The organism is Streptomyces sp. HNM0575 (genome assembly GCF_012726265.1).
Lineage (GTDB): Bacteria > Actinomycetota > Actinomycetes > Streptomycetales > Streptomycetaceae > Streptomyces.
This window is the reverse complement of sequence record NZ_JAASAG010000018.1, coordinates 1-57,671: the sequence shown is the minus strand read 5'-3', so window position 1 is coordinate 57,671 and position 57,671 is coordinate 1. Positions and strand designations below refer to the sequence as shown.

The window sequence follows — 57,671 nt, the reverse complement described above, 5'->3', positions numbered from 1 at the left end:
GAGGGGTTCTGGCTGGAGGCGGCCGGCGCGCTGGACTGGGACAAGGCGCCGACGAAGGCGCTGGACGACTCGCGGCCGCCGTTCTACCGCTGGTTTCCCGACGGCGAGCTGAACGTCTGCCACAACGCGCTCGACCGGCACTGCGAGGCGGGTCGCGGCGGCCACGCCGCGCTCGTCTACGACTCCCCCGTCACCGGCGTGAAGACCACCTACACCTTCGACGGCCTCCGCGACGAGGTCGCCGTCTTCGCAGGCGTACTGCGGGACGCGGGCGTCTCGGCCGGCGACCGGGTCGTGATCTACATGCCGATGGTGCCGGAGGCGGCCGTCGCGATGCTGGCGTGCGCGCGTCTCGGAGCGGTGCACTCCGTGGTCTTCGGCGGATTCGCCGCGAAGGAGCTCGCCGTACGGATCGACGACGCCGCTCCCGAGGTGGTCGTCTCCGCGTCGTGCGGCATCGAGGGCTCACGTGTCGTCGAGTACAAGCCGCTCCTCGACCAGGCCGTCGAACTCGCCGAGCACAAGCCGCGTCGCCAGGTGATCCTCCAGCGTCCGCAGGCCGAGGCGGCGATGGGCGAACGCGACGTGGACTGGGAGTCGGCGTGCGCGGCGGCCTCCCCCGCGGAGTGCGTGACGGTCGCCTCCACCGACCCGCTCTACGTCCTCTACACGTCCGGGACCACCGGCAAGCCCAAGGGCGTCGTGCGCGACAGCGGCGGCTACGCGACCGCCCTGGCCTGGAGCATGGCCAACGTCTACGACGTCGGACCGGGGCAGACGCTCTTCACCGCCTCCGACGTCGGCTGGGTCGTCGGCCATTCGTACATCGTCTACGCGCCGCTGCTCGCCGGGGCGACCACGGTGCTCTACGAGGGCAAGCCGGTCGGCACGCCGGACGCGGGCCAGTTCTGGCGCGTCGCGTCCGAGTACGGGGTGCGTTCGATGTTCACCGCGCCGACGGCCTTCCGCGCGCTGAAGAAGGAGGACCCGGACGGTGAGTTCGCCCGCCGGTACGACCTGTCGTCGCTGAAGTACCTCTTCCTCGCGGGGGAACGGCTCGACCCCGAAACCTACCGCTGGGCCTCGGAGTTGCTCGACATCCCCGTCATCGACCACTGGTGGCAGACGGAGACCGGCTGGCCCATCGTCGCCAACCCCGCCGGGATCGAGCTGCTGCCGGTCAAGCCTGGTTCGCCCACGAAACCGCTGCCCGGCTGGGACGTGCAGGTCCTCGACGGCGACGGCAAGCAGGTGCCGCCGGGCACCAACGGCGCCATCGTCGCGAAGCTGCCCATGCCTCCGGGCGCGCTGCCGACGCTGTGGAACGACGACGAACGGTTCGTCCGGTCGTACATGTCCGCCTTCGACGGCTACTACCTGACGGGTGACGGCGGCTACCTCGACGAGGACGGCTATCTGTATGTCATGGGACGCACGGACGACGTCATCAACGTCGCGGGACACCGCCTGTCCACGGGCGGCATGGAGGAGGTGCTGGCCGGTCATCCGGACGTCGCGGAGTGCGCCGTCATCGGGGTGGCCGACCAGCTCAAGGGGCAGGTGCCGCGCGGTTTCGTGGTGCTGAAGTCCGGCGTGGACGCCACCGTGGAGGGCTATGAGGAACGCCTGCGCGAGGAGTTGGTGCAGCTCGTAAGGGACCAGGTCGGCGCCGTCGCCTCGCTCAAGGACGTGGCCGTCGTGGCGGCCCTGCCCAAGACCAGGTCGGGGAAGATCCTGCGCAAGTCCATGCGGAGCATCGCCGACGGCACGGACGAGCCGGTGCCCAGCACGATCGACGACCCGGGCGTGCTGGAGGCGCTGCGGCCCGCGCTGCGGCAGGGGTGAGGGCGCGGGGCGGCGGCGTTGCAGCCGCACCGCACGGGCCGGCCGTTCCGGTCCGGTCCGTGCGCCCGGCTCCGGCCGGGGCCGGGCGCCGGTGCGGTCCCGGAGGTCCCGGAGGGCCCCGAGGTCCGGTGCGGTCGCGCGTGAGGTCCGGTGCGGTCCCGTGAGGTCCGCTCCGTGGGCGCGCCCCGCGCCCGTCGCCTCAGCCGACGAGAGCCGAGTCGTCGCGGGCCCGGGCGCCGGGCAGGTGGTACCGGGCGGCGATCACGGCCGCGTCGATGTCGTTCGTGCCGGTCGATATGCACAGCGAGTACGCGACGTCGTCGAGACGCTGCTTGACGGCGGCGCCGCCGTGCTCCGCGTGCAGTTCCCGCAGGGTCTCGTACTCGACGAGGGTCTTGGCCAGTACGGCCGGGTGCGCCATGAGCATGGAGTGCTCCTTCTGTCTGCGTAAGGGCGGCTGACGGGAAGGAGCGTCCGTACGGGACCGGCGGCACGACGGTCGACCGGCGCCTATCGGGGCGCTCTCCCGCGACGTGCCTGCTGTCCGAAGCACTTTCCCCTGCTGTCTGTCCGGTATCGGCTGCCCGAAACACCAGCGGCGCGCGTGGATTTGCCCGCCCGGCGGCTGTGCCGGTCAACGCGTCCGGGCCGGGCGGCGACCGGGCCGCGCCCGCGGAGGCACGGCCCGGCGACCGGTGCGTGCGTACGGGTGCGCCGCTCTGCGCAGCGCCCACGGCGACGGTAGAGAGTAGGTATGTCGCAGCGGTTCGCCGATCTCCACCGGTCCATGCGCGAGAGCAACTGGATGCCGGTCGTGCCCCTCGCCTGGCTGGTGATCATCGTCGTTGCCGACGCGACCTCGCCGCCGGACATCCACCTGGGTCCCCTGCTGGTGGCGGCACCTGCCATCACCGCCTCGTTCGGCGGGCCCAGACTGACCGCGCTGATCGCCTTCCTCAGCGTGGTCGCCCAGGCGCTCATCGCGGTGCTCCGCGAGCGGGAGCAGCTCTTCTCCGCCAACCATCAGGCGCAGGTCTACTCCCTGATCCTCGTGGGGGTCTGCCTGGTGATCTTCTGCTCCGTGCAGGAACACCGCGCTCAGGAGCTCTCCCAGGTCAGATACGTCGCCGAGACGGCACAGCAACTCGCCCTGCGGCCGCTGCCGGAGCGCATCGGTCCGCTGCGGGTCGCCTCCCTCTATCTGGCCGCCGAGGCGGAGGCCCGCATCGGCGGCGATCTGTACGCCGCCGCGCGCACCCCCACCAGCACCCGCCTGATCATCGGCGACGTACGGGGCAAGGGGATGTCGGCCGTGGGCGACGCGACGCTGCTGGTGGGCGCGTTCCGGGCGGCCGTCAGGGCGCGTACGGGCATGGCGGAGACCGCGGCGTTCCTCGACGAGAGCGTCGTGTGGAACCTGGGCGAGCCGTCCGACACGGAGCAGACCCGGGAGACGTTCATCACCGCGTCGCTGCTCGACATCCCCGACGAGGACAACAGCTGCGGCCTGATCGTCTGCGGGCATCCACCGCCGCTGCTGCTGCGCAAGGGCCACGTCGCGCCGGTGGAACCGCATTTGCCCGCCCCTCCGCTGGGTCTCGGTGAGATGGCGCCGGCCGAGTACCGGGTGGATGCCTTCGAGTTGGAGGCCGGAGATCTGCTGGTGCTCTACACGGACGGCATCACCGAGGCACGCGACCCCGCCGGACGCTTCTATCCGCTTGCGGAGCGGATGACCGCGTGGACGGACTGCTCCGGTCCCGACGCGCTGCTGAAGCAGCTCAGACGCGACCTGACCCACCATGTCGGCGGGCCGCTCGGCGACGACGCCGCGGTGATCGCGGTGGAGCGCGTGACCTGAGCGCACACCCCGTGGACCCGTGGACCCCCGAGGCCCGCGCCGTGAGCCGTGAGCCGTGAGCCGTCAGCCGTTGTCGAACTCCAGGGTCGCCTGTACGGGGAAGTGGTCGCTGGGGTAACTGCCGTCGTGCGTGAAGGTGTTGATGCGGGCGGACGCCGTACGGACCCCGGGCGAGGTGAGGATCCAGTCGATCCGGGGCCCGGGCGGGGCCGACGTCCCGGCGAAGTCGTGCCACGTGCGGTGGTCCTCGCCGCGGCGGGCGGGCGGAGCGGCGGTGAAGGAGTCGGTCAACTCGCCTTCCTCCAGCAGCGTTTCATAGACACCGCCGCCGCTCTCCTTCTCCGCCGGGACGTTGAAGTCGCCCGTGACGACGCACGGCAGGCCCGTGTCGAACTCCGGGAGGGGGCTTCGCGGACGCCCCGGTTCCGGAGCGCGCATCTGCTGCACCAGCAGCCGTGCGCCCGCGAGCCGGGCCTCGGCGCTCACGTTGTCCAGGTGGGTGTTGAGCGCGTAGAACTCGCCTCCCGTCGTCCTCTCGCGGAAGCGCACCCACGTCACCATCCGGGGCGAGCCCGCACCGGGCCACTTCGCGCCGACGGAGTGCGGGTCCGGGGCGATCCAGAAGTGCTCGTACTCGACGGGCTCCAGGCGTCCCGTGTCGTAGAAGACGGCCATGAACTCGCCGCGGCTGCCGCCCTCCCGGCCCATGCCGATCCAGTCGTAGCTCCGCCCGTGCCGGCCCATGTCCTCGTGGATCTCCCGCAGTTGGCGGTGGAGGCCCTCCTGAGTGCCGATCAGGTCGGGCGACTCACGCCGCAGCAGCGCCGCCACCGCCGGGCGGCGCCGGGGCCACGAGTGCGGGACCGCGGGGTCGCAGTCGGCGAAGCGGAGGTTGAACGTCATCACGCGAAGCTCCATGGCACATCCGTACCACTGCTCCGGGGAGGGGCGGGCCGCCGATCCGGTCCGGCTTTGACGACAATGCCGTGTCCGACCGCGGCCCGCCGGGCAGGGGTCGCCGTGAACGGGGAACCGTTCGGGCCGGGCAAGCGGGAAACGGAACGCGAGGCGGCCGGGAACCGGAACGGCCGGGACGGTCAGGACGCTGTACGGAGGCGGGAAGCACATGCCGGACGATCAGGATTCGCCGACCGTCTTCGAGGTGCCGGGGCTCTCCGCACCGGTGGAGATCCGCATCGACACCTGGGGCGTGCCCCACCTGTACGCCTCCTCGCGCGACGACCTCTATCTCGCACAGGGCTTCAACGCCGCCCGCGACCGTCTCTTCCAGATAGACCTGTGGCGCCGCCGCGGGCTGGGACTGCTCTCCGGGGTGCTCGGCGAGCGCTACCTCGAACACGACCGTGCGGCAAGGCTGTTCCTCTACCGCGGCGGGATGGAGGAGGAATGGCGGGCCTACGGACCGGACGTGGAGCCCGCGGCGAAGGCGTTCACCGCGGGGATCAACGCCTTCGTCGAGCTGTGCCGTCGCCGCCGGTCGCTGCTGCCGCCGGAGTTCGCCCTCCTCGGGTACGAGCCCGCCCTGTGGGAGCCGTCCGACGTGGCCCGCATCCGCAGCCACGGGCTGTACTACAACCTCAACGACGAGGTCGCGCGGGCCCTGACGATGCGGGACTTCGGCCCCGAGGCGGAGGACCTGCGGAAGGTGCGCGAGCCGTCGCCGCACCGGCTGCGGGTGCCCGACGGACTGGATCTGTCCGTCATCCCCGACGACGTGCTGCGCGTCTACCGGCTGGCGACCGTGGCGCCGTGGGCGGGCCCGGCCGCCGTACCGACGGCGGAGGGGCGCACCGGACCGGGGACCGCGGCGCCGCGCACGGGTCTGGACGGCAGCAACAACTGGGTGCTGGGCCCCTCCCGTACCGCGACGGGCCGCCCGATGCTGGCCAACGATCCGCACCGTGCGGTGACGCTGCCCTCGCTTCGCTATCTGGTGCACCTGTCCGCACCGGGACTCGACGTCGTCGGCGGCGGTGAGCCCGCGCTGCCCGGTGTCTCCATCGGACACAACGGCCGGGTCGCCTTCGGCCTGACGATCTTCCCCATCGACCAGGAGGACCTGTACGTCTACCGCACCGACCCGGACGACCCCACCCGCTACCGCTACGGCGGCGGTTGGGAGTCCATGGTCCGGGTGACCGAGTCCGTCCCCGTGGCCGGCGGCGAAGACGCGGAGGCCGAGCTGTGGTTCACGCGGCACGGGCCGGTGATCCGCAGACTCCCGGAACGGAACGTCGCGTTCGCGGTACGGGCGGCATGGCTGGAGCCCGGCATGGCCCCGTACCTCGGCAGCCTCAACTACATGGGCGCGGGCGACGCCGGCGAGTTCACGGAGGCGATGCGGCGGTGGGGCTCCCCCGGCGAGAACCAGGTGTACGCCGACACCGCCGGAACCATCGGCTGGTGCCCCGCGGGCCGGGTCCCCGTACGCCACGGCTGGGACGGGACGCTGCCCGTGCCGGGCGACGGCCGCTACGAGTGGGCGGGGCACCACGAGCCGGGCACCCTGCCCTCGGTGCGCGACCCGCACAGCGGCTGGATCGCCACGGCGAACCAGATGAACCTTCCGCCCTCGTACCCCGCAGCGGAACGCACCGTCACCTACGACTGGTACGCGCCGTACCGATACCTGCGCATCGCCGAGTGCCTGGAGGCGCGTGACGACTGGACCGTCGAGGACTGCGTACGGCTTCAGACCGACCACCTCAGCCTGCCCGCCCGCGGAATCCTGCCGCTGCTGGACGGACTGAGCGGGAGCGGCGAGGACCCGCGCACAGCGGCCGCGCTCGGCCTGCTCCGCGGATGGGACGCGAGGCTCGCGGCGGACTCGCCCGCGGCGGCGCTCTTCGAGATCTGGTTCCGGCGCCATCTGCGTCCGGCGCTGCTGAGGTCGGCGCTGCGCCATGTGCTGCCGGGCGGCCTTGCGAACGGCTCGGCGGACGGCCCGGCGGACGGGCATGCGAACCCGCTTGCGGACGGACTCGTCGAGCGTGCCCTGGCCCGCATCCTCCCCGCCGAGGACGCCGCGGCCGACGCCCGCGGCGACCTGAGTCTGCTGCTCGCGCCGGAGGGACGGCTGGGCCCCGACGGAGCGCGCGAGATGCGCCGCGTACTCCTCGGCTCCCTCGCCGGCGCCTTCGCGGAAGCGGAGCGCCTGCTGGGGTCCGACACCGCCGGGTGGCGCTGGGGCGACCTGCACCGCAGCCTGCTGTGCCACCCGCTGGCGGGACCGGTACGGGAGCGGACGGGCAGCGAGCCGGAGTGGACGACGATCGGCCCCGCGCCGCGCGGTGGCAGCGGCGACACCGTGGGGGCCGCCGCGTACACCTCCGACTTCCGCCAGAGCGGGGGCGCCACGTTCCGCCTCGTCGTGGACGTCGGCTCGTGGGACGACTCGGTCGCCATGAACTCCCCCGGCCAGTCCGGCCGTCCGGACAGCCCGCACTACAGCGATCTGTTCGGCCCGTGGGCGGAGGACTCGTCCTTCCCGCTTCTCTACAGCCGGGCCGCAGTCGAGGAGCACACGGAGCGGATCCTCACCCTGCGGCCCGTGGACGGCGGCACCGCACCGTGACGGGCCCGGACGCGGGCGAGAGCGCGTGGCGGGACCGCTCCCCGCGCCCCGCGAGACCGGTTACCGCCCGGAGCCCGGGAGGTGGGTCTTGGCGTCGTCGTAGCCCGCGTCGCCCGGCGAACCGGCCGGTGCGTAGCGGAGGTTGAGCGCACCGGTACGGAACGCCTCGGACGAGACCAGCCTCAGCGGGATCGCCGGCCCGTCCTCGTCGAAGAGCCGCATGCCCTTGCGTACGGCGATCGGATGGACCAGCAGGTTCAGTTCGTCCAGCAGGCCTGCGGCGAGCAGTTGCCGTACGACCGACACGGAGCCGCTGAGGGCGATGTCACCGCCGGGCTCGTTCTTCAGAGCGGCGACGGCGGTGGCGAGGTCGCCGTCGAGCTGCTCGGAGTTCCGCCAGGTGAAGCCGAGCCGCTGCTTCGAGACGACGATCTTGCGTGCGTCGCCGAGCTTCTTCGCGAACGGGGCGTCCTCGCCGCCGGCCGCTTCGCGCTCGGGCCAGGCACCGGCGAAGCTGTCGTAGGTCCTGCGGCCCAGCAGCACCGTGCCGGCCGCGCCGAGGGTCGCGTCGACGGCGGCGCCCATCTCGTCGTTGAAGTACGGGAAGTGCCACTCGTCGGGTGCCTCCACGACGCCGTCGAGCGAGATGAACAGACCGGCGGTGATCTTCCGCATGATGTCCTCCGGATGGGGTGGCGCGTCGGGCGGCCGTCGGGCCTTCCTCCGTCGGACCACCGGAGCGCGCCGGACTCATCGGCGAACCGGGCGCCGGGGTTCCGGGGGTTCCGGGTTCCGGGACCGGGCTCTGGATGCCGTGCGGCGGTCCCGCCGCCGCGATCCCGCCGCCACGGCCCACCCCGTCCCTAACGTCCGTATGTGAACTGCCTCGCCGGGACGAAGAGCGTGTGCCCGCTCCCGAACTCGATCCGCAGCCCGGCGGCCGTCCAGTGGCTCGACTCGATACCGGCCTCGCCGAGGGCCGCGTCGATCTCCACGGCGTGCCCGTAGGAGAGCCCGGGATCACGGCCGACCGTCAGCCGGTACGACTCGTCCCCGGCGAGGCTGCGCACCCGCACCAGGCCCGCGTGGTGCCGGAACTTGTCCCCGTACGTCACCTGCGACGGCTGGTGGCTGCGGTAGACGGTCTCGGACCGCGGCCACCACAGCACGGCTGCCAGCACGACGGTCAGTGCGACGCCGGCGGCCGCACCGAGGAGCACGGAACGCAGACTCGTGGCCCCGCCGGTGCGGTCCCGCCCGCCGGGCGGCCGTCCGTCGCGTGCGGCCGCTTCGGTCCGGAAGATGACGACTCGCCTCCTGGGTTCGGTGGTCCGTCGCGGGCTGCCCCGCCGAGGAGTGGGACGCGCGGCGGGCCCGCCGGGGTTGAGCGGACGCACGCCGTGTCCCGCACCGTTGCAGTTCCTGCCGAGCCGGTTCACTCGACGAAAAAGCGACAAGCTGCACCAATGGGAATTCATTGCGCGACCCCGTCGTGAACGCACACTGAGAGCATTCTCGGCGAATTCCGCCGCCCCGGTCACAACTTCCGCGAGATGTGAACCGACGGACCGCTCTGGCCGTCTGGCGTGAGTGGGCTCTCTTCGCACAGACCCGGGACATCCGCGGAGCGGACGCCTTGCAACCGCCCCAGGATGCCTGAACAGGCAAAATCGATTCAACTTTAGAAAAATCCCCTACATTGTCTAGGCCATTGTAGGCTTACGCTCGAACTGCTGGAGAACGGCGGAACGGGGCATCTCTGGACTGAAGGGTGTGTAGCAGTGCAATTTGAGGTTCTCGGCGCCTTGAAAGTGGTCGACGATGGCCGCCCGGTGGCACTCGGTGGTGTCAAACAGCGTGCGACGCTGGCATTGCTGCTCCTGCACAGCAACTCCCTGGTCCCCGTAAGCAAGTTGATGAAGGCCCTGTGGCCCTCGAACCCGCCCGCCACGGGGCGGAAGATGCTTCACAACGCGGTATCCGGGCTCCGCAGCGTGCTCGCCGCGAGCACCGACGACGGAGCCCACTCCCCCGCCCTTCTCACCCACTCCCCTGGCTATTTACTGCGAGTGGACCCCCAGCACATCGATCTCACGCGCTTCCAGGCGCTCGCGGAGCAGGGCCGGGCCGAGCTGGCCGAGGGCTCCGGGGAGCGGGCGGCCGTGACGCTCAGGGAGGCGCTGGGACTGTGGCGTGGCCAGGCACTGGCCGACCTGGTCGAGAACGGTATGGAGTGGCCGGAACTCGCCGCGCTGGAGAACGCGCGCATGGCCGCGCTGGAGGACCGCGTCGAGGCCGACCTCATATGCGGTCGCCACAACGAGATAATCCGCGACCTGGAGATGCTGGCCGAGACCGGGCCGCCCCGGGAGAGGCTGTGCGGCCAACTCATGCGTGCGCTCTACCTGGTGGGGCGTCAGGTCGACGCGCTCAGCCTGTACCGGCGTACGCGTACGGCACTGATCGAGCAACTCGGCCTCGATCCGAGCCCCGAGCTTCAGAGCCTGGAGCACGCGATACTCAACCACGATCTGGCTGCGGAGCGGGGCCCGTCGGCCGTCTCGCAGCGGGGCGGGAGTACGGACCCGAAGTCCCGCGCTGCTGCCCCGTCGACGGTGCCGCATCCCGTCGCCGAGGTGGTATCCGTACCGTCCCAGGACGTCATACGGGAGATGCCCGCCCAGTCCGGGGACGAACGCCGCACGCCACATGCGACGGCCGGCTCCGTCGAGCCGGCCGTTGAGTCCGCCGTACCCTCGGCAGTCACCGAGGTTCGCGAATCCGAGGACGGCGACACCGAGTCCGCCGCGGACATGAGCGAGTCGGGCGACGAACTCAGGGAGATCAGCGCCGTTCTGATCATGACCCGGAGCGTGCCGAAGGATCCCGGAACCGATCCGGAGAGCGCCGAATTGATCCGCGGACGTGCCGCCGAGATCGTGCGCACCGAAGTGGAGCGCCGGGGCGGCAGGGTCGTCGGCACGCTGGGACCGGTGTGGCTGGCGGTCTTCGGCGCGACGTGCACCCGCGAGACCGACGCCTCGGAGGCGGTCCGTGCCGCGGTGACGTCGTCCGAGACGCTGCGGAGGGAACTCGGCGGCTCCGCGGGCGCGGGCAGCGGACTGGTGTCGGCGGCCGTGGTCACCGGCGAAGCGCTCGTGCACAAGGGAAGCGGTGACTCCAACCTCCAGATCAAGGGGCCCCTTCTCGACCGGTGCGTGGGACTGCTGATCTCCGTCCCGCACGGCGAGGTCCGGGCCTGCCGGGTCACGCGACAGGTCACCCGGCGCTCCATCCTCTACGGCCCGCCTGGCCTGAACGGCGACTCACCGGTGCTCGGCCTGGAACCGGACTCGTCCACCCCGCAGTTCGTCACGCCGCTCCTCGGGCGCGAGATCGAGACCGGCATCCTGAAGGACGGACTGAAGCGGGCCAGCCGGCTCCAGCGCCTGGAGTTCGTGACGGTGCTCGGCGACGTGGGCACGGGCAAGACCCGGCTCGTGGACGAGTTCCGGAGTAAGACGGCCGGCCTGCGGTCCTTCGTGGTGAGGGTCGGCGAGGGCCGGCGAACGGCCGGTGGCATGGAGGCCATCGCGGACCTGGTGCGGGTGTTCGCCGGGATACGGGAGACGGACCTGCCGGCGGCGGCGAAGGAGAAGCTCGCCAAGTCCCTTGAATGGCTGGTCGGTTCGGGCAACCGCACCGCCTGGCTGCTGCGGCATCTCTGCATCCTGCTCGGTCTCGCCGCGGATCCCGGCGACCCGGAGACGGCTGCCAGCTCCTTCGCGGCCTGGCGCCAGTTCTGCGAGGAGGTCGTCGCCGACCGGCCCACCGCGCTGGTCATCGAGGACCTGGACCGGGCCGGGGAGCGGATGCTCGACTTCGTCGACTACCTGGCGAGCAACGCCGCTCCCGTACCGCTTCTGCTGGTCGTCACCGCGCGCCCCGAGCTGCTGGAGCGGCGTCCCGGCTGGGCGGGCGGCAACCTGCACGCCACCACCACGACGCTGGACCGCCTTTCGGACGAGGAGACCGCCGAACTCCTGGACGCGCTGTGCATGGGCTCCTGGAGCTGGCGGGAGGGCACGGACACCACCGCGGTGCTGGACCGGGTCGGAGGAAACCCGCTGTTCGCCGAGGAGTACGTCCGTCACATGCAGGACAAGATTCTCGACGACCTCCTGGCGGAAGCGGCGCCGATCGGAGAGGGGCCCGCACCGGGCGGGGAGCACAGCCGGACGACCATCCGCGTACCGCAGCCCCGCCAGTCCGATACGCCCGCGGCGCTGCCGTACTCGGTGCGCAGCGTGCTGGCTTCACGGGTTGATGCGCTGCCTCCGGAGGTCAAGTCCGTCCTACTGGACGCCGCCGCGCTCGGTCGCGGGCTGTCCGCGAGCAGCATCGCGGCGATGGGCGGGCGGGAGATGGCGGAGGCGGTCCGCTGCCTGGAGTTCCTGGAACGTCGCGGGTTCCTGCGCAGGACGCGTCGCGGCCCGGGATCCGGCGACCCTGAATACGTCTTCGCCTACGCACCGGTCCGGGACGTCGCCTACTCGCGGCTGCCGAAGGCGGTACGGGCTCTCAAGCACCGCTCCGCGGCGCAGTGGCTGGAGGACCAGGCCGGCGACCAGGACCTTCTGACCCACCATCGGGACAGGGCGTCCGCCCTCACCGACGCCCGCTTCGTCGAGTCCTGCGGCGCGCTGTGAGAGACGGCGGCGGCATGCGCTGAAAGGGCGCCGGGCCCTGCGCCTGGTGCCCTCTCAGCCCGAGGGTTCCCGTTTTCGCCGGGTCGCGTACGTGAGACACAGCGTCGCCAGGAGGGCGATGAACGTCAGCGCGATCGAGCACGTGAACGTCTGCGCATAGGCGGTACCTGACTTCGGGCCGCCCGTGTGGGCCAGCCGGTTCTGGAGGATGACCGCCAGCAGGGCCGTGCCCAGCGCGCCGCCCAGCTGCTGGAGCACGGTCACGATGCTGGTGGCCCGGGGGATCTCGGCGGGTTGCACGATCTTGTAGACGACCGAGGTGATCGGCATCAGCGAGGCTCCGAAGCCGATGCCGCGGGCGAACAGGACGGCGATCAGCCACCAGTAAGGGGTGTCCTGGTCCACGAACGCCAGCGGAACGCTGGCCACGGTGCACGCCAGCAGCCCGACGCTGGCCACCGGTCCGCCTCCCACCCGGTCCGTGAACTTGCCCGCGAAGCGCATCGCCATCGCGGAGCCGACTCCCTGCGGGGCGATGAGCAGGCCGGCGGACAACGGGCTCTCGCCCCGGCCCTGTTGGTAGTAGAGGGGAATGATCAGGGAGGCCCCGAGCAGCGCGCCCCCTACCAGGAAGATCGAAGCCGCCGCCGCGCTGAACGCGCCGCGCCGGAACAGCTTGACGTCCACCAGCGCCTGCCGGATCTGACGCGAGTGCCGCGGCTGGCGCAGGCGGCTCGAGTGCAGCACGAAGAGCGCCATGAGCACGGCTCCTCCCGCCAGCGGCGGCCACACCTCGGAGCTGCCGAGCCCCCCTTCCGACTGGGTCTCCGACAGCCCGTAGAGCACGGCCGCCAGTCCCGGCGCCAGGAGCACCAGTCCCCGCAGGTCGAGCCGGACCCTGGAAGGGCCGGTGCGGGGCGGGGCGTTGAGCACCCGGGCCGCCATCCAGAACGCAACCACCCCGATGGGCACGTTGATGTAGAAGATCCACCGCCACGAGACCTGGTCGACGATCGCCCCTCCGACCAGCGGACCGAGGACCGGCATGAGGAGCACGGGGATGCCCGCCACCGCCATGACGCGCCCCAGCCGCTGCGGGCCCGCCTGCTGGGCGATGATGCTCATCGCCACGGGACTGATGAGTCCGCCGCCGATGCCCTGTAGGACGCGGAAGGCGATGAGCGGCCCGAGCTCCCAGGACGCACCGCACAGCACCGACCCGGCGATGAAGATGACCAGCGCGATCAGCCACAGGCGGCGCGTCCCCAGCCGCTCGCTGGCCCAGCCGGAGAGCGGGATGACGACGGCCAGGGTCAGCAGGTACGAGGTCGCCACCCACTGGATCGACGACGTGGAGGCCCCCAGGGCATTGGATATGCCGTCGAGCGCGACGTTCACGATGGTGGTGTCCAGAAGCACCATGCTCTGGCCGATGACCACCGCCGTGACCGCGAGCCATATGCTCCGGCCGATCGGAGAAGGGCCTTCGGGAGCCTCGGCCGTCGCTTCCCCGGGGGGCGGGCCCGTGGGCTCTTGTGGTCTCGTTTCAGTCTTCACGCGGCTTGTCTTCCTCGTCCTTTTTCCGGGCCAAGTCGCACAGCGTCCTCAAGTCCCGCCCGTCGGAGCCGGAGCGACAACACTAAAGTGCGGTACCCGGTTTTCGGTGCGCTTCTTCGGCGTCACGGCCCATCGCCGGGTAATAGAGCCCTCAGCGTTGCTCATGAAGGAATTACCGTGCCGTGAGCCCTTGGTGGCCGATAACGGTGGCGGGACCCGCGTGCAGGGCCTTGGCTGTCAGAACCGGCGGACGGCCGATTCCGCCGCGGCTGAACCGGCGGAGCACGACACCGCACGACACCGGCTCCCGGCCGGTCGCACTTTCCCCGCCCGTATCCGACGGACGGGGAAAAGCAAGGGGGTCCGCGCGGGGAAAGGCCCCAAAAGGCGCACGGGAGACCAATTGCCTTTCGTGTCCGATCACCATTGCCGACATCCTTGGATATCCAGTCCGTGAAGTCAGCACGAGCGGCCCAAGAGGATCAAGAGTGAGCGGTACCGAACACACGACATTCCTCAGCTTTCCGGAGCCACGCAACGCCGAATGTCCGCTGCACCCGCCGCGGTCGTACGCGCGGGCGCGGGAGCAGATGCCGGTCTCCCGGGTGGCCTTCCCGTCGGACCAGCGGGTGTGGCTGGTGACAGGGCACGAGGAGTGCCAGAGGATCCTGCTCGACGAACGTGTGAGCGCGGACTGGAGCAGACCCACCTTCCCCTTCCCGACGGAGAACCCGCGCCAGACCCTCGACCACCTCTACGGCTACACCCGGGCCCTCACGACGATCGATTCGCCGGAGCACACCGAGCGGCGACGCGCGCTCATGTCGGAGTTCACGGTGCGTCAGGCGGAGTCGCTCCGGCCGAGGATCGAGGAGATCGTCGACCGCCAGATCGACGAGCTGCTGGCCTCCGGCCCCCCGGCCGACCTAGCCCACCACGTGTCGCACACGGTGTCCTCGTTGGTGATCTGCGAGTTCCTCGGCACTCCCCCCGAGGACTCCGGCTTCGTCAGGCAGCGGACGTCCACGATCCTCAACCGCAGCACGTCGGCTGCCGAACACGGCGCGGCCACGGACGAGTTGCTGCTGTACTTCGAGCAGCTCGTGGAGGCGAAGCAGCGGAACCCGGGCGACGACGCGTTCTCGCGGATCATCGAGAAGAACCAGGACACCGGAGTCTTCGACCGGGACCTCCTCGTCGCGCTCATGGTCCTGCTGCTGATGGGCGGCCACGAGACCACCGGCGAGATGATCTCGCTCGGCACCGTCGGACTCCTCACCTTCCCCGACCAGCTCGCCAAGGTGCGGACCGATCCCGCGCTGATCCCCGACGCGGTCGAGGAGTTGCTGCGGTTCTTCAGCGTGTCCGGCGGGACGCTGCGGGTCGCGAAGGAGGACATCACCGTCGGCGGCGTCGAAATCCTCGCGGGCGACGGCATCATGCTGCACCTGGCGACGGCGGCCCGCGACCCGCACGTCTTCGCCCACCCCGACGAGCTCGACGTCACGCGGGGCGCACGCAATCACCTGGCCTTCGGGCACGGGGCGCACCAGTGCATCGGGCAGAACCTCGCACGCGTCGTGATCGAGGTCGCTCTGGCGAGGCTGTTCGAGCGGATACCCACGCTGCGCCTGTGCGAGCCGCTGACCAAGATGTCGTTCAAGACCGACTCCCTGCTGTTCGGCATGTACCGCCTCGCCGTCTCCTGGTGACCGGCCCCGAGGAAGCATCCATGAGCACAGAGACCACTCCCGCCGACGCCCCCGGGCTTTCGTCCCGGATGCGGCAACTCGCCTTCCTGCTGGGCTCGTTCGAGTGCACCGACCCGGAAGATCCGGGCAGCGAGCCGAGTTTCCTGCACACACGCGTGCTGATGGACGGTCATTCCCTCTGGTCGGAGGGGCGTTGGCAGGGCTTCACCGCGGGGCGCGTCTTCGCGTGGGACGCCGCGCGGAGCGTCTTCATCGAGCACTTCTTCCTGGAGACGGGTGCGTCCGGCGTCGCCACGTCGCCCGGCTGGGAGGACGGAAAGCTGGTGCTGACCGGGTCGTTCACGCTCCCCGACGGACGGTCGAGCAAGGTCCGCGACACCTTCCTTCCGGCCGGCGCGAACGCTTTCACCATCGAGTCCGAGGCGCTCGTCGAGACGAGCTGGGTGCGGGCTGGACGGTTCCTCTGCCGGAGACAGTGAGGCGCTGAGGAAGACCGCGACAGAAGAAGCGAACGATCAATCGGAACCGCCTGCCGCACGCCGGGAGCGAGCGAGGCGGAACCACCGACGAAGCCGATCGGACAGGTCCTCATGGCACGAATTCCCTTTCCCGACCCCGAAGAACTGCCCGAGCAGACCCGGGCCGCCATCGGGAAGATGGCCGCGCCGCTGAACCTCATTCGCATGACGGCGCACGCCCCCATGCTGGTCAAGCCCGTCCTCATGCTCAGCACCACGCTGCTGACGAGAACCGAGCTCGGCCCGCGCGAGCGCGAGCTGTTGATCCTGCGGACGGCCAGCAACAGCCGTTGTGAATACGTACTGGCCCAGCACCGCGTGCTCGCCGCCGGGCTCGGGCTGGCCGAGCGGGAAATCGAGGCGGCCTGCGCGGAACCCGTTGTGGAAGGGGTCTTCGGCGCGGTCGACACGGCGCTGCTGCGCGCCGCGGACCAGCTCGACCAGGGCGCCGACGTCGACGCCGGGCTCGTCGCGTTCCTCGACGGCGAGCTGGGCCACGCCCGCTTGGTCGAGGCCTTCGTCATCGTCGGCCAGTACCGGATGCTCGCGGGGCTGCTCAACGGGCTCGACGTGGACATCGACCCCAGCGGCGAGAAGTTCGTGGCGCTGGCGCAGCAGACCGCCCCCACGGGAAAAGCCGGAGATGAGTGACGCCCGATGGCCGAAGAACCAGTTGCCATAACCGGGATGGGCGTGGTGCTTCCCGGCGCCGACGACGCCGCGTCCTTCTGGGACCACCTGCGCGCGGGCCGCTCCCAGGTCTCCGCGCTCGACAGGTTCGACTCCGACGCCGAGCAGCTCCGGGTCTTCGCGGGCGGCCAGCTCCGGGACTTCGACCACCGCGGGTTCCTGCCCGGCCTGCCGGACCGGCACGCCGCGAAGTACAGCACCGAGATCCTCGCGGGCCTGGCCGCCGTCAGCGCCGCGCACCAGGACTCCGGCATCCCGCAGGCCGGCGGACTGGACCCCCGGCGGCTGAGCGTCGTCCAGTCGACATCGCGCGGCGGGCTGAGCTGGTGGGTCGGCGGCGACAACCCGCCGGGTCCCGGCGCGGACCTGGACAACGGCGCGATGTTCCGCGGTCTCGCGGGCTCCCCGGCCAGCCTGGCGGCCATCCACATCGGCGCGAAGGGCCTCGTCACGACGGTGAGCAGCGCCTGCGTCGGCGGTCACCACGCCATCGGCCTCGCGCTGCGCGAACTGCGGTCGGGCGCGAGCGACGCGGTGCTGGTGGGCGGGACCGAGTTCCCGCTCGTACCGGCGGTGCTGCGGACCTTCCAGGCGCTGGGCCCCGGCGTCCTCTCCCCCGAGCGCGACGTCCCGGAGCAGGCGGTGCGCCCGTACAGCGCCCACCGCAACGGCATGGCACTCGGCGAGGGCGCGATCTGCCTGATGCTGGAACGCGCCTCCGACGCGACGGCGCGAGGTGCGGACGTGTACGCGCACGTGTACAGCGCGGCCGCCATGAACGAGGCCGGGCACGCCACGTCGATGGATCTGACCGGGAAGGTGACGGCGGAACTGATCTCCGACGCCGTGGAGGACGCGGGCAGGTCCCTGAACGACGTCGGCTACTTCTGCGGCCACGGCACCGCGACCCACTACAACGATCTCGCCGAGAGCCGGGCGCTGCGGGCCCTCTACCCGCACCGCCCGGTGGCGTCGCTGCCGCCGATCGGCTCCAACAAGCCCGTGTTCGGGCACACGCTCGGCATGGCGGGCATCGTGAACGTGGCGGCGACCGCGCTGATGCTCCGGCACCAGGAACTCGCGCCGACCATCAACGTCGGCGAGGTGGCGCCCGAGTGCGACCACGACCACGTCGCGGAAGGCGCGCGTACGGCCGGGTTCGACCTCGCCGTGTCGCTCGCCTTCGCGATCGGCAGCCAGACCTCCGCCGTCGTCCTGGGCAGGGCGTGATCGCCGTGGTCCCGGTCTCGCCCACCCCCGACGACCTCGTCCGCCGGCACGTCCGCCCGGACATGCACGTCCACTTCAGTGCCACCCCGTCACGGCCCAACGCCGTGCTCAACGCGGTGGCGCGGGCCTTCCGGGACACGCGAAGCCTGACCGTGAGCGTCGCCGCGGTGCACGGCAACGCGCACGCGCTTGGGATCGCCCGCGCGGCGCGGAAGGTGATCACCGGGTTCCTCGGCGAGACCTGTCCCACGCCGCGGCCCTCCCCGCTCTACCGCGACCTGCTGCACGGCGAACCGTTCGAAGCCGAGATGTGGTCGCTCCTCACGCTCCAGCAGCGCCTGCACGCCGCGGCGACGGGCCAGCGCGCGGTGCTCACCTCCTCCCTCGCCGGAACCTGCCTGGCCGAGGGCAAGGAGGACTCGCTTCGGCACACCACGGACCCGTTCACCGGCGAGGAGGGCGTGCTCATGCGGCCGCTGCGCCCGGACGTCACGGTGGTGCACGGGGTGTGCGCCGACCGGCGCGGCAACGTCGTGCTGTGCCGTCCGCACGGTGAGGGTCCCTGGCCCGCCTACGCCGCGCGGCTGGGTGTGCTCGCCTCGGTGGAGTGCATCGTCGACGACGAGGTCGTGGACGCCATGCCGGACCAGGTCGTGGTGCCCGGCCAGCGGGTGCTGGGGCTGTGCGAGGCACCGTTCGGCTGCCATCCGCAGTCGCTGCGCACCCAGGGTCTCGCCGGTGTGCCCGGCTATCTCGACGACTACGCGTTCCTCTCGCACACCGCGGAGGCCTGCTCGGACGACGAGACCGCGCGCCGCTGGTTCACCGACTGGATCGCCCCGTCCCACGACGACTACCTCTCCGGGCTGGGCGAGAAGCGCCTGCGCGCGCTCACCGGTCCCCCGCCGACCGCGCCGCCGCCCGTCCGCGACGGGCCGGAGCCCAGCCGCAAGGAGTCGCTGATGATCCTCGGCGCCCGCACGATCGCGAACCTGGTGCGGGGCGGAGACTACGACACGCTGCTCGCCGGGATAGGCGCCTCCCACGTCGCCGCCTGGCTGGCGGCCGGGCGGCTGCGCTCCGAGGGGCGCACCGTGCGGCTCGTCTCGGAGCTCGGCTTCTACGGGATCCGGCCGCACACCGGCGACGTGTATCTCTTCAGCCAACTGCACGGGGCGGAACAACTGTCGTCCATCGCCGACATCCTGGGCGGCATGGTCGCCGCCAACCCGCGCTGCCTGGGCGTCCTGGCCGCCGCGGAGACGGACTCGTCGGGGAACGTCAACACCAGCGTGCTGCCGGACGGGACCTGGCTCACCGGTTCCGGAGGCGCGCACGACATCGCGAACGCGGCGGACTGCGTCGTCCTGGCGGCTTCCGGCCGGCGGCGGTACGTGCCGAAGGTGGCCGCGGTGACGTCGCCCGGCCGCCGCGTGAAGGCCGTGGTGAGCGACTTCGGCGTGTTCGCGCGGCGTTCCGAGGGGTTCGCGCTCGCCAGTCACTTCGGTGCGGTGGACCCGGACCGGCTGGTCGCTTCGCGTACGAGCTGGGACGTTCCGGCCGATGGAGCCGTGGTCGAGGAGCCCGTCACGGCGGCGGAGCTGGACGCGCTGCGGAGGCTGGATCCGTACGGGCACCACCGCTGATGCTTCGTCGCGGACCGGCCGGGCCGGTACAAGGAAGCGGCCCGGGTCGTCCGCCGCGCGCCGCCACCGGTGCTTCCGGAAAGGACCGGCGCCCGGTTACCCGAGAATGAGCGGGCGCACCTGCGGAGACTTCGCCGATTACCAGGGAATTACCCTGCCGCAGAGATGACGGACCGGCCTTCCGGGCTGCGGACGAGCCGGCCCACCGGGGCGGCGGATAAACCCATCGCGCTCCCATCGGCCGGGAACCGGCGCCGGGCGCATTGGCCGAAAACCGGGGAAGTTCCAGGTCAGCGAGTTCCGCGCGGCAATTCGGACTTCTTTGACGTACATGACCGCCGGGCCCAATCATGACCACACCAAGCGCGTTACCGTCGGCCCGTTCTCCCGAAAACGGTGAATCCTTGACCAGCCACCAGATCATCTTTCTCTTCGTCGACCTGGCGCTGATTCTCCTGCTGGCCCGGCTGCTCGGCATGGCGGCGGCCAAGCTCGGGCAGCCCCCGGTCATCGGTGAGGTCCTGGCCGGGATCCTGCTTGGTCCGACGCTGTTCCACGGCGCGATCTCGGACACCCTGGTGCCCACCGACGTCCGCCCGTTCCTCAGCGCTCTCGCGAACGTCGGCGTCGCCATCTTCATGTTCATCGTCGGGCTCGAACTCGACAAAGACCTGATAGGCGGCAGGGGCCGCACCGCGGTGTCGGTGTCGGTGCTCTCGATCGTGCTGCCGTTCCTGCTCGGCATGGCGCTGGCGTGGTTCATCCACACCAACCACCACAGCGCCGAACGGACCGCCTTCGTGCTGTTCATGGGCGCGGCGATGTCGGTCACCGCGTTTCCGGTGCTCGCCAGGATCCTCTCCGACCGCGGGCTGCAACGCACACCGCTCGGTGCGATCTCGCTGGCCAGCGCCGCGATGGGCGACGTGATCGCCTGGTGCCTGCTCGCCGTCGTCGTCGCACGGGCCGGCGCTGCGAACGCCGGGCAGCTCCTCATCCTCGCCGTGATCCCCTACCTGGCGCTGATGTTCCTCGTGGTCCGTCCGCTGCTGCGCCGCCTCACCAGCCGCTACGAGGGAGCGGGCGAGCTGAGCCTGGGCGTGCTCGCCACCCTGCTGGGCGGGCTGCTGGTCTCCGGGGCGATCACCGAGTGGCTGGGCCTGCACTTCATCTTCGGGGCCTTCCTCTTCGGTCTCGTCCTGCCACGGGACGGAGTGAAGGCGCTGCGCGACGACGTCATCAAGCGCGTCGGCCAGGTCAGCGGTGTGCTGCTGCTGCCCGTGTACTTCATCGTGGCCGGCCTCCGGGTCGATCTCTCCCACCTCGACCTCTCCGGTCTCGGTGAGCTGGTGCTCATCCTGCTGGTCGCCATCGGCGGCAAGTTCCTCGGCGCCTTCCTCGGCGCGCGGCTCAGCGGCATGGCGAACCGGGAGTCGGCGGTGCTGGGCACGCTCATGAACACCCGCGGACTGACAGAGCTGATCATCCTCAGCGTGGGGCTCGAAATGGGCGTACTGGACGACGAGTTGTACTCGCTGATGGTCGTCATGGCGGTCGTGACCACGGCGATGGCCGGGCCGCTGCTCAGCCTCCTCCGTCCACAGCAGGCGTTCCTGGACGAACGGCCCCGCGTCACCACCCCCGCCTGAGCCCGACCGATCCGAGGGAGCCCCGCATGACGGAAACAACAGAAGAGACCGGCCTTTTCCAGTACCCGCAGTGGCGGGACCCGGCCGACCCGCTCACCCCGCCGCCCGCATATCTGGAGGTGCAGGAGAAGGAGCCGCTCACCAGGGTGATGCTCCCGTCGGGGCGTACGACGTGGCTGATCACCGGCCAGGACCTGGGCCGGCAGATCCTCACCGAGCCCGACGTCAGCGTCGACCGGACGAACCCCGCCTACCCCTTCCCGGTGCCCAACCCGGAGGCGGTGGTCGCGCAGCTCGCCCGCTGGACGCAGATCCTGCTCGGCGACGACCCTCCCCTGCACACGGCACGGCGGAGGATGCTGATCACGGAGTTCACCGTCCGGCGCGCGCAGGCCATGCGGCCGCGGATCCAGGAGATCGTCGACGCGGCGATCGACGATCTCGTCGCCGCCGGGCCGCCCGCGGACCTCGTCAAGCACGTGGCGCTGTCCGTTCCGTCGCTGGTGATCTGCGAGCTGCTCGGAGTGCCGTACGAGGACCACGAGTTCTTCCAGACGCGCACGATGCTGCAACTCGAGCGCGACGTCTCCGTGGCGGAGCAGAAGCAGGCCATCGACGAGCTGCTGGCCTACTTCGAGGTGCTGATCTCCAAGAAGGAGGAGCACCCCGAAGACGATCTGCTGAGCAGGCTCATCGTGAACAACCGGGAGAAGGAGGCCTTCGACCACGAGGCGCTGGTCGCCCTGGGCCTGCTGCTGCTCGTGGGCGGACACGAGACGACCGGCAACGTGATCGCGCTCGGTACGGCTGCGATGCTCAACGATCCGGAGCAGTTCGCCGCGCTGAAGGAAGACCCGTCGCTCATGCCGTCGGCCGTGGAGGAGTTCCTGCGCTACTTCAGCCCCGCGACCGCCACCAACCGTGTCGCGACGGCGGACATCGACCTCGACGGCACCACCATCAAGGCCGGCGAGGGAATGATCGTCCACCTCACGGCCATGGCCCGCGACGCCCGTGTCTTCCCGGACCCGCAGCGGCTCGACGTACGCCGCAACCCCAAGGGCCACATGGCCTTCAGCCACGGCATCCACCAGTGCATGGGCCAGAACCTCGCCCGGGTCGAGCTGGAGATCGTCTTCAACACCCTCTTCCGGCGCCTGCCGGACATGCGGCTGACCAAGCCCTTCGACGAACTGTCGTACAAGTTCCGGGGGTTGGCGTTCGGAATCCACGATCTGGAGATCGCCTGGTAGTCCGGGCAGCGACACGGGCGCCCCGCCGGGCATTCCGGGCGGGGCGCCCGTGTCGTTCCCGCCCGGCGGGCACACATGACGCGCGTGGGCGGCACCACCGCCCGGTCCCTCCGGTGGTGCCGCCCACGCCGCGGGATCAGTACAGCCGCACCGGCAGCGAAACCGGGCCGCGGAAGAAGGAGTTCACCAGCCACTCCACGGCGTCGTACTCCACGGCCGGCTGCAAGTCCGGGAAGCGGTCCAGCAGGCGGCCGAGCGCGACCTCCAGTTCCAGCCGGCCCAGGGGCGCGCCCACGCAGTGGTGGATTCCGTGGCCCATGGCGAGGCTGCCGGACGTGGAGCGGGTGATGTCGAAGCGGTCCGGTTCCGGGAACTTGTCGCCGTCCCGGTTGCCCGAGGCCAGCGAGAGCAGCACGAACTCCCCCTCGGGGATGGTCACCCCGGCGACCTCCACCGGTTCCGTGGTGAAGCGCAGGCTGGCCGACAGGCCGGAGCCCTCGAACCGCATCAACTCCTCGACGGCGGCGGGGATTCGGGACGGGTCGGCGCGCAGGGCGGCGAGCTGGTCCGGATGCCGCAGCAGGGTGAGCACGCCGTTGGTGAGCTGCTTGCTGGTCGTCTCGTGCCCGGCGGTGAGCAGCAGCAGCGCCATCGACACCAGCTCGTCCGGGGACAGCCGGTCCTCGTCGTCGCTGACCTGGACCAGGGCGGTGAGCAGGTCGTCGGTGGGGGTCTTCCGCTTCGCGTCGCACAGGTCGCGCAGGTAACCGACCACGTCGGCATAGGCCTTGCCGAGTTGCTCGGGAGCCGAGAAGCCTCCGTAGAGCGTGTCCACGGACGCGTAGAAGTCCTTGCGGTCGGACTCCGGCACACCGAGCAGCTCACCGATCACGAAGATCGGCAGCTGCGCGGACAGCGTCGTGACGAGGTCGGGCTCGCGGTCGCGCGCCATCTCGTCGAGCAGTCCGTCGACGATCTGCTCGACGCGCGGGCGCAGCATCCCGATGCGGCGGACCGTGAAGACCCGGCCGACCAGGTTCCGCAGCCGCGTGTGGTCCGGCGGATCGCTGTTGACCATGTTGGCGGTCAGCCCGGCCGGAAAGCCGGTGGCGTTGCCCGCCACCTCGCTGTGGCGGGCCATCAGCTCCCCGATCCGGTTGCCGTCCTTGCCCAGTCGCGGGTCGGCGAGGAGCCTGCGCACGTCGTCGTAGCGAGTGACGAGCCAGGCGTTGAGCCCGCGGTGCGTGGTGACCTGCCGTACCGGTGCGTGTTCGCGCAGCTCGGCGAAGACGGCGTACGGGTCGGCGGTGAACGCGGGGCCGTAGACGCCCTCTTCGAAGATCTCAGTGGCGGGCATCGGGGTTCTCCTCTCGCGCCTGCTCCGCGGTGATCCGGTGGGCCTCGAAGACGTCGAGCAGGATCCAGCGCCCGTCCTCCTCGGAACGGACGTAGGAGTGGGTGACGAATTGGCTCTCGTCGCCGCGGGAGAACACGTCGCGCACGGCCCGGTGCGCGTTCATCTCGGCCACCGAGTACTCGCCGGTGATCTGGAACTCGTCCCCGGACCAGCCCGCGGAGGCGGCCGTGCCCTGTGTGCCGGAGTCGGCGAGGTAGTACACGTTGTACTCCTCGTCCACCGGGTTCCAGCCGAAGATCCAGCGCCCGGACATCACGCCCGGCCAGGTGAAGTCGACGTTGTAGTAGTGCCCGCCCAGCGTCGGCCGGCCGTGCATGTACATCACGGTGGGCGCCGAGCCGTCCTCGGGCGCACGGCCCACGCAGCGGTGGTGCCCCAGCAGGAAGTCCAGCTCGCGCATCCGCTCCGAGGGCGGTCGCAGGACGGACGTGGTTTCGGAACTCATCGGGGTCTTCTCTTTCTCGGGGCCTTCAGGGTCTCGGGGTGTGCCGCGGACCGTCCGCGGCGGGCGCTCACAGGGTCTTCTCCAGCCAGTGGTGCACCGCGGCGGCGGTGGACTCCGGGTACTTCGACATCATCGAGAAGTGGTTGCCGGACACGGCGACGGTCTCGTGGAAGGTGCCGCCCGGATCGGTCTCCTCGAGGACCTCCGCGGGCTTCGGCTCGTCGTCCATGTACTGCGCGGCCCGTACGAGCAGCGTCGGCGCCTGCGCCGGCTCCGGGGCCCAGGCGTCGAACTGCCCCAGATACCCGCCCATCGCCACGAGTTGATGCCCCAGCGGCGCGCTGTCGTCCGCCATCAGCTCGTGGCGTTTCGCCTGCGCCCGCATAAACTCCCGCTGGGCCTGGAGGAAGACCTTGCCGGGCCAGTAGGTGTCGAGCAGGACCGCGGCGGCGGGCGGGCGGCCGATCCCGGCCAGATACGTGGCCGTACCGTGCGTGATCCAGCCGCCCGAGGAGTGGCCGACCAGCACGACCGGGTCGAGCCCGGCGTGGGCGAGCACCGCCTCGCCGAAGACCTGGAACATCGTCTCCAGGTCGGCGGGCAGCAACTCGTCCTCGGCGAATCCGGTCGGGCGCAGCACCGCCACGTCGCGCTTCTCCGGAAGGCTCTCGGCGAACATGCCGTACGCCGTCTCGACCATCGGCGCGATCGGCGGGGCGACGCACACCAGCGCGGGCCGCAGGTCGCCGGACGCGACCGTGGTGATCTTCGGCGCGCCCGCCGGCTCACCGCCGGTGAACCTGCGGCGCAGGCCGGCCGCCGCGGTCAGCATCGCCATCGCGTCGGCCGCGCGGCCCTCCTCGACCGCGCCGAGGTACAGCGAGACGACGGTGTCCGTGCCCGTCTCGACCGGTGCGGAGACCGGGGCGGAGGCCGCTGCCTCGCCGTTCTCCGGGATCACCAGCTCCGACAGCAGGAAGTGGGCCAGCTCGTTCGCGGTCGGGTAGTCGAACACGGTCGTCACACGCATCCGTACGCCGGTGGCCGCGTTGACGCGGTTGCGCAGCTCCACGGCGCTGAGCGAGTCGAACCCCAGCTCCCGGAAGGTGTCTTCGACCTCGATGTCGCTCACCGAGCTGTGGCCGAGCACCAGCGCGACCTCACGGCGTACCAGGTCCGCGAGCGCGGTGAGTCGTCCCTGCTCGTCCAGCCCGGCGAGCCGCGCGAGCAGGGCGGACGCGCCGCCGTCGGCGGATTCGCCCCGGCCGGAGCCGGCGGCCCGCCTGCGGCCGGAGCCGCGGACGAGGTTGCGCAGGAGCGCCGGCGTGGTCCCGTCGGGGTCGCGCGCCGCGGATGGGTCGAGGGTGATCGGCACGGTCACCGGCTCGTCGGCGTCGAGGCTCGCATCGAAGCAGCGCATGCCCTCGTCGAGGTCGAACGGGGTGATGCCGCCACGCGTCATCCGGCTGCGGTCGGCGGTGCCCATGTTCCCGGTCATCTCGCTGACCGGTGCCCACGGGCCCCAGGCGAGCGAGACCGCGGGGCGATCGTCGGCACGGCGCAGCTCGGCGAGCGCGTCGGTGAAGGTGTTGCCGGCGTTGTAGCCGGCCTGGCCCGCGGTGCCGAGGATGCCCGCCGCCGAGGAGTAGGCGGCGAACACGGCGAGGTCGGCGTCCGCGGTGAGCTCGTCGAGATTCAGCAGGCCGTCGACCTTGGGGCGCAGCACTGCGTCGAGCCGCTCGGGTGTGAGCGAGGCGATGACGCCGTCTTCCAGCACGCCCGCCGTGTGGACCACGGCGGTGAGCGGGTGCGCGGCGGGCACGCGGTCGAGCGCGGCCGCCAGCGCCGCGCGGTCGGCGACGTCGCACGCCGCGACCGTGACCGCGGCACCGGCCTCCTCCAGCTCGGCGACGAGCTCCTCGGGCGCGGGCCGGCGGCTCAGCAGCAGCAGGTTCCGTACGCCCCGGGCGGCCAGGTGCCGGGCAGCGGCACCGCCGAGCAGCCCCGCGGCGCCCGTCACGAGCGCCGTTCCGCCGGGGTCGAGCGGGCGCGGCATCGTGAGCACGACCTTCCCGATGTGACGGGCCTGCGACATGAACCGGAAGGCGGTCGGTGCGCGGCGTACGTCCCAGGTGCGGATCGGCGGCAGCTTCAGCGCGCCGGAGCGGAACAGGCCGAGCAGCTCTTGCAGCAGCTCCCGCACCCGGTCGGCCCCGATCTCCGGCAGCTGGAAGGGCCGGTAGGCGATGCCGGGGTGGTCGGCCGGGTCCCGCAGATCGGTCAGTCCCATCTCGACGAACCGCCCGCCGTCGCGCAGGACTTCGAGGGAGCGGTCGGTGTACTCGCCCGCGAGCGAGTTGAGCACCACGTCGACGCCCCCGGAGAACTTGTCCCCGAACTCGGTCGTGCGCGAGGAGGCCAGGTGCCCGTCGTCCACGCCGAGCGAGCGCACGAAGTCCCACTTCGCCGGGCTTGCGGTGGCGTACACCTCGGCGCCGAGGTGCTGCGCGATCTGCACGGCGGCGGCGCCGACCCCTCCCGCGGCGGCATGGATGAGAACCGACTCTCCGGCGCTGAGCCCGCCGAGGTCGCGCAGCCCGTGGAGCGCGGTCAGGAACGCGACGGGCACGGCGGCGGCCTGCGCGAAGGTCCAGTCGTCCGGCATCGGGGCGAGCGTGCGGCGGTCCGCGACGGCGAGCGGGCCGAACGCGTCGCCGAAGGCACCGAAGACCCGGTCGCCCGGGGCGAATTCGGTGACGCCGGGGCCGACCTCCACGACCACGCCCGCGCCTTCGCTGCCCAGCCGCGGCTCGCCCGGGTACATGCCGAGGGTCATCAGCACATCGCGGAAGTTGACACCGGCCGCGCGCATCCCGACCCGCACCTCGCCGGCGGCGAGGTCCGCCGTCGCGGCGGGCGCGGGCTCCAGCGCAAGGCCCTCGATGGTCCCGGCGGTGCGGGCGCCGAGGCGCCACGGTCCTTCGCCGGGCACCGTGAGCCGCTCGCCGGTTCCGATCCGGCCGAGCCGCGCCACGGACGCCTGTCCGCCGCGGACGACGACCTGCGGCTCACCCGCCGCCGTCGCGGCCTCGACGACGGAGGTCAGCGCGTCCAGCGTGGACTGCGTGGCGTCGGTGTCGACGGCCAGGAGGCGTCCCGGGTTCTCGCTCTGCGCGGAGCGCAGCAGCCCCCATACCGACGCCGATACGGGGTCGGGCCGCTCGCCGTCCGCGACGGCCATGGCGTTCTTCGTGAAGACGACCATCCGCGAGCCGGCGAACCGCTCGTCCGCCAGCCACCTTTGCAGGTGCAGCAGCACGTCGGCGGTGAGCCGCCGGACTCCGGCGGGCACGTCCTCGTCCGCGGTCCCGCCGCGCGCGTCCAGCGGCAGCACGACGATGTCCGGCGCCGTGGACCCCTCGGCCACGAACTCCTCAAGGGACTCCCAGTGCACGAACGGCCGCACCGCCGTGTCGGACGCGGTGAGGGCCCGGACCGCGGGCGAGTCGCCGACCGCCACCCAGCGGCCGGAACCGGCGCGCACCGCCGTGACCGGCAGCGGAGTCCACTCGGGACGGAACAGGGAGCGGTCTCCGCCGAGTTGGGCGGCCGCGGCCACCTGCTCCGCCGAGACCTCCCGGGAAGCCAGGGAATCCGCCGCGAACACCAGCGCGCCGTCCGCGTCGAACGCGGTCACCGCGACCGCGTCGTCCCCCGCCGCGAGCTTGACCCGCAGCGTGGTGGCGCCCGTCGCGAAGACCTGGGCACCGTTCCAGTTGAACGGCAGCCGCGCGGCACCGCCCTGTTCCAGGTCGTCCAGTCCGGACAGGACGACGGCGTGGAGCGCGGCGTCCAACAGGGCCGGATCCAGGGCGAATCCGGGGTCGGTGCCCGCGACCGCGACCTCGGCGTAGAGGTCGTCGCCCTGGCGCCACGCCGAGCGCAGCCCCTGGAAGGCGGGTCCGTACCCGTAGCCGACGGCGGCCATCCGCTCGTAGAAGCCGTCGAGCGGCAGCGGTTCCGCACCCGCGGGCGGCCACTGCTGCCCTTGCGCGGACGGCGGCGCCGGAGGCTCCGGCCCGAGCACGCCGGTGGCGTGGCAGGTCCACTCGCCGTCCGCTCCCTCGGGGCTGGTGTGCACTGTGAACGGGCGGCGGTCCTCGTCGTCCGGCGGGCCCACGGCCGCCTGCAACGACACCCCGCCCTTCTCCGGGAGCACGAGCGGCGCCTGTAGCACCAGCTCGTCGATGCGGCCGGCGCCTGCCTGTGCTCCGGCGTGCAGCGCGAGGTCGAGCAGCGCGGTGCCCGGTACGACGACGGAGCCGAAGACGGTGTGATCGGCCAGCCACGGGTGCGTGGCCGCCGAGATCCGTCCGGTGAGCAGGAGTTCGCCGCTGTCGGCGAGCGTGAGCTGCGCCGGGGCGAGCGGGTGCGTGCCGGTGGCGAGTCCCATCGCGGACGCGTCGCCGCCGCGGAACGGGTCGTCCATCCAGAACCGCTCACGCTGGAAGGCGTACGTCGGCAGGTCCACGAGCCGGGCGCCGTAGCCGGTGAACACCGCGGCCCAGTCGACGCCGACGCCGTGCACGTAGGCCTCGGCCAGCGACATCAGGAACCGTACGGGGCCTGACTCGCCGCGGCGCAGCGTGCCGAAGGTGACCGCCTGGCCGTCGGTCTCGTCGAGCACGTCCTGGACGGCCATCGACAGCACGGGGTGCGGGCTGACCTCCACGACGGCCCTGCTGCCCCAGTCGAGCGCCTCGCGGACCGCCTGCTCGAAGAGCACCGGGTCGCGCATGTTGCGGTACCAGTACGCGGCGTCGAGGGACTCCCCGTCGCGGCGGGCGCCGTCGACGGTGGAGAAGAACGCCACGGAGGTCGCGGCCGGTTCCGTCGAGGCCACTCCCTGCTCCAGCTCCCGTCTGATCCGCTCGACCTGCGGGGAGTGGGCCGCGTAGTCGACGGGGATGCGGCGGTGGCCGATGCCGGCGGCCGTCAGTTCGGCCTCCAGTTCGTCGAGGGCGCCGAGTTCACCCGACACCACGGTCGCCCGGGGGCCGTTGACCGCTGCGACCGACAGCTTCCCGGCGTGGGCCTCGATCAGCCCGGCCAGGCCGGCGCTGTCCGACTGCACGGAGGTCATGCCTCCGGTGCCGGCTATCGCGCCGACGGCGATGCTGCGAAGCGCGACGATCTTCGCGCCGTCGCGGCGGGACAGCGCTCCGGCCGCGGTCGCCGCGGCGATCTCGCCCTGGCTGTGCCCGATCACCCCGGAGGGCTCCACGCCGTACGAACGCCACAGCGCGGCGAGCGCAACGTCGACGGCCCACAGCAACGGCTGGACGACGTCGACCCGGTCCAGTTCGGCGGCGCCGGAGAGCACCGCCTCGGGCGACCAGTCGACCCACTCCAGCAGGGCTTCGGCACATGCGCGGAACTCGTCGGCGAACACGGCACTGGTGGCCAGCAGATCGGCGGCCATCCCGGCCCACTGGGGTCCCTGTCCTGGGAAGACGAACACGGGACGGCCCCGGTCGGCTGCCCTGCCGACGGTGACGCCCAGCGCCTGCTCCCCCGCGCTGAGCGCCTTCAGCCCGGTCCGCGCCTCCTCCAGGTCCCGGGCGACGACCACCGCGCGGTGCTCGAAGGAGGCGCGGGCGGCGCCGAGCGTGTACGCCACGTCCACGAGGGCCGGTGCGGGGTCCGCGTCGAGCCGTTCGAGCAGCCGGGCGGCCTGCGCGCGCAACGCCTTGGGCGACTTCGCCGACAGCACGAGCGGCACGGCCTCCGGCCTCGCGGCCGCCGGTTCGGGCTCCTCCTCGACGGCCGGCGCCTGCTCCAGGACAGCGTGCGCGTTGGTGCCGCTGGCTCCGAACGCGGACACCCCGGCGCGGCGCGGACGGCCCGTCTCCGGCCAGGGCCGCGCCTGCGTCAGCAGCTCCACGGCGCCGGCGGACCAGTCGACTTGGGGGGTGGGCTCGCGGAGCCACAGGGTCTTCGGCAGTTCGCCGTGGCGCAGGGCGAGCACGGTCTTGATCACGCTGGCCACACCGGCGGCCGCCTGCCCGTGGCCGATGTTCGACTTCACCGAGCCCAGGTACAGGGGGCGTTCCCGCTCCCGTCCGTAGGCGCCGATGAGGGCCTGCGCCTCGATCGGGTCGCCGAGTTCGGTGCCGGTGCCGTGTGCCTCCACCACGTCGACCTCGGCGGGCGTGAGGCCCGCTTCGGCCAGCGCCTGACGGATCACGCGCTGCTGGGACGGTCCGCTCGGGGCGGTGAGGCCGTTGGAGGCGCCGTCGGAGTTGACCGCGCTTCCACGCAGGACGGCGAGTACCGGGTGGCCGTTGCGGCGAGCGCTGGAGAGCCGCTCCAGCAGCACCCAGCCCGCGCCCTCGGACATGGAGGTCCCGTCGGCGGCGGCGTCGAACGGCTTCACGCGCGCATCGCCGGCGAGCCCGCCCTGGCGGCTGAACTCGACGAACGTCGTGGGCGTGGCCATCACCGTGACTCCGCCGGCGAGCGCCAGCGTGCTCTCGCCCTTGCGCAGCGACTGCGCGGCGAGGTGCAGGGCGACGAGCGAGGACGAGCACGCGGTGTCGAGCGCGAGCGCCGGGCCCTCGAAGCCGAAGGTGTAGGAGACCCGGCCCGCCGCGATGCTCGCGGCGCCGCCTGCCAGCAGTTGGCCTTCGAAGCCGTCGGGCACCTCGCGCAGCCGCGACACGTAGTCGTTGTGCGTGACGCCCGCGAAGACACCGGTGCGGCTGCCGCGCAGCGTGCCCGGGTCGATGCCGGCCCGTTCGAACGCCTCCCACGCGGTCTCCAGCAGCAGCCGCTGCTGCGGGTCCATCGCCACGGCCTCCTTCGGGCTGATCCCGAAGAACGCCGGGTCGAAGCGGTCCGCGTCATGCAGGAAGCCGCCCTCGCGGACGTAGCTGGTGCCGGTGTGCTCGCGGTCGGGGTGGTAGAGCTCGTCCTCACCGGGCCAGCCGCGGTCCTCCGGGAAGCGCGAGACGGCGTCCCTCCCGTCGAGCAGGAGCTGCCAGAACTCCTCCGGGGAGTCGGCGCCGCCGGGCAGGCGGCAGGCCATGCCGACGATCGCGATCGGCTCGGAGTCGCGCTGCTCGACCTCCCTCAGCCGCTGCCGCGTCTGGTACAGGTCGGCCGTGACACGCTTGAAGTAGTCGACGAGCTTGCCCTCATCGGGCTTGGCCGCATGGGGGATGGCCTCATCGAGGCTGGACTCATCGGGCTTGGGATCGGACATGGTCTTCCACCGCCATTCGAAGGGCGCGTACCGGACACGATGACCGCAGCCACCGCAGGTGCAGGTCGGGTTGGGTCATCGGCCGAACTCCTGGTCCACGAAGGCGAAAACGTCTTCAACGGAGGCGGAGCGCAGCTGCTCGGACACCGCTTCGGTGTCCTCGGCCCCGTCGTCGCCGAGCTTTGCGAGCACGGCGCGGAGCCGCGGCGTCAGCTCGCCGCGAACGGTTTCGGTCGAGGAGGCGGCCGCCAGGGCGGACTCCAGCCGCTCCAGGTGGTCGAGCACCGCCCGGGACGGATCGGCTGCGTCCAGGCCCAGTTCGTCGAGCAGGTACGCGGCGAGCCTGGCCGGTGCCGGGTGGTCGAAGACCAGCCCGGCGGGCAGGGTCAGGCCGGTCCTGGACGCGAGCCGGTTGCGCAGCTCGATACTCGCGAGCGAGTCGTAGCCGAGGTCGCGGAAGGGCTGGTCGACGTCGATCGCGGACCCGTCGGCGTGGCCGAGGGTCGTGGCGACCTCGTCGCGGACCAGCCCCAGCAGCTCGGCGGGCCGGTCCTCGGCGGGCAGCGCCGCGAGCAGGTCCCGCCAGCCCTTGCCGCCCGCCGGTTCGGCGGCGTCCGCTGCCGCCTCGGGCAGGCCGGTGAACAGGCGGCTCGGCCGGTTGCCGGTGAACAGCGGCGCGAAGCGGGCCCAGTCGACGTCCGCGACGGTCACGCAGGTCAGGCCGGCGGCCAGTACCCGGTCCAGCGCGGTGAGCGCCGTGGAGGTGTCCATGACCGGCAGGCCGCGGCGCACGGCCTCGCGGTGGGCGTCCTCACCGCCGCCCATGCCGCCCTCCGCCCAGGGGCCCCAGGCGACGGCGGTCGCGGCGGCGCCACCGGCCCGGCGCCGCACCGCGAGCGCGTCGAGGTAGGCGTTGGCCGGTGCGTAGGCGCTGTGCCCGCTGCTGCCCCAGATCCCGGAGATCGACGAGAACAGTACGAAGCGCTCCACCGAGCCGGGCACCAGCGCGTCGAGGTGCCGTGCCCCGTCGACCTTCGCGGAGAGCACTTCGGTGAGGATCTGCGGCGTGGTCGCCTCCAGCTCCTCGGTCCTGACCACGCCGGCGGTGTGGAACACCGAGCGCAGCGGACGGTCCGCCGGGACGTCCGCGAGGACGCGGGCGAGCTGGTCCTCGTCGGCGACGTCGGCGGCGGCGATCGTGACCGCGGTGCCCGACGAGCGCAGCTCCCGGGCGAGTTCCGCCGCTCCGGGGGCGTCATCTCCCCCGCGGCTGAGCAGCAGCAAATGCTCGGCTCCGGCCGCAGCGAGACGGCGGGCGACGTGGGAGCCGAGCGCGCCCGTGCCGCCCGTGATGAGCGTGGTGCCCGGATAGGACTGCTTCGATCCGGGCGGCGCCGGCGGGGTGTCCAGGCGCCGCAGTCGCCGGCCGAAGGTCCCGGACGCCCGCACGGCGACCTGGTCCTCCTCCGGACCGCCGCCCAGCAGGGCGGCGACCCGGGCTCCGGCGCGGGCGTCGAGGACGGCGGGAAGGTCGACGAGTCCGCCCCAGCGCTCGGGGTGCTCCAGGGCGGCGACCCGGCCGAAGCCCCAGAGCGCGGCCTGGTCCGGATCGCCGACGCCGTCATGGACCGCCTCCCGCGTGAAGCACCACAGCGGGGCGGGGACCCCGGCGTCGCCCAGCGCCTGTACGAGCGCGACCATGTCGCCGAGCGCTGAGCCGCCGTCGAGCGCGAGGAGGGAGACGATCCCGGTCGCGTCGGCCCCGTGCATTCGCCGCGCGAGTTCGGCCCGTCCGGTCCCGGGGGCGACCTCCACCAGGTCGGCCTTGGCGCCGGCGGCGGTCAGGCCGTCGACGACGTCGGCGGTCCACTCCGCCTTCGCGGCACCGCTGGGAGCGACGACGAGCCAGGTACCGGACAGGACGCCCGGCGGCGGCTCCGGCAGGGGCTGCCAGTCGACCTCGTAGCACCACAGGTCTGCCGCGGCCTCCGTCTCCTGCCGCCTGCGCCAGTCCGCGAGCACGGGCAGCGCGGTACGCAGCGACTCCCGCACGGCCTCGTCGGTGGAGAGCAACTCCGGGTCGATGCGCTCCATTTCGCGCCAGAAGCCGCCGTCGGCACGGTCGGCGTCCGGCGGTGTCTCCAGCCAGTAGCGCTGGTGCTGGAAGGCGTACGTCGGCAGGTCCACGACCCGGGCGCCGGAGCCGGCGAACATCGTTGCCCAGTCGACCTCCGCCCCGCGCACGGAGACCTCCGCGGCAGCCTGCACCGCCGCCAGGACCTCGGGACGCTTCGCCCGGCAGGCGGGTATCCAGTCGAGACCGCCGCCGCCCATCCCGGTCAGCACCGCGTCCGGCCCGACCTCCAGCACCGTCGAGACGCCGGACTCCGAGAGGGCGCCGACGCCGTCGGCGAACCGCACGGTCTCGCGGACGTGACCGGTCCAGTAGTCGGCGCCGGGCACGTCCGCGAGGACCTCTCCGGACACCAGCGACAGCAGCGGAATCCGCGGCGGGTTGTACGCGAGCCCCCCGATCGCCGTGCGGAAGTCCGCCAGCATCGGCTCCATCAGCGGCGAGTGGAACGCGTGCGAGACGCTGAGGCGCTGTGTGCGGACACCGCGCACGGAGAACCGCGCGGCGAGTTCGACGACGTCCGCCTCGGCGCCCGAAAGCACCACGGACTCCGGCCCGTTCACCGCGGCGATGCCGACTTCGCCGCCGGTCTCCGCCACGAGCGCACCGACCTCGTCCGCACCGGCTTCGATGGCCACCATCGCGCCGCCCTCTGGCAGCGCCTGCATCAGCCCGGCCCGCGCGGTCACCAGCGTGCAGGCGTCTTCGAGCGAGAGCACACCGGCGACGTGGGCGGCCGTGATCTCGCCGACCGAATGCCCGCCGACCACGTCGGGGCGCACGCCCCAGGACGCGAGCAGCCGGTAGAGCGCGACTTCGAAGGCGAACAGGGCGGGCTGCGCCAGACCGGTCTGCTCCAAGTCCCCCGACTCGTCGAGGACCGCGTCGCGCACCTGCGACCCGAGCAGCGCGCACGCCTCGTCGAATGCCGCCGCGTAGACCGGGAACCGCTCGTGGAGCCGGCGGCCCATACCGGCCCGCTGCGCGCCCTGGCCGGTGAACAGCACGGCGAGGCCGCCGCCCTTGCGGCCCGTCGCCACCAGCGGGCTCTCCTGCCCGTCGGCGAGGGCGCGCAGCCCGCGCTGAAGCTCGTCGCGGTCGCGGCCGAGCACCACCGCGCGGCGGTCGAACGCGGAGCGGGTGGTGGCGAGCGAGAAGCCGACATCCGTCACGGGGACGTCCGGGTTCTCGTCCACGTAGGACAGCAGACGGCCGGCCTGCGCGGCGAGTGCCTCATCGGACTTCGCGGAGACGGTCCAGGGCACGATCTCCGGCGGCTCCGCGGCCACTTCCTCCGCGACCGCTTCTTCGGCGGCGGCTTCCTCCGCGACCGCTTCTTCCGCGTCTGCCTTCTCGGCGTCGGTTCCCTCGGCGGCTGTTCCCTCGGCATCGGCCGTCTCGGGGGCCTGCTCGAGTATCACGTGGGTGTTGGTGCCGCTGGCGCCGAACGACGACACGGCCGCGCGGCGCGGTTGTCCGGTCCCGGGCCATTCGACGGGCTCGGTCAGCAGTGACACCCCGCCCGCGTCCCAGTCCACCTGGCCGGTCGGCTCGCCGACGTGCAGCGTCGTCGGCAGCTCGGCGTTCCGGATCGCCTGCACCGTCTTGATGATCCCGGCGATACCGGCCGCGGCCTGTGTGTGGCCGATGTTCGACTTCACCGAGCCGAGCCACAGCGGCCGCCCCGCCGGACGGTCGCGCCCGTAGACGGCCATCAGCGCCTGCGCCTCGATCGGGTCGCCCAGCGAAGTGCCCGTGCCGTGCGCCTCGACGGCGTCGACCTGGCCCGGGGCCAGCCCGGCGCTGTCCAGCGCCTGCCGGATCACCCGCTGCTGCGCCGGGCCGCTCGGCGCGGTCAGGCCGTTGGACGCGCCGTCCTGGTTCACGGCGGTGCCGCGCACCACCGCGAGCACCCGGTGCCCCTGGCGTACGGCGTCCGACAGCCGCTCGACCACGAGCCAGCCGACGCCCTCCGCCATCGACGTGCCGTCGGCGTCGGCGGAGAACGACTTGCAGCGCGCGTTCGAGGAGAGCCCTCGTTGCTGGCTGAACCCGACGAAGAGCGTCGGCGTCGTCATCACGGTGACGCCGCCGACCAGGGCGATCGGGCACTCCTGGCGGCGCAGCGCGCCGACCGCCAGATGCAGCCCGACCAGCGAGGAGGAGCAGGCCGTGTCCACGGTCAGGGCCGGACCCTCGAAGCCGAAGGTGTAAGAGACGCGGCCGGACATGATGCTGGCGGTCGCGCCGGTGACGCTGTGCTGGGAGAACTCGGCGGGCGCACCGGACAGGCCGATCACGTGGTCCTGCCCGTTGTTCCCCACGAACACCCCGGTACGGCTGCCGCGCAGCGAGGCCGGGGCGAGGCCCGCGCGTTCCAGCGCCTCCCACGCGGTCTCCAGCAGCAGCCGCTGCTGCGGGTCGGTCGCGACGGCCTCGTGCGGGCCCATACCGAAGAACCCGATGTCGAAGTCGCCCGCGCCGTCGAGGAATCCGCCCTCGCGGACGTAGCTCTTGCCGGGCGTGCCGGGCTCCGGATCGTAGACGCCGGGATCCCAGCCGCGGTCGGCGGGGAACGGCGAGATGGCGTCGCCCCCCTCGGCGACGAGATCCCACAGCTCCTCCGGCGTGCTCACCCCGCCGGGGAAGCGGCACGACATTCCCACGATCGCGATCGGCTCCTGCTGCCGCTCCTCGCTCTCGCGGAGCTTCTCCCGGGTCTCGGCCAGGTCCGTGGTGACCCAGCGGAGATAGTCGACCAGCTTGTCTTCGTTCGTCATGGTGAGTTCCTAGGGATGTGCGGCGTTCCGGACGGACCGGGTGCTGCTGGTGACGGCCCGCCGTGGGCTGCTTCGAGGACGCCGTGGGCTGCTTCGAGGACAGGTCCGCCCGGTCTCCGGCACCTCCGGCACGGTTCCGGCGTACGGCCGGCGACTGCGGTCACCTCTGCCCGCGGAGTGCGCTCCGCTCCGCGGGGGCCGCACCGCGTACGGCGCCGGGTTCGTACCCGTGCGGACCGCCCGGCCGCGGATGACGGTGCCGCCCCGAGGCGGGCGGGCGCCCCGAGGCGGGCGGGCCGCCCGGCACGTTCGCGCCCCACGGGCTCCGGCCCCGGGCGAGCGGGTCGCGGGCACCGGCCGGGCAAGTGGCGCGCCGGACCGCCCTGTTCGCTCCGTACGCCGACGGACCGGGGTGCCGGGGGCCACGCTGCCGGCAAGGGAATGCTCACCCCCGCTCAGCCGGCCGCCCGGGCGGTTCGGCACGGTCATCGGGATTCCTTTCTCCGCGGCGGGACTCACGCGCGACTTCGGCCGAGGTCGTTGTCGATGTAGGCGAGCAGGTCGTCGACGGAAGCGGTGCCGATCGCGGCGGCCGGCGCCGCGGTGTCCGAGGCCCGGGCCCGGGTCCAGGAGTCGAGGATCTTCTTGAGTCGCCGTGCCACCCGCTCGTCGCCCGCGTCCTGCGCGGGGGCCGCGGCGAGCGCGGCCTCCAGCCGGTCCAGCTCCGCCTGCGCCGGGGCGACGTCCTCGGTCTCGCCGTCGCCGAGTTCGCCAAGCAGGAACGCGCACAGAGCGCGCGGGCTGGGATGGTCGAACACGAGCGTCGCGGGCAGCGTCAGCCCGGTCGCGACCTTGAGCCGGTTACGCAACTCGACGGCGGTCAGCGAATCGAAGCCGAGGTCACGGAACGCCTCGTCCACCGGCACCAGGTGCGCCGAGGCGTACCCGAGCACGGCGGCGGCCTGGCCGCGGACGAGGTCGAGCAGGAACCGCTCGCGCTCCGAGCGCGACAGTGTGGCGAGCCGGTCGGTGAGCCCGGCGGCCGACTGCGGCGCGGCCTCCGCGGCCCTGCGCACCGGTGCCTTGACCAGGCCCCGCATCAGGGAGGGGATCGGGCCGCCCGCCGAGCGCAGCCCGCTGATGTCCATCCGCATGGGGAGCACCACCGGGTCCGGCAGGCCGACCGCGGTGTCGAAAAGCCGCATGCCCTGCTCGAACGAGACCGGGAGCAGGCCGCCGCGGCCGGCGCGGCCGCGGTCGGTGGTACCGAGGTGCCCGGCGAGCCCGGGGTTGTCCGGGTCGCCGCTGTCCTCCCACATGCCCCACGCCATCGAGGTGGCGGCGAGGCCGTGCCCTCGGCGGTGCGCGGCGAGGGTGTCGAGGAACATGTTGGCCGCCGCGTAGCTGCCCTGGCCGCCGCCGCCGAGCGTGCTCGCCGCCGAGGAGAACAGCGCGAACACGGCGACCGGCAGGTCCCGGGTCAGCTCGTGCAGGTTCCACGCGGCGTCGACCTTGGGCCGGTAGACCGTGTCGACGCGGCCGGGGTCGAGCGAGCCCAGCACGCCGTCGTCGAGTACGCCCGCGGTGTGTACGACCGCGGTGAGCGGGTGCTCTTCCGGGATCGCGTCGACCGCCGCACGCAGGGCTTCGGGGTCGGCGGCGTCGCAGGCCGCGACCGTCGCCGTCGCGCCCTCCAGCGCGAGGTCGGCGACGAGCCGCGCCGTGGTCGGCGCGGCGTCTCCACGGCGGCTCAGCAAGGCGAAGTGGCGCGAACCGGAGGCCGCGAGGTGCCGGGCGACATGCCCGGCGAGCAGTCCCGAGACACCGGTGATCAGCACCGTCCCGTCCGGGTCGAGCGCCGGTGCCTCGGCCGGTTCGGCGGCCGCGGGCACCCGGGCGAGCCGGCAGGCCAGCAACTCGCCTGCGTGGAGCGCCAGTTGCGGCTCGTCGGCGGCGACGGCCGTGGCCACGGCCTGCGGAACCATACGCAGCGAGTCGGCGCTCTCGTCGAGGTCGACCAGTACGAGCCGGTCCGGGTTCTCGGACTGGGCACTGCGCAGCAGACCCCACAGCGGCGCCTGGAGGAGGTCCGGGTCGCCGGTGGTGGCGTGGGTGGCGTGGGTGGTCGCCACGACGAGCCGGGTGTCGGCGAACCTCTCCTCGGACAGCCAGTCCTGGACCAGGGCGAGCACGTCCGCGGTCACGCGCCGGACGGCGGCCGGCACGTCGGGGCAGCCGGCCGTACCGTCCGGGGCGCCGACCGGCAGCACCAGCGTGTCCGGCACCTCGGCGGCTGCGGCCAGATCCGCCCAGGAGGAGAAGTACGCCACCGTGGAGTCGTCCGCGGTGAGCGACTTCGTGAGCGGCGAGTCGCCGACGACGGCCCACCGTCCCGTCTTCCCCGCCTGTACGCCCAGCGGCGCGAACTCGGGCCGGAACAGCGAGCGGTGGTGGCCGCCGCCCGGCTGGGACGGCATGGCGACCGCGCCGATCTCCCGCACCAGCAGCGAGTCGACGGCGACCACGGGCCGCCCCGTCTCGTCGACGGCGGTGAGCGACACCGTCTCCTCGCTCGTGAGGTCCATGCGCACGCGCATCACCGAAGAGCCGGCGGCGAAGAGCCGCACCCCGGTCCAGGAGAACGGCAGCCGCAGCGGCTGCTCGCGGTCGCGCTCCTGTCCCGCGATCAACGCGTGGAACGCGGCGTCGAACAGCGCCGGATGGAGCCCGAAGTGCTCGGCGTCGGAGCGTGCCTGCGTCGGCAGGGAGACTTCGGCGAACACCTCGCGGCCGCGGACCCAGACGTCGCGCAGGCCTTGGAAGACCGGGCCGTAGCCGTAGTCGCGGGCCACCAGCATCCCGTAGACCTCGTCGGCCGTGACGTGGGAGGCGTCCTCGGGGGGCCAGGAGAGCGGCGCCGCGGGGCCGGACCCGGCGGGCGCGGTCGCACGCAGCCAGCCGGTGGCGTGGCAGGTCCACTCGGCCTCGTCGAGCTCCTCCCGGTCGTGCTCGGGCCTGGCGTAGACGGTGAGTTGCCGCTGGCCGGTCTCCAGCGGGGCGGCGACCACGACCTGCACGGCGTGTGCGCTGCGCTCCGAGAGCAACAGCGGCGCCTGCACGGTCAGTTCCTCGACCGACTCGCAGCCGACCCGGTCCGCGGCGTGGAAGGCCATCTCCATGTACGCGGTCCCGGGCAGGATCACCATGCCGGAGACCACGTGGTCGGCGAGCCACGGCTGCGCGGCGAGCGAGACCCGGCCGGTGAACGCGACCGAGCCCGAGTCGGGGAGGTCGACCTCGGCCGACAGCAGCGGGTGAGCGGCGGCGGTCAGGCCCATCGCCGCGGCGTCCGCGGGACGGCCGGACGCCGTGAGCCAGAAGCGCTCGCCCTGGAAGGCGTAGGTGGGCAGTTCGACGAGCGCGGCCCCGGTGCCTTCGAACGCGGGCGACCAGTCGACGGCCGCGCCGTTCACATGCGCCTGGGCCAGCGCCAGCAGGAACCGCGTCGGGCCGCCCTCGCCGCGGTGCAGGGTCCCCCACGCCGCCGCCTCGCTGCCGGCGTCGGCGGCGATCTCCTCGACGGCCGTCGAGAGCACCGGGTGCGGGCTCGCCTCGACCAGCATCCGTACGCCGTCGTCCAGCACCCCGCGGACGGAACGGTCGAACTGCACCGTGTCGCGCAGGTTCCGGCGCCAGTACTCGGCGTCGAGTCCGGCGGTCGGGCGGCGGGCACCGTCGACACAGGAGTGGAACGGAACGGCCGTCTCCACGGAGGTCACGGACGCCAGCAGGTCCAGCAGTTCCTCGCTGATCCCGTCGACCTGTGCGGAGTGCGCGGCGTAGTCGACCGGGATGATGCGGGCGCTGACGTCCTCCGCCACGAGCTCGGCGTGCAGCTCGTGCAGCGCGGCGACCTCGCCGGCCAGTACGACGGCGCGCGGTCCGTTGACGGCGGCCACCGAGAGCCGGTCGCCCCGGGGCGCGATCCGTTCGGTCACCTCGTCACGGCCGAGCTGGACGGACATCATGCCGCCGGTTCCGGCGATGCGGGTCAGCGCACGGCTGCGCAAGGCGACGACCTTTGCCGCGTCGTCGCGGGACAGCGCACCGGTCGCGGCAGCCGCGGCGATCTCGCCCTGGCTGTGCCCGAGTACCGCTGCCGGTTCCACCCCGTGGGCGCGCCACAGCGCGGCCAGCGACACCATGACCGCCCACAGCATCGGCTGCACCACGTCGACCCGGTCGAGTCCGGGCGCGCCCTCGGCGCCGCGCAGCACGTCCACGGGCCGGAAGTCGATCCACGGCGCGAGCGACGCGCAGCAGGCCGTGAACTCCTCGCGGAACGCGGCCGACGAGTCGTACAGCTCCAGCGCCATCCCCGCCCACTGGGAGCCCTGGCCGGGAAAGACGAACGCGACCCGGCCGCCGTGGGCCGCGGTGCCCCGCACCACGTTGGCCGCCGGCTCGCCCGCGGCGAGCGCGGTGAGTCCGCGCACGAGCTCGTCGCGGTCGGCCCCGACGACGACGGCCCGGTGCTCGAACGTCTCCCGCGTCTCGGTGAGAGAGCGAGCGATGTCCTGGACGGACAGGTCCGGACGGTCTCCGGCGTGGGCGGCCAGCCGTCCGGCCTGCGCACGCAGGGCGCGCTCGCTCCTGGCCGACAGCACCCACGGCACCGGCCCCGCGGCGGGCTGCCCGGCGGCCAACTCCCGGTCCTGGCCCTGGTCTTGGACCCGGCCCTGGTCCCGATCCCGGTCCTGGTCCCGGTCCTGCGCCTGGCCCTGTTCGAGGATCACGTGCGCGTTGGTCCCGCTGATGCCGAACGCCGACACCCCGGCCCGGCGCGGGCGACCGGTGTCGGGCCAAGGCCGCGCCTCGGTGAGCACCTCGACCGCGCCACCGGACCAGTCGACCTCGTGCGTCGGCTCCGTGACGTGCAGGGTCTTCGGCAGCACGCTGTGGTTGAGCGCCAGCACTGTCTTGATGACGCCGGCGACCCCGGCCGCGGCCTGCGCGTGACCCAGGTTCGACTTGAGCGAGCCCAGCCACAGCGGCTGCTCGCGGTCGTGTTCCCGGCCGTAGGTGGCCAGCAGCGCCTGGACCTCGATCGGATCGCCCAGTGCCGTGCCGGTGCCGTGCCCCTCGACCGCGTCGATCTCTCCCGCCGACAGGCCCGCGCTGCCCAGCGCCTGGCGGATCACCCGCTGCTGCGCGGGACCGTTGGGCGCGGTGAGCCCGTTGGAGGCGCCGTCCTGGTTGACCGCCGAGCCCTTCATGACGGCGAGTACGCGGTGTCCGTTGCGGCGGGCGTCGGAGAGCCGTTCGAGCACGACCCAGCCGGCGCCCTCGGAGACGGCGAACCCGTCGCCGCCCGCCGCGTACGCCTTGGACCGCCCGTCCGGGGCCAGCGCACCCTGCTTGCTGAACTCCACGAACTGCGTGGGCGTGGACAGGATCGAGCAGCCGCCCGCGAGGGCGAGCGAGCATTCGCCGCCGCGCAGCGACTGCGCGGCCAGGTGCAGGCTCACGAGCGACGAGGAGCAGGCCGTGTCCACGGTCATCGCCGGGCCTTCGACACCCAGCGTGTAGGAGATCCGCCCCGACATCACGCTCGCGCTCACGCCGGTGGCGCGGTAGCCCGCGAGGGCGTCGTCCGCGTCGGCGAGGACGATCGCGTGGTCCTGGCCGTTGCTGCCGACGAATACGCCGGTGTCGCTTCCGCGCAGCGAGGCCGGGTTGATGCCGGCGCGCTCGATCGCCTCCCAGACGGTCTCCATCAGGAGCCGCTGCTGCGGGTCCATGGCGAGTGCCTCGCGGGGGCTGATGCCGAAGAAGCCGGCGTCGAAGGTGCCGGCGCCGTCGACGAAGCCGCCCTCGCGCACATAGCTGGTGCCCACGGCGTCAGGGTCCGGGTCGTACAGGGCCTCCAGGTCCCAGCCGCGGTCGTCGGGCATGCCGGTGATGGCGTCGGTCCCGTCGGCGACCAGGCGCCACAGGTCCTCGGGCGATCCGACGCCTCCGGGGAAGCGGCAGGACATGCCGACGACGGCCACGGGCTCGTCGGCCGGGGCGGCAGCACGCACCGGCTCCGCCGAGCGCGTCGTGCCGAGGACGAGTTCGAGCAGCTTCTCGCCGAGCGCGGTGGCGGACGGATGGTCGAAGACCAGCGTCGCGGGCAGTGCCAGCCCGGTCGCCGCGGCGAGACGGCCGCGCAGCTCCACCGCCGTGATCGAGGCGAACCCGAGGTCGCGGAACTTCTGCCCCGCCGGGATCGCCTCCGGCCCCGCGTAACCGAGGACCACGGCCGCCTCGGTGCGCACGAGGTCGACGACGGCCCGTAGCCGCTCGGCCTGCGGCAGCGCGGAGAGCCGGGAGCCGAAGCCGGACGACGGCGCGGACGCACCCGATGTGCGCCGGGCGGGCCTGTGGACGAGGTCCTTCAGCAGCGGGTCGACCGCGCCGTCCGCCGCGGGCCGCAACCGCATCGGGACGAGGCAGGGATCGTCGAGCGCGAGAGCGGTGTCGAGCAGTTCCATGGCCTCGGCCGCGGAGAGGCCGGCCGCCGGCCAGGAACCCCACGGCAGCGCCACGGCGTTCCGGCCGCTCGCCCGCCGGTGCGCGGCGAGCGCGGCCGCGAACGCCGTCGTCGGGGCGTCCTCCCCACCGAAGAGGCCGTCGGCGGAAGCGAAGAGCACGAAGGGCGCATCGCTGGTCACCAACTCGTCGAGGTGTCCGGGGGTTTGGGAGTCGGCGGGGTCGGTGCACACGACGGCGCCGAGCGGCCCGGGCAGTTCCGCCAGCAGCGCGGCGAGCGCATCCCGGTCCCGCGTCTCGCAGGCCCGTACGTCAGCGCCGGGGCACTCGTCGAAGGCACCGGCCAGCACCACGTGCTCGGCGCCGAGCACGTGGAAGTGGTCCACGAGGTGCGGGGTCCGTTCGTCTCCGGTGCCGGTGACCAGCACCGTCCCGGTCCATCGCGGAGGTACGGGCTCGGTGGGCGGAGCCACCCGCGCCAGCCGGGGCACGTGTACGGCGCCCTCGCGTACGGCCGTGACGGGCTCGCCGTCCACCGTGCCCAGCACGCCGCGGGAGGCCGCCGTCCCGTCGTGGTCGGTCAGGCGGACACGGGGGGAAGCGGCGGCCCGGACCACGCCGGGCAGCGCGGCGAGGCCGAGGTCGGGCTGCTCGCCGTCGAGGGCGACCGCAGAGCGGGTACGCACCACCAGCGTGCTCGTGACGTACCGGTCGTCGGCGAGGAACTCGTCGACGAGCTTCGCGAACCGGCCGGTCAGCTCCGGGCCGGTCAACTCCGGGCCGTTCAACTCCGGGCCGGGCTCGCAGGCGTCGGCATCGACGACGAGCACCGGCGCGGGCGGCACCGGCCACTCCGCGAGGTCGAAGCGGCAGACCTCACCGTCGTCCGGTTCGGCGTCGGGGGAAGTCGCGGTCCACTGCGGACGGAAGAGGGAGCCGCTCTGCGCGGCCGCGGCGGCGGCGAGTTGCGCCGCCGTCACCTCGCGCACAACCAGGCCGTCCGCGACGGCGACGGGCTCGCCCTGCCCGTCGGTGGCCAGCATCGACATCGAGTCGTCACCGGTCAGCGTGAGCCGCACGCGCAGCGCGGTCGCGCCGGCGGCCAGCAGGCGGACGCCGCTCCAGGCGAAGAGCATCCGCATCGGGCGGCCGTCGTCCTCGGTCTGCGCTGCGAACAGCGCGTGGAAGGCCGAGTCGAGCAACGCCGGGTGCAGCCCGTACCCGCTGCCCTCGCCCTGCTCGGACAGCGTCACCTCGGCGAACACGTCCTGACCGCGCCGCCAGGCGGCACGCAGGCCACGGAAGACCTCGCCGTAGCCGAACCCGGCGGCGCCGAGCCGTTCGTAGAGCCCCTCGACCGGTAGCGGCCGGGCACCCGGCGGCGGCCACTCGGCGAGCGTGCCGGCGTCCGCGGCCGCCGTCGTGCCCGCCGTCGTGCCCGCAGCGGTGCCGAGGCTGCCGACGGCGTGGCAGGTCCACTCCTGGTCCTCGGCCCGCACGCCGCCGTCCGGCCGGGAGTGGATGGAGATCTCGCGGTTGCCGCTCTCCTGGATCGCACCGACGTGGACCTGGATCGCGACCGAGCCGTGCTCGGGCAGGATGAGCGGCGCCTGGAGCGTCAGCTCCTCGACGGTCCCGCAGCCGACCTGGTCCCCCGCGCGGAAGGCGAGTTCCAGGTGCACGCTCCCGGGCACCACCACCTTGCCGAGCACCTCGTGCTCGGCGAGCCAGGGGTGGGAACGCCGGGAGAGCCGGCCGGTGAGCAGTCCGCCCGAGGCCGGCAGCGTGACCCCGGCCGGCACGAGCGGATGCCCGGCCGGGACCAGGCCGATCGAGGCGATGTCGCCGGTCGCGGCGGGCTGGAGCCGGTAGCGCTCGTGCTGGAAGGCGTAGGTCGGCAGGTCCACCCGGCGACCGCCGGCGAACAGCGCGGTGAAGTCGACCGGTGCGCCGTGCACGTGCGCGCCGGCCAGCGCCCGCAGGAACTGGGCGAAGCCGCCCTGGTCACGGCGGAGCGTGCCGGTCACGGCCGCGGCGACGCCGACGTCCTCGGCGATGTCCTCGACGCCCATCGAGACGACAGGGTGCGGACTCACCTCCAGCAGCAGGCGGTAGCCCTGGCCGAGGGCGGCGCGGGTCGCCTGGTCGAAGCGGACCGTGTCGCGCACGTTGCTGAACCAGTGGGCGGGCCGCAGTGCGGCGGTGTCGACGCGCTCGCCGGTGACGGTGGAGAAGAGCGGGGTCCCGGTGGCTCGCGGGGAGAGCGTCGCGAGGACCTGCTCCAGCTCACCGCGCAGACCCTCGACGTAGAACGAGTGGCCCGCGACGTCCGTCGGCAGCTTGCGCACCTTGACGTCGCGCTCGTCGAGCAGGGCGGCGCATTCGTCGATCGCGGCCTGCTCGCCCGTGATCACCACGGCGCGCGGGCCATTCACGGCGGCGACCTCGATGCGGCCCGCCCACGTCTCGATGAGCGGGGCCAGTTCGTCCTCGCTCATCTGAACCGAGGCCATCGCACCGGTACCGGCGAGCGTTTGCAGCGCCTTGCTCCGCGCGGCCACCACTCGCGCCGCGTCCTCTCTGGACACCGCGCCGGTCACGCAGGCGGCGACGATCTCGCCCTGGCTGTGGCCGATCACCGCGGAGGGCTCCACGCCGTACGAACGCCACAGCGCGGCGAGCGAGACCATGACCGCGAACAGCAGGACCTGGGCGACCTCGACCTGCGCCATCTCGGGTGCGTCGGGGGCGCCCCGCACGACGTCGGTGAGCGAGTACCCGACGTGCGGGGCGAAGGCGGCCTCGCAGGCCTCGAACTCGGCGCGGAAGGCGGGGGCTGACTCCAGCAGTCCGGCGGCCATGCGCGGCCACTGGGAACCGAAGCCGGGGAAGACGAAGGCGACCCGGTCGCCGTAGGCAGCGGTGCCCGTCACCACGTTCGCGGCGGACTCGCCCTCGGCGAGCGCGCGCAGGCCGCGCAGCAGCTCGTCGCGGTCGGCGCCCAGTACCACGGCACGGTTGTCGAACGTGGAGCGCGTGGTCGCAAGCGACAGCCCGATGTCCGCAGCGGACAGTTCCGGATGTGACTCGGCGTGGTCCAGCAGGCTGCGGGCCTGGCCGCGCAGACCCGGCTCGCTCCGCGCGGACAGCAGCCACGGCAGCGGCCCGTCCGGCTCGGCCACGGGGCTCTCCGCTGCCGCGGCCCCGGTCTCGGTCTCGGCCGCCTGCTCCAGGACGATGTGCGCGTTGGTTCCGCTGACGCCGAACGACGAGACCGCCGCACGGCGCGGCGCACCGGTCTCCGGCCAGGGACGGGCGTCGGTGAGCAGCTCGACGCTGCGGGCCGACCAGTCGACCTCGTCCGTGCGCCGGTCCGCGTGCAGGGTGCGCGGCAGCTCGCCGTGCCGGAGTGCCATCACCATCTTGATCAGGCCGCCGACGCCGGCGGCGGCCTGGGTGTGGCCGACGTTCGACTTGAGGGAGCCCAGCCACAGCGGCCGGTCCGCGCTGTGCGCACGGCCGTAGGTGGCGAGCAGCGCCTGTGCTTCGATCGGGTCGCCCAGCGCGGTGCCGGTGCCGTGTGCCTCGACGGCGTCGACGTCCGCCGCGCCGAGGCCCGCGTCGGCGAGCGCGTCTGAGATGACCCGCTGCTGTGCCGCGCCGCTGGGCGCGGTGAGGCCGTTGGACGCACCGTCCTGGTTGACGGCGCTGCCGCGGACCACGGCGAGGATCGTGCGCCCGTTCCTGCGTGCGTCGGAGAGCCGTTCCAGCAGCAGCCAGCCGACGCCCTCGCCCCAGCCCGTGCCGTCCGCTTCGGCGGAGAACGCCTTGCACCGGCCGTCGGAGGCGAGGGCGCCCTGCCGTCCCGCCTCGACGAACATCGCGGGCGTGGCCATCAGCGCGACGCCGCCCGCCATCGCCAGCGTCGACTCACCGCGCCGCAGCGAGTCCATCGCAAGGTGCACGGACACCAGTGACGACGAGCAGGCGGTGTCGACGGTGACCGCGGGCCCCTCGGTGCCGAGGAAGTAGGCGACCCGGCCGGAGAGGACGCTCTGCGTCGCCCCGGTCACGCCCTGGCCCGCGACGTCCGAGCCGGCGCCCGCCACCACGATCACGTGATCCTGGTTGTTGCTGCCGACGAACACCCCGGTGCGGGTCCCGCGGACGGTGAGCGGGTCGAGGCCCGCGCGCTCCAGCGCCTCCCAGCCCGTCTCCAGCAGCAGCCGCTGCTGCGGGTCCATCGCGGTGGCCTCGCGGGGGCTGATGCCGAAGAAGCCGGCGTCGAAGTGGTCGGCGCCGTCGAGGAAGGCGCCCTCCTGCACGGAGGACTCCCGCGTCAGCTCGTCGAGGTCCCAGCCGCGGTCGTCCGGGAAGCCCGTTACGGCGTCGGCGCCCTCGTCGACGAGACGCCACAGCTCCTCCGGGGACCCGACGCCGCCGGGGAACCGGCAGGACATGCCGACGACCGCGATCGGCTCCGTCTGTGCGTCCTCCAGCTCGGCGAGGCGCTCCTGGGTCTCGTGCAGCTCGGCGGTGACGCGCTTGAGGTAGTCGAGGAGCTTCGGTTCGTTCGCGAGTTTCGGTTCGTTCGTCATCGTGCAGAACCCATCCGTGTCAGGGCGCGGATCACCGGCTCCGGCGGCCGCGGGAGAGCGTGGAGTCGATCAGCTTGAGGACTTCGTCGGCGTCCGCGTCGTCCAGCGCCTCGCTGAAGCCCTGATCCGCGGGGGGCGGCGCCGCCGACCGCGCGGCCAGCAGCTTCCGGAGCCGCTCGGTCACCGCGTCGTCCGGCGGTGCGGTGGCCAGCAGCGACTCGAGCCGGTCGAGCTCGGCCAGCAGCGAGGACGCCGCCGGTTCCTCGGCCGGGGCGAGCGCTCCGGTGAGGAACCCGGCCAGCGCGCGGGGGGTCGGATGGTCGAAGACGAGCGTCGCGGGCAGCGTGAGCCCGGTCGCCTCCTTGAGCCGGTTACGCAGCTCGACCGCGGTCAGCGAGTCGAAGCCGAGGCCGCGGAAGGACTGCTCCGGCGGCACCGCCTGCGGGGAGTGGTGGTCCAGCACGAGCGCGATCTGCTCGCGGACCATTTCCAGCACCACGTGTCCCGCCTCGTCCGGCGACAGAGTGGGCAGCCGCGTCAGGAACTCGTCACGGGGGCCTGCCGGTGCCGTGGCGGCCACGGGCTCCGCCCGGGCCACGGCCGGGGCCAACTCCCGTAGCAGCGGCGGCGGATCGGTGAGACGGGCGACGTCCAGCCGCATCGGTACGAGCACCGGCTCGTCCGCGGCCGCGGCAAGGTCCCACAGCGCGAGGCCGTCCTCGGCGGTGAGTTCGACGGCGCCGGTCCGGCGCATGCGCGCGGTGTCCGCAGCCGTGAGACCGCCCGTCATCCCGTCGCTCGCGTCCCAGGGGCCCCAGGCCAGGGCGGTGGCGGGCAGCCCGGCCGCCTGCCGGTCGGCCGCGAGGGCGTCGACGAACGCGTTGGCCGCGTTGTAGGCGGCCTGCCCGGCCGAACCGAGCAGGCCCGCGGCGGAGGAGAAGAGAGTGAACGCCGCGAGGTCGTCGTCGCTGGTGAGCTCGTGCAGGTGCCAGGCGCCGCCGGCCTTCGCCCGCAGTACGGCGTCGACGCGCTCCGGAGTGAGCGACGTGGCGAGGGCGTCGTCGAGCACACCGGCCGCGTGGACGACGGCTGTGAGTGGGCGGGCCTCTTCGAGGGCGTCGGCGAGCTGGGCACGGTCGCCGACGTCGCACCGCCGCGCGGTGACGTTCGCGCCGAATCCCCGGAGGGCGTCGACGAGTTCGGCGGGGACGTCGCCCCGGGCCAGCAGCAGGAACTCACGCGCGCCCTGCCCGGCCAGATGCCGGGCGACCAGACCGCCGAGGCGGCCGCTCGCTCCGGTGACGACCACGGTCTCCTCCGGGTCGGGCCGCCGCGGTATCCGCAGCGCGACCTTTCCGACGTGCCGGGCCTGCGACATGAAGCGGAACGCCTCGCGGGCACGGCGCAGATCCCAGACCCGCAGCGGCGGCAGGCTGAGCACACCGCGGCCGAAGAGGCCGACCAGTTCGCTCAGCATCTCGCGTATCCGGTCGGGACCGGCCTCGACGAGCTGGAACGCCCGGTAGGTCACGCCCCGGTCGGCGGCCAGGGCCTCGGGGTCGCGCACGTCGGCGAGCCCCATCTCCAGGAAGCGCCCGCCGGGGCGGAGCAGGTCGAGCGACGCGTCGGCGAACTCGCCCGTCAGGGCGTTCAGTACGACGCCCACCTTCGGGAAGCGCTCACGGAAGTCGAGCGTGCGGGAGGAGGCGATGTGGTCGTCGTCGACGCCCAGCGCACGCACCGCGTCCCGCTTGCCGTCGCCGGCGGTAGCGTACACCTCGGCGCCGTAGTGCCGGGCGAGCTGCACCGCGGCCGTACCGACCCCGCCCGCGGCGGAGTGGATGAGCACGGGCTCGCCCTCGCCCAGCTCCGCCAGGTCGTGCAGGGCGTACATCGCCGTGAGGAACGCCATCGGCACACTGGCTGCCTGGTCGAACGTCCAGCCCGCCGGTATGCGCGCCACCGTCCTGTGGTCGGTCACGGCCGAGGAGGCGAAGGCGTGGCTGAAGATCCCGAACACGCGGTCTCCGGGCGCCAGTTCCGTCACGCCGGGCCCGGTCTCCTCGACCACCCCGGCGCCCTCAGTGCCGAGCTTCGGCACACCCGGGTACATGCCGAGAGTCATCAGCACGTCGCGGAAGTTCATGCCCGCCGAGCGGACCGCGATCCTGATCTCACCGTCGCCCAGGGGTTCCCGGGGCGCCTCGGCGACGGTCAGGTCGTCGACCGTGCCGGGCTTGGTCACGTCCAGCCGCCAGGAGCCCGCGGGCGGTACGAGGCGGTCGTCTCCGTCGGGGCGCGTCAGCCGCGGCACGAAGAACTCGCCGTCGCGCAGCAGGAGTTGGTCCTCGCCGAGTGCCACGGCGGTCCGCGCGGCCCCGCCGAGCAGGTCAGCGGAGGCGGCATCGATGCCGGCGCCGGTGCCGGTGCCGGTGCCGGTGTCGGCCAGCAGCAGACGACCCGGGTTCTCCGTCTGCACCGAGCGCAGCAGCCCCCAGGCCGAGGCGAGCGCGGGGTCGGGGGCGTCCGCGTGCGCGCCCGGGGCCGCCACGACGAGCCGGGCGGCGGCGAACCGTTCGTCCGCCAGCCAGCGCTGGACCACGTCGAGCGCCGCGGCCGTGACCTGCCGGGCGCCGGTGAGCGGGTCGGCCTCCGTGGCCGCGAGGTGGTGCAGTACCAGGTCCGGCACGTCGTCCCCGAGGTCTTCGAGCAGCGGCAGCGGCTCTCCCTCGGCGACCTCCAGCGGGACCCACGCGGGCCGCAGCAGCTCACGCTCCCCCGCCGCGACGGCCGCGCGGGAGACCTCGCGCGAGACGAGCGAGTCGGCTGCCAGTACGAGCCGCCCGTCGGAGTCGGTCGCGGTGACGGCCACCGAGCCGTTCTCCCCCGTGTCCAGCCGGACCCGAAGGTCGGCGGCTCCGGTGCCGAACAGACTCACCCCGGTCCAGCTGAACGGCAGCCGCGCGGGCGGTGGTTCGGACTCGTCGGGCCGTTCGGCCAGGTCGGCGACGACGACCGCGTGCAGCGCGGAGTCCAGCAGGGCCGGCGAGACGGCGAACCCCGCGGCGGACTCGGCGACGGAGACCTCGGCGCACAGGCCGTCGCCGGTGCGCCACACCTTGCGCAGGCCCCGGAACGCGGGCCCGTACTCGTATCCGGCGTGTGCGAGCCGGTCGTAGGCACCGGCGATCTCCACCGGGACCGCGCCCTCGGGAGGCCAGACCGTCTCCGGCTCGGCAGGCGCCTCCTCGGCGACGAGCCGTCCGGTGGCGTGACAGGTCCACTCCGCGCCGCCGGCGACGGCCCGCCGCGAATGGACGGCGACGGGCCGGCCGCCGTCGTCCTCGGGGCCTTGGACGACGACCCGCAGGGCGAGTTCGGCTTCCGGCGCGAGGGGCAGCGGGGTCTGGAGCGTCAGTTCGCCGACCCGCGGCAGGCCGACGAGGCGGCCGGCGTTCAGACAGAGGTCGAGGAAGGCGGTGCCCGGCACCAGCGGAGTGCCCAGTACCGCGTGGTCGGCGAGCCACGGGTGCGTACGCAGGGAAATCGTGCCGGTGAAGACGTCGATGCCCGTGCCGGGCACATCGGCGGCAGCGGTCAGGACCGGGTGCCGCACGGTGCCGAGGCCCCAGGCGGCCGCGTCGGCGGGGCGGCCGGGGACGAGCCGGTAAGTCCCGTGCTCGAAGGCGTAGGTGGGCAGCTCGGTGCGGCGGGCGCCGCTGAAGAGGGTGTCCCAGTCCACGTTCGTGCCGCGCACGGCCGCGCCCGCGACCGCGGTCAGCAGGGCGGCCGTCTCGTCGCGGCCCTCGCGCAGCCCCGCGAGCCAAGTGCCCTGGCCGCTCTGGCAGTCCGGGCCCATCCCGGCCAGCACCCCTGCGGGGCCCAGCTCCAGGAAGGTCGTGACGCCCTCGGTCTCCAGTACGCGGACGGCGTCGGCGAACCGCACGCTCTCGCGTACGTGCCTCACCCAGTGGCCCGGCTCGGCGACGGACCCGGCGGACCCCGCGGACCCCGCGGACCCCGCGGACCCCGCGGACAGCATCGACACCAGCGGGATGCGCGGCGGGTGGAACTCCAACTCGGCGACGACGCGCGCGAACTCGTCGAGCATCGGCTCCATCAACGGCGAGTGGAAAGCGCAGGAGACGGTGAGCTGCTTCGTCCGGCGGCCGCGCTCGTGCAGTACGCCCGCCACGCGTGCCACGGCGTCCTCGGCACCCGCGATCACGACGGAGGCCGGGCCGTTCACCGCGGCGACGTCGACCGCCTCGTCCTCATCGGGCAGTTCCCGCGCCTCGTCCTCCGAGGCTTCGACGGCGACCATCGCGCCGCCGGGCGGCAGCGCCTCCATCAGCGACGCCCGCGCCGCGACCATGCGGCAGGCGTCGGCCAGCGACAGCACCCCCGCGACATGTGCCGCCGCGATCTCGCCGATCGAGTGCCCGGCGACGTGGTCGGGCGTCACGCCCCACGACTCGACGAGCCGGAACAGCGCGACCTCCAGCGCGAACAGCGCGGGCTGCGCCCATTCCGTACGGTCGAGGTCGTCGCCGCCCGAGAAGACCATGTCCCGCAGTCCGGGCGGAAATTGCTCGCACACGGCGTCGAAGGCCTCGCGATAGGCCGGGAACTGTTCGTACAACTCCGCGCCCATGCCGGGCCGTTGCGAACCCTGGCCGGAGAAGACGACCGCGAAGCCGCCGGCGTCCACGTGCCCGGTGACCACGCCGTTCTCCGCCCGCCCGTCGGCGAGTGCCCGCAGCCCGCGGGCGAAGTCCTCGTCCCCGGATCCGAGCACCACCGCGCGGTGTTCGAACAGCGACCGGCCGGTCACCAGCGAATGGGCCACGTCGACGGCGGGCCGGCCGACCACGTCCGCCAGCCGCGCGGCCTGTCCGCGCAGCGCCGCCTCGGACCGCGCGGAGACGACCCAGGGCACGACCGCGGGCCCGGTGGCGGTCTGCGGCTCCGGCTCCGCCTCCGGATCCGGCTCCCCCAACGGCGCCTGCTCAAGGACGACATGGGCGTTGGTCCCGCTGATCCCGAACGAGGAGACCGCGGCACGGCGGGGTTCACCGGCCTCCGGCCACGGCGCGTTCTCGGTGAGCAGTTCGACGCCGCCCGTCCAGTCGACGTCCGGGGTGGGCCGCGACACATGCAGCGTCTTCGGCAGCAGGCCGTGGCGCAGGGCCATGACCGTCTTCACGACACCGGCGATGCCCGCGGCGGCCTGCGTGTGGCCGAGGTTCGACTTCACGGAGCCGAGCCGCAGGGGGCGGTCCGCCGGCCGGGCCCTGCCGTAGACCTCCAGCAGCGCCTGCGCTTCGATCGGGTCGCCCAGGGCCGTGCCGGTGCCGTGCGCCTCGACCGCGTCGACCTGCTCGGGCCGCAGCCCCGCGTTCTCCAGCGCCTGGCGGATCACCCGCTGCTGTGCGGGGCCGTTGGGCGCGGTCAGCCCGTTGGACGCGCCGTCGGAGTTCACCGCTGAGCCGCGCAGCAACGCGAGGACCTCGTGCCCGGCCCGCTCGGCGTCGTCGGCGCGCTCCAGCAGTACGAACCCGGCCCCCTCCGCCCACACGGTGCCGTCCGCGTCGGCGGAGAACGCCTTGCACCGGGCGTCGGAGGAGAGCCCGCCCTGGCGCCGGAACTCCTCGAAGGCGTCGGGCATCCCCAGCACGGTGACTCCGCCGACGAGCGCCAGCGAGCACTCCCCCTGCCGCAGCGACTGGGCCGCGAGGTGCAGCCCGACGAGCGAGGAGGAACACGCGGTGTCCAGCGTCATCGCCGGGCCCTCGAACCCGAGCGCGTAGGCGATCCGTCCGGACAGGACGCTGGCGCTGACCGCCGTGGCGGCGAACCCGTCCAACTCGTCCGTACGGAACCGGACTCGGTGGTCCTGGCCGTTGGTGCCGACGAACACTCCGGTCCGGCTGCCGCGCAGGGCCGCCGGGTCGATCCCCGCCCGCTCCAGCGCCTCCCACGCGGTCTCCAGCAGAAGCCGCTGCTGCGGGTCCATCGCCGCGGCCTCGCGCGGGCTGATGTCGAAGAACGCAGGGTCGAAGTCGTCGGGCCGGTCGAGGAAGCCGCCGTGTGGCACGGTCTCCACCGTCCAGCCGCGGTCGGCGGGCACGGGCCCGATGGCACAGGTGCCGCTCTCCACCAGCTGCCAGAGCCCCTCCGGACCGCTCACTCCGCCCGGGAACCGGCAGGACATGCCGACCAAGGCCAGCGGCTGCCGGGCCGCTTCCTCGGCCTCCCGCAGACGCTCACGGGTACGGCCGAGGTCGACGGTGACCTTCTTCAGGTACTCGCGGAGTTTCGCTTCGTTCTGCATGGGTCTCCTCGCGGGGCGGTGTGAGCGGGTCAGCGCTTGAAGGAGACGCACATCCGCTCGAGGCCGCGCACGACGATGTGCCTGCGGTACTCGAGGGACGACTCGTCCAGCTCCATGTCGCTCAGCCGCTGGACGAACTCGGAGATCGCTATCTCCGCCTCGAGCTTCGCCAGGCTGGAACCGATGCAGAAGTGGGCGCCGGCACCGAAGGCGAGCGACATGGGCTTCGGCTTGCGCCGCACGTCGTAGGCGTCGGGGTCCGGGTAGGCGCGCGGGTCGCGGTTGCCCGCGGCCATCAGCGCCACGACGATGTCGCCCTCCCGCAGGTCGTAGCCGCCGATGGTGGCGGGCGCCTTCGCCATGCGGGCCGCCAGGTGCACCGGCGGGTCGTAGCGCAGCGTCTCGTCGACCAGCGTCGAGATGACGCTCGGGTCCTCCCGCAGGATCGCGAGCTGGTCGGGGTTGCGCAGCAGGGCGAGCAGGCCGCCGGAGATGAGGTTCGTGGTCGACTCGTGGGCCGCGACGAACAGCGTGGACAGCACGCTGGTGACCTCGTGGCGGGTGAGCCGGTCGCCGTCGCTCTCGGTGGCCAGCAGGCTGGAGACCAGGTCCTCGCCGGGGTTCTTGCGACGCCGGTGGATGAGGTCGGCGAAGTAGGCGTGCGCGGCCATGGCGTTGCTGCCGAACCGGTTGATCTCGTCGACCGAGAACACGTTCTGGACGCCGATCGCGGCGCCGAGCGTCGGCATCTCCGTGGAGAGCGCCAAGTCGTCCGACCACTCCTTGAGCATGTGGCGCTCGTCCTGCGGGATGTCGAAGAGGTCGCAGATGATGCCGATCGAGACGGGGAAGGCCAGCTCGCTCACCACGTCCAGCTCGCCCTTGTCGATGAAGTCCTCGAAGAGGCCGTCGACGATCTTCCTGATCTGGCTCTCGAAGCCGGACACGATGCGGGGGGTGAAGGACTTGGAGATGAACTTGCGCTGCCGTCCGTGCCCGGGCGGGTCCATGAAGAAGATCGAACTGGCCGCCCGGTCCTCCTCGTTGACCACGAAGTTCTTGATCATGGGCGACTCAGAGGTGTCACTGCCCATGTCGCGGTGGCGCAGGATCTGCGAGCAGTGCTCGTACTCGCCGAAGATGACCACCGAGCCGTCGAGCACCGAGAACGGGCCGCGCTCCCTCAGCTCCGCGAGGTAGGGATACGGGTCCGCCCGGATCGCATGGTCCATCAGCGCGCCGAGCGGATTGTGCCCGACCCCGACCTCCGGGGCCGATTGGCCAGTGGTCATGGTGTTTCCTTCCGCCAACCTGGTTCTCGCCGTGCCAACCCGTCCCGTCCACGGGCCGGTTGAATCCGCGGGCCGATTGAAGCAGCGGCCCGGCGGCGGATGAATTGCCCGGCTCCACCGGGAGCACATCGTGGGGTAATCGCTCGTCCACGCCCTCGGGCGCGGGCGCGTCACTGGAGGCCGAGGTCCTCGTCGATCACGCGGAAGATCTCGTCGTCGGAGGCGGAGTCGAGGTCCTCGACCGCCATCTCGCCGCCGGCGGCACGCGTCTCGTGCCACCGCGACAGCATGGCCTCCAGCCGGGCGGCCACGCGGGCCCTGGCGTCGTCGTCGCCGTCCCCGCCGCCGAACAGGGCCTCGAGCTCGTCCACCGCGGACGGTTCCGCCTGCTCGGTCCACAGCCGGCCGCGCAGGTGCGCGGCCAGTGCGGTGGGCGTCGGGTAGTCGAAAGCCACCGCGGCGGGCAGGTTCAGCCCGCTCGCCCTGCTCAGACGGGCACGCAGCTCGACGGCGGTGAGCGAGTCGAAGCCGAGGTCGCGGAACGCCTGGTCCGGCGGGATCTTCGTGGCGCTGCTGTGCCCGAGGACCACGGCGGCCTCCTCGCGCACCAGATCCGTGAGGACCTTGGTCGCCCGGTCCGCGGACAGACCGGCGAGGCGGCGGCCCAGGTCGGGCGTCCCGGACGCCGGGCGTTCCGCCTCCGGCCGCACCACGCGGTACAGCGGGGCGCCCTCGGCCGCGGGCGCGAATCGCTCCCAGTCGAGGTCGGCGACGACGGTGTGGGCCCGGTCGAGGCCGGGCGCCGACGACAGGGCGCGCAGGGCTCGCTCGGCCGCCATCGGGACGATGCCCTGCGCACGCAGGTGCTCGCCGGTGTCGCCGGCGGCCATCCCGGCTTCGGCCCACGGCCCCCACGCCACGGACACCGCCCGCTCTCCCGCGGCCCGGTACCCGTCGACCAGGGCGTCGACCGCCGAGTTGGCCGCGGCATAGGCCCCCTGGCCGGGCAGGCCGAGCGAACCCGCGATGGACGAGAAGACCACGAAGGCGTCCAACTCCCCTGTCAGCTCGTGGAGGTTGGCGACCGCGTCGGTCTTGGCGCGCAGCACGGCCTCCAGGCTCTCCTGCGTCACCGACCCGACGAGCCCGTCGTCGAGCACGCCGGCGCAGTGCACGACAGCGGTCAGCGGATGCTCCGCGGGGATCCCGGCCAGCACGGCCGCCAGCGCATCGGCGTCCGCCGCGTCGCAGGCCACCACCGTCGCCGGCAGGTCGGCCGCCAACTCCCGCGCGCCCGGCGCGTTCTCGCCCTGACGGCTGGCCAGCACGAGGTGCGCGGCACCGTGGGCGGCGAGCCACCGGGCGACACGGGCACCGAGCGCGCCTGTGCCCCCGGTGACCAGCACGGTGCCGCTGGGACGCCATTCGGTGCCGCCCGGTTCGGGGGCCGGGAGCAGCCGGCGTGCGTACGTGCCCGACGGCCGCAGCGCGACCTGGTCCTCGTCGCCGGCCAGTGCCGCCACCACTCGCGGCCACTCCGGGGAGCCCGCGAGGTCCAGCAGACCGCCCCAGCGGTCGGGGTGTTCGAGCGCGGCCACCCGGCCGATGCCCCACACCGCGGCCTGTGCGGGACTTCCCCCGGCTTCGGTGGCCCCGGCGGTCACCGTCCACATGGGAGCTTCGACCCCGGCTTCGCCCAGGGCCCGGACGGTGGCCGAGAAGGTGAGCACCGCGTCGGCGATCTCCATCTGGCCGAAGTGCAGCAGCGAGAGCACTCCGGCGTACGGGCGCTCGGGCACGCTCGCGGCCAGGGATTCGCCGCCGGTCACGACCAGTTCGGCTTCGACGCCGGCGGCGGACAGCGCCTCCACACAGCCCGAGACCTCCTCGGTCTCCTCACGGCACAGCACCAGCCATGCGCCGTACGGGACGGCGTCGTGTTCCGGCACCGGTTCCCAGCCGATCCGGTACTGCCAGTCGCCGACGCCCGCGGCCTCCTCCTGACGCCGCCGCCACGACGAGAGAACCGGCAGCGCGGCCTCCAGCGCATCGCGCTCCGTGTCGTCCGCAGGCCCCAGGGCGTCCACTTCGGAACTCTCGACAAGCTCCCAGAACCGGCTCTCCATCGGGCTCGCCGCCGATACGGCCGTCTCCTGGTAGGTGCCTTCCAGCCAGTAACGCTGATGCTGGAACGGGTAGGTGGGGAGGTCGACGCGGCGGGCCCCATGGAACAGCTCCGCCCAATCCAGCGTCACTCCCCGCGTCACCAGCTGCGCCAGCCCGGTCATCAACGAGACGGGCTCGTCCCGGCCAGCACGCAACGACGGCACGAACAGCCCGTCGGGTGGGAGGAGTTGTTGTCCCATGCCGCTCAGTACGGCATCCGGGCCCAGCTCCAGCACCGTCGACACACCCTCCGCGACCAGCCCTTGGACGGTGTCGGCGAACCGTACGGCCACCCGCACATGCTCCACCCAATACTCCGGCCCCAGCGCCTCCACCCGCTCACCGGAAACCATCGACACCAACGGAATACGCGGCGAGTGGAACTCCAACCCGGCGACGACACCCGCGAATTCATCGAGCATCGGCTCCATCAACGGCGAAT

General features: G+C 72.9%; 24 protein-coding genes (1 of these 24 running past the window's edge). 11 read left to right on the top strand and 13 right to left on the bottom strand.

From position 1 onward, the window contains the following. Positions 1-1,845: the 3' portion of a propionyl-CoA synthetase gene (locus tag HCC61_RS28895; protein ID WP_169140611.1), read on the top strand. Its footprint begins 45 nt before the window's first position; 1,845 of the gene's 1,890 nt are visible here — the last part of the coding sequence; the start codon falls outside the window, past its left edge; its stop codon occupies positions 1,843-1,845. 199 nt (positions 1,846-2,044) lie between these two features. On the opposite strand, the gene HCC61_RS28890 is transcribed toward HCC61_RS28895, so the two are convergent. Next, on the bottom strand, positions 2,045-2,272 hold the full coding sequence (locus tag HCC61_RS28890; protein WP_169140609.1) for a DUF5133 domain-containing protein: 228 nt from the start codon (positions 2,270-2,272) through the stop codon (positions 2,045-2,047). 327 nt (positions 2,273-2,599) lie between these two features. Here HCC61_RS28890 and HCC61_RS28885 point away from each other — a divergent pair, with 327 nt between their 5' ends. Beyond that, positions 2,600-3,706 (top strand): PP2C family protein-serine/threonine phosphatase, encoded by a 1,107-nt coding sequence (locus tag HCC61_RS28885; protein WP_240969383.1) that lies wholly within the window; start codon positions 2,600-2,602, stop codon positions 3,704-3,706. A 63-nt stretch (positions 3,707-3,769) separates the two neighbouring features. Here the strand turns inward: HCC61_RS28885 and HCC61_RS28880 are convergent, their stop codons facing one another. Further along, positions 3,770-4,624, bottom strand: coding sequence for an endonuclease/exonuclease/phosphatase family protein (locus HCC61_RS28880; protein ID WP_206323154.1), 855 nt, complete (start codon positions 4,622-4,624; stop codon positions 3,770-3,772). A gap of 208 nt (positions 4,625-4,832) precedes the next feature. Between HCC61_RS28880 and HCC61_RS28875 the strand changes: the two genes are divergently transcribed. Beyond that, positions 4,833-7,301, top strand: a complete 2,469-nt coding sequence (locus tag HCC61_RS28875) for a penicillin acylase family protein (protein WP_169140605.1) — start codon at positions 4,833-4,835, stop codon at positions 7,299-7,301. A gap of 60 nt (positions 7,302-7,361) precedes the next feature. Here the strand turns inward: HCC61_RS28875 and HCC61_RS28870 are convergent, their stop codons facing one another. Together HCC61_RS28870 and HCC61_RS28865 are read right to left on the bottom strand one after the other, a co-directional pair. Beyond that, complete coding sequence (locus HCC61_RS28870) at positions 7,362-7,976, bottom strand: dihydrofolate reductase family protein (protein WP_206323153.1); 615 nt, start codon at positions 7,974-7,976, stop codon at positions 7,362-7,364. A gap of 188 nt (positions 7,977-8,164) precedes the next feature. Next, the gene (locus HCC61_RS28865; RefSeq protein ID WP_346777434.1) at positions 8,165-8,521 is read right to left on the bottom strand and encodes a hypothetical protein; all 357 of its coding nucleotides are present in this window, start codon (positions 8,519-8,521) and stop codon (positions 8,165-8,167) included. 612 nt (positions 8,522-9,133) lie between these two features. Between HCC61_RS28865 and HCC61_RS28860 the strand changes: the two genes are divergently transcribed. Next, positions 9,134-12,010, top strand: a complete 2,877-nt coding sequence (locus HCC61_RS28860) for a BTAD domain-containing putative transcriptional regulator (RefSeq protein WP_169140603.1) — start codon at positions 9,134-9,136, stop codon at positions 12,008-12,010. A 54-nt stretch (positions 12,011-12,064) separates the two neighbouring features. On the opposite strand, the gene HCC61_RS28855 is transcribed toward HCC61_RS28860, so the two are convergent. After that, entirely contained in the window at positions 12,065-13,450 is a 1,386-nt protein-coding gene (locus tag HCC61_RS28855; RefSeq protein ID WP_346777433.1) for an MDR family MFS transporter, read from the bottom strand. Positions 13,451-14,055: 605 nt separating this feature from the next. Between HCC61_RS28855 and HCC61_RS31370 the strand changes: the two genes are divergently transcribed. From HCC61_RS31370 to HCC61_RS28820, 7 genes are all read left to right on the top strand, one after another. After that, the gene (locus HCC61_RS31370) at positions 14,056-15,279 is read left to right on the top strand and encodes a cytochrome P450 (protein WP_169140599.1); all 1,224 of its coding nucleotides are present in this window, start codon (positions 14,056-14,058) and stop codon (positions 15,277-15,279) included. 20 nt (positions 15,280-15,299) lie between these two features. Beyond that, positions 15,300-15,758: a hypothetical protein gene (locus tag HCC61_RS28845; RefSeq protein ID WP_169140597.1), complete on the top strand. Its 459-nt coding sequence runs from the start codon at positions 15,300-15,302 to the stop codon at positions 15,756-15,758. A 111-nt stretch (positions 15,759-15,869) separates the two neighbouring features. Then, on the top strand, positions 15,870-16,448 hold the full coding sequence (locus HCC61_RS28840) for a carboxymuconolactone decarboxylase family protein (protein ID WP_169140595.1): 579 nt from the start codon (positions 15,870-15,872) through the stop codon (positions 16,446-16,448). A gap of 6 nt (positions 16,449-16,454) precedes the next feature. Then, positions 16,455-17,717 (top strand): beta-ketoacyl-[acyl-carrier-protein] synthase family protein, encoded by a 1,263-nt coding sequence (locus HCC61_RS28835; RefSeq protein WP_169140593.1) that lies wholly within the window; start codon positions 16,455-16,457, stop codon positions 17,715-17,717. After that, a complete protein-coding gene (locus tag HCC61_RS28830) occupies positions 17,714-19,363 on the top strand; it encodes a CoA-transferase (RefSeq protein ID WP_346777432.1) in 1,650 nt (549 codons plus the stop codon). Before HCC61_RS28835 ends, HCC61_RS28830 begins: the two co-directional genes overlap by 4 nt. 404 nt (positions 19,364-19,767) lie before the next feature. Then, complete coding sequence (locus tag HCC61_RS28825) at positions 19,768-21,012, top strand: cation:proton antiporter (RefSeq protein ID WP_240969382.1); 1,245 nt, start codon at positions 19,768-19,770, stop codon at positions 21,010-21,012. A gap of 26 nt (positions 21,013-21,038) precedes the next feature. Next, entirely contained in the window at positions 21,039-22,265 is a 1,227-nt protein-coding gene (locus tag HCC61_RS28820) for a cytochrome P450 (RefSeq protein WP_169140589.1), read from the top strand. 136 nt (positions 22,266-22,401) lie between these two features. On the opposite strand, the gene HCC61_RS28815 is transcribed toward HCC61_RS28820, so the two are convergent. The 8 genes from HCC61_RS28815 to HCC61_RS28780 form a co-directional block, all read right to left on the bottom strand. After that, a complete protein-coding gene (locus tag HCC61_RS28815) occupies positions 22,402-23,622 on the bottom strand; it encodes a cytochrome P450 (protein ID WP_169140587.1) in 1,221 nt (406 codons plus the stop codon). Further along, on the bottom strand, positions 23,609-24,127 hold the full coding sequence (locus HCC61_RS28810; protein WP_169140585.1) for a DUF1579 family protein: 519 nt from the start codon (positions 24,125-24,127) through the stop codon (positions 23,609-23,611). Before HCC61_RS28810 ends, HCC61_RS28815 begins: the two co-directional genes overlap by 14 nt. A 67-nt stretch (positions 24,128-24,194) precedes the next feature. Continuing rightward, positions 24,195-31,391, bottom strand: coding sequence for a type I polyketide synthase (locus tag HCC61_RS28805; RefSeq protein ID WP_169140583.1), 7,197 nt, complete (start codon positions 31,389-31,391; stop codon positions 24,195-24,197). A gap of 75 nt (positions 31,392-31,466) precedes the next feature. Next, positions 31,467-36,305 (bottom strand): type I polyketide synthase, encoded by a 4,839-nt coding sequence (locus HCC61_RS28800; protein WP_169140581.1) that lies wholly within the window; start codon positions 36,303-36,305, stop codon positions 31,467-31,469. Between the two features lie 515 nt (positions 36,306-36,820). After that, positions 36,821-47,437: a type I polyketide synthase gene (locus tag HCC61_RS28795; RefSeq protein WP_169140579.1), complete on the bottom strand. Its 10,617-nt coding sequence runs from the start codon at positions 47,435-47,437 to the stop codon at positions 36,821-36,823. Between the two features lie 31 nt (positions 47,438-47,468). Continuing rightward, a complete protein-coding gene (locus tag HCC61_RS28790) occupies positions 47,469-53,771 on the bottom strand; it encodes a type I polyketide synthase (RefSeq protein WP_169140576.1) in 6,303 nt (2,100 codons plus the stop codon). Positions 53,772-53,800: 29 nt separating this feature from the next. Then, positions 53,801-55,063: a cytochrome P450 gene (locus HCC61_RS28785; protein WP_169140574.1), complete on the bottom strand. Its 1,263-nt coding sequence runs from the start codon at positions 55,061-55,063 to the stop codon at positions 53,801-53,803. A 170-nt stretch (positions 55,064-55,233) separates the two neighbouring features. Next, positions 55,234-57,671, bottom strand: a 2,438-nt coding sequence (locus HCC61_RS28780; RefSeq protein WP_206323152.1) for an SDR family NAD(P)-dependent oxidoreductase, incomplete at its 5' end; no start/stop codon positions are given.

Excerpts from the sequence above, each read along its gene's own strand:
- HCC61_RS28890 (WP_169140609.1), bottom strand. The coding sequence starts at position 2,272 with ATGCTCATGGCGCACCCGGCCGTACTGGCCAAGACCCTCGTCGAGTAC.
- HCC61_RS28885 (WP_240969383.1), top strand. The coding sequence starts at position 2,600 with ATGTCGCAGCGGTTCGCCGATCTCCACCGGTCCATGCGCGAGAGCAAC.
- HCC61_RS28880 (WP_206323154.1), bottom strand. The coding sequence starts at position 4,624 with ATGGAGCTTCGCGTGATGACGTTCAACCTCCGCTTCGCCGACTGCGAC.
- HCC61_RS28875 (WP_169140605.1), top strand. The coding sequence starts at position 4,833 with ATGCCGGACGATCAGGATTCGCCGACCGTCTTCGAGGTGCCGGGGCTC.
- HCC61_RS28870 (WP_206323153.1), bottom strand. The coding sequence starts at position 7,976 with ATGCGGAAGATCACCGCCGGTCTGTTCATCTCGCTCGACGGCGTCGTG.
- HCC61_RS28845 (WP_169140597.1), top strand. The coding sequence starts at position 15,300 with ATGAGCACAGAGACCACTCCCGCCGACGCCCCCGGGCTTTCGTCCCGG.
- HCC61_RS28840 (WP_169140595.1), top strand. The coding sequence starts at position 15,870 with ATGGCACGAATTCCCTTTCCCGACCCCGAAGAACTGCCCGAGCAGACC.
- HCC61_RS28835 (WP_169140593.1), top strand. The coding sequence starts at position 16,455 with ATGGCCGAAGAACCAGTTGCCATAACCGGGATGGGCGTGGTGCTTCCC.
- HCC61_RS28820 (WP_169140589.1), top strand. The coding sequence starts at position 21,039 with ATGACGGAAACAACAGAAGAGACCGGCCTTTTCCAGTACCCGCAGTGG.
- HCC61_RS28815 (WP_169140587.1), bottom strand. The coding sequence starts at position 23,622 with ATGCCCGCCACTGAGATCTTCGAAGAGGGCGTCTACGGCCCCGCGTTC.
- HCC61_RS28810 (WP_169140585.1), bottom strand. The coding sequence starts at position 24,127 with ATGAGTTCCGAAACCACGTCCGTCCTGCGACCGCCCTCGGAGCGGATG.
- HCC61_RS28805 (WP_169140583.1), bottom strand. The coding sequence starts at position 31,391 with ATGTCCGATCCCAAGCCCGATGAGTCCAGCCTCGATGAGGCCATCCCC.
- HCC61_RS28800 (WP_169140581.1), bottom strand. The coding sequence starts at position 36,305 with ATGACGAACGAAGACAAGCTGGTCGACTATCTCCGCTGGGTCACCACG.
- HCC61_RS28795 (WP_169140579.1), bottom strand. The coding sequence starts at position 47,437 with ATGACGAACGAACCGAAACTCGCGAACGAACCGAAGCTCCTCGACTAC.
- HCC61_RS28790 (WP_169140576.1), bottom strand. The coding sequence starts at position 53,771 with ATGCAGAACGAAGCGAAACTCCGCGAGTACCTGAAGAAGGTCACCGTC.
- HCC61_RS28785 (WP_169140574.1), bottom strand. The coding sequence starts at position 55,063 with ATGACCACTGGCCAATCGGCCCCGGAGGTCGGGGTCGGGCACAATCCG.